Origin of the sequence: Capnocytophaga gingivalis ATCC 33624, from assembly GCF_000174755.1 — a bacterium.
Taxonomy (GTDB): domain Bacteria; phylum Bacteroidota; class Bacteroidia; order Flavobacteriales; family Flavobacteriaceae; genus Capnocytophaga; species Capnocytophaga gingivalis.
In genome coordinates this window covers 288,358-337,980 of record NZ_ACLQ01000019.1, presented here as the reverse complement: position 1 = coordinate 337,980, position 49,623 = coordinate 288,358, and the positions used below count along the sequence as shown (strand labels likewise).

Below are 49,623 nucleotides of genomic sequence, written 5' to 3'. Positions count from 1 at the left end.
CTGAAAGAACCTACTGGACACAAAATAGGAGGTTATCCTTACTTTATCGAGTATGATCCTCGTGAAGAAAATGACCCTCATACTTTCTTGCTTCTGCAAATAGATATTGATAATATAGAAGGGGAAGAGATTTGTTGGGGAAATCTCGGAGGTATAGCTAACTTCTTTATCAGCTCTGAAGATTTGGCGGCTTGCCAATTTGACAATGTACTATACAATTGGGATTGTAGTTAAGCTCCTTTGTGAATGCTTGTAAATAATTGTGAGTGTGGAATTGGCACAAAAGGTTACGTTTAATATTTGAATTTAGATCTTATGAATAAAATCATCAATAGAACCCTACTTTTGGAATGGGGAGAAAGCGACACTTGCTTAGAAGAAGCAGGCGATGTATTTTTCTTTGACATCAATAATCACCTTAGTGGTGTGAATATTATTTTGCAACACAATGTAGGGAGTTGTATACTTCCCTCTCTACCCTCCTTCTTATTGGAAGAACAAAAACCTACAACACTTACCACGCTTTCACGAGAGGATTTTACTTTTGAAGTGGATGATTATACTCATACACGTTCGTACTTATGTGAAGATAACCTTGTATTTAGTTATACCAATTGTAATAAACTATTAGATTTGGTGATTTTAAAGATTACGGAAAATCTTTATTTTATTCTCAATCAAGAAAAAGTATTACAATACATAGTTGTAACTGATATATCGACTATACTTTTCAATGATCTTTACTATTTGAAAGAAAAGGAAGTAAGAGAACTGTATTACTTAACCTATACTTTAAACTCCTATGATGTAGTACAATATGTAAGTATTTTAGAAAAAATACAGAACAATAAGTATTATCGCCAACAAATACTTGAAGATGAGGCAGATGATTTAGTAAATGATTTAAACGAATTGTTGGAAGATTAAGTATGACCCCATTATATGCACAATGTATCTCCTATAACGAAAGTATTAAGGGACGTATAGGCGGGAACCCTCCCATAAATATAGAAACGGAAATCCCTGAAGGATATGCTTTCTATGCAACACTTGTTCATCCTGAGAAAGAAGATAAGATGTTATCTATTTTGATTTCTAATGATTTTAATCAATTGATACATCATCAATCTTATCCAAACATTCTTATCAAAGTAGTTGAACATAATTTTTCTTATGAAGGAGATAAATATAATCTTTCATTACCTCAGATAGGAAAAACTTCCTCAATTAGTAATTATAGTAGTGATAAACAAAAGTTTAATCTGGTACAAGTAGGAGGAACACCTGACTTTATAGATGATGATCCTGTATATTATGAAAAATTATTAGCAGATGATTACAGTTTCTACTTATCAATAGATGAAGAAGGTTATGATGTACCATCTATGAAAATGGTTATATTTTCTTATGGGGCAGTTTATCTTTACAAACATAATAAAACAGGTGAAATTATAGCTGGATTTTGGCAATATACATAAATGAAAATTGGAAGACAACAAGTTGATAATTAGTAGCAGAATTATAAAAAAGATAACCCAAACAAATACAAGTAATGACAAACAATTTTAAAAATACAATAGATTCCTACCTTTCCTCAGAAATAGGAAAGCTTTTCATTCGCTATAAGAATGAAGCTAAAGATATTGATTGTACAGAGAAAGAATTGGGTGTTACAATAGATGATGCGCTCAAATATGTACTATTGACCTATGGAGGGGCATACATAGGGGTAGATTTGTTACCTTGCTCTAAAGATCCTAATAATAAAAATCAAGAGACCATTTTAGATTATACAAAATCTATAAGAGACTATTATAAAGAGATAAATGTTTGCCATAGTATCCAATCAGGATATGTTATATCCATAGAGGGAAATGGGGATATTATCTTTATAGATTCAGAGAACAAAGTAAAAACATTCTATCACGATACTAATGAAGAAGAACTATTAGCCAAGAACTTTGAGTCTTTTATAATAGAGCAGATATAGTAAAAGATTATTTTTTAGTGGATATAAAAGCAGCAATTATGGATGAAAAATTAATAGCTCAAAATATTAAAGAAGAAATCTTTAGGAAGGAATATGAGAGGTATTTCCATATTTTAGAGGAGGGGATCAACAAAGAACCCTATAAAATCTTTATTGGCAAAAAGCGCAAGCCCTTTATAAATCAATAGATGAGGATAATCGGAATAATCTTAGAGAGTTTGTTAAGATGAATATGATAGAGACGATCACGGAACTGCTTGCCTATGTTGATGGAATAGCTACTTTTAATGAACAAGAATATCCCTTTGAACTCTTCTGTAATGGTACAAAAGTAAGCGGAAGTTTGCAGGAATATTTATTAATGGAAATAGAAGAGGGTCAATAATGATAACAAATCGATTAAAGAAACTACTTCTTGAGAACAACATAGTTATTGATTATAAAATTAGCCCCACAGAGTTTAGTGCCAAGAAAGATTTTATAATCAACTTATACCGATCAAAAGGTTATGAGCAAATCAATGATTCACTAATACTCTTTTTGGGGTATTTCTTAAATAAAAGTTTCTCTGCAAGAGGTAATTATATAGATTTTACCTTAGAAAAGGTTTTGACAAGCAATAACAAAGGACATTATTCCTACATAGAGAGTAGTTTTGACTTAAAGAACTTAATCCCTTTTGCAATGGTATATGATGATTATTACACCTTAGTTATTGGTGAAGATAATAGTGTCTATGCCGAAGGGTTTGAGCTTCTTCTTTATGGAAGTGATCCTTTTGAAGCTTTGGAAAACTTGTTACAAGGTACTCCTATAGAGATATTTAAGTTGTAATTTATCGATTTCACAAGGCTACAAAAGGAATCAAGATGGCTATTTTGAATCTATTTTTGGAGCATTCTTTTGATATTATTTAGCTTCATTAGTGCCTCTATAGGCGTAAGGTTATCAATATTGGTATCGAGAATCTGTCGCTTGATATCTTCTAAAAGAGGGTCATCCAATTGGAAGAAACTCAGTTGCATCCCTTCCTTTTGGGTTAGTTGCTTTTTGTTGTCCTCTAACTGATGACTACGCTCCAACTTCTTTAGGACACTATTGGCTTTTTCGATTACATACTGGGGCATACCCGCCATTTTCGCTACATGAATACCAAAACTGTGTTCGCTACCACCTTCTATGAGTTTGCGTAGGAAAAGGATGCTACCCTTGACCTCTTTGACTGATACAGAAAAGTTCTTGATACGGGAGAACTCATTTTGCATCTCATTGAGTTCGTGATAGTGAGTGGCAAAGAGGGTTTTGGCATGGGTGGGGTGCTCGTGTAGATATTCGGCAATTGCCCATGCAATGGAGATCCCGTCGTAGGTGCTGGTACCGCGACCTATCTCGTCCAAGAGGATAAGGCTTCTGTTGGATAGGTTGTTGAGAATTAGTGCCGTTTCATTCATTTCCACCATGAAGGTAGATTCTCCTTGGGAGATATTGTCACTGGCACCCACTCGAGTGAAGATTTTGTCTACAATGCCTATCTTAGCCTCTGTTGCAGGAACAAAACTACCGATTTGAGCCATCAGTACAATCAGCGCTACTTGGCGTAATAGGGCTGACTTACCGCTCATATTAGGTCCTGTGATCATCATAATCTGTTGGCTTTCATTGTCCAAATAGATATCATTGGCAATATAAGGCTGAGTAGGGGGGAGCTGCTTCTCTATTACAGGGTGGCGTGCTCCCTTGAGGTCTATCACAAGAGAATCGTCCAAAGTGGGACAGCTATAGTGATTCTCTACAGCCAAGGTAGAAAATCCACAGAGGGCATCTATCTGTCCTATGGCAGTGGCTGTCTGTTGTATAGGAGAGATATATTGGATAATCTCAGTGATGAGCTGGGAGAAAAATTCCTGTTCGAGAGCGGTGATTCTCTCTTGGGCATGGGTTATTTTCTCCTCATATTCTTTTAGCTCTTCGGTGATATAGCGCTCGGCATTCACCAGAGTCTGCTTGCGAATCCAGTGTGGAGGAACTTTGTCTTTGTGTACATTGCGTACCTCGAAATAATAACCAAAGACATTATTGCTATCTATCTTCAGCGAAGAGATATGAGTCTGCTGTATCTCACGTTCGAGCATCTGATCAAGGTAGTTTTTCCCCGATACAGAGAGATTTCTTAATTCGTCTAATTCAGATGAAAAATTCTCTTTGAAGACCTCTCCCTTTAGGATATTGACAGGAGCATCTTCATTGAGCATTGTCTCTATCCGATCACAGAGAGTATCCAAAGGATGTATTTGCTGAGCCAAGGCGGTCAAGGCAGCACAGGGGGAAGAGAGCGCAAGCTCCCGTATAGGGAGGATAGCCCTTAGGGAGTTCTTCAGGTAGATAACCTCGCGAGGGGTTATCTTGGTAGTAACAACCTTGGAGAGAAGGCGCTCTAAGTCATTGACCCGCTGGAGTTGCTCTCGTACTTTCTCTCGCACTTCACTATTTTCGACTAGATAAGCAACCACTTGATGTCTCTTTTGTATCTGTTCTAAAGAGGTCAGAGGCAGGGCAAGCCAGCGCTTGAGGGTACGGCTACCCATAGGAGAGAGAGTCTTGTCAATGACAGCAAGAAGAGAAACAGAGGTGTTGCTTGTCCCACCATAGAGCTCAAGGTTTTGTATAGTAAACCTATCAAGCCATACTGCCTCTTGACTGACAATGCGCTTTATGGAAGTAATGTGCTGTAGGTGATGGTGTTGTGTTTCTGATAGATAGTGTAGGATAGCACCAGCCGAGAGGATACCATTGGATAGTTCCTCTATAGCAAAGCCTTTGAGAGAATTGGTGTTGAACTGCTTGGTAAGGGACTCATAAGCAAAATCTCCCTTGTATACCCAGTCCTCCAATGAAAAGCAATGAAAATGTGTGCCAAAGAGTGTCTCAAAATCCTTTCTTTGTTTCTTGGCTACTAATACCTCATTGGGACGAAAATTCTCCAATAGTTTATCCGTATAAGCATTGTCTCCTTGGGCTACATAGTATTCTCCAGTGGAGATGTCCAAAAAAGCGATACCATTCTCAGGAGAATCCAGCCATATGGAGGCTAAGAAATTGTTCTGTCCACTCTGTAGGATGTCATCATTGAGTGCTACCCCAGGGGTTACTAGTTCTGTAACACCACGCTTTACAATGGTCTTGGTCAGTTTAGGGTCTTCCAGTTGGTCACAGATAGCCACCCTATAGCCTGCCTTGACTAGCTTAGGGAGATAGCTGTTCAGGGAATGGTGAGGGAATCCAGCCAGCTCGGTCTGTTCTCCGCCATTGTTTCGGTTGGTCAGCACAATGCCTAAGACTTGGGAGGTCTTGATTGCATCTTCTCGGAAAGTCTCATAGAAATCCCCAACCCTGAAGAGTAATAAGGCATCAGGATACTTTGCCTTAATCTGATTATATTGCTTCATCAGAGGGGTTTCTTTGCTTGCTTTGGCCATATATTTTTAGTTTTTGATATTAAAAAAGGGATTTCTTTGAATCCCTTGTGTATTGTTGTGACAAATTATCTACTTCGTTTGATACTTCCAAAAGGATCTTCCAATCCTTCTTTGGCTTTTTCTACTTCTTCTTTGACTTCATCAATCAGGGAGGTATCTATTCCTGCCTTGTCTACACTTTTATTGATTTCATTCTTTATCTCAGAGGTGGCATCTCTTAGCTGGCGCATTCCCTTGCCTAAGGTACGGGCTATTTCAGGAATCTTGTCTGTACCAAAGAGCAATACAGCTACGAAGAGAACAAAAAGTAATTCAGGAGTGCTTATAAACAAAGGAATCATTCTTATTTGAATTTTTCTGCAAATTTACAAAGATTTTGCATGTGTAAAAGTAATTTGTCAAATAATTTTTTATACTTTTGCCTTCGCTAACAAAAAGAACTTATGAACACTGAAATTACAAACTTACTCACCGCTATAGAGACTCTTTCAGAGACAGAGATATTGGCCTTGATCACTGAGAAATATCCAGGGAAAGTAGTTTTTTCCACCAGCTTTGGTATGGAGGATCAGGTAATTACAGATTTTATTCTTAAGAATTCATTTGATGTCAAGATATTCACCTTGGATACTGGACGCCTTTTCTATGAGACCTATACCACTTGGGAGCAGACCAATGAGTACTACCATACGAAGATCACCCCTTATTACCCAGAGGCACAGGCAATAGAGGAATATGTACAGAATAATGGTATCAATGCCTTCTATAACTCAGTCGCTTTGCGACAGACTTGTTGTCACATCCGCAAGGTGGAACCACTCAGGCGAGCCTTAGCAGGGAACAAAATATGGATCACTGGACTCAGAGCAGAGCAATCCCCTCACAGGCAGCAGATGCCTATGGTAGAATGGGATGAGAGCAACCAGATCATCAAGGTACACCTATTATTACATTGGAAGACCCAAGAGGTGCTATCCTTCTTGCGTAGTCATGGTATTCCCTATAACCCTCTGCATGACAAAGGATATCCTAGTATTGGCTGTGCTCCCTGTACCCGAGCCGTCAGGGAAGGAGAAGACTTCCGAGCCGGCCGCTGGTGGTGGGAGAACAAAACCAACAAAGAATGTGGTTTGCACTTACATAAGTAGGTTATGAGGGGTTATTCTCAGCAATACTGTTTTCTTCTATCCATGTCTTGACCGCATAGAACATCTCTGCGGAAAATACATGTCCAGAGGCGAAAGTCTGAAAATCATAACGGATGTGTAAATTCTTGAGGAAAGTCATGGTATCTTCTGCCCATTCCAAAGGAACTACCTCATTCGAATAACCATGCAGCAAACAGACCCTTAGGTTGGCAAAGTTATTCTTTTGATAGTTAAAACTCAAGAGTTTTTTATCAATATAGCTATTGATAGCAACCACTCTTTGTACCTTTTCAGGGAAGGAGATTGCTAAGGAGAGGCTTAGAATACCCCCTTGGTCGAAGCCCATGAAAGTTACCTTATCCATGTCGATATTGAACCGATCACAAGCTTGCTCTATGAAGGTCAAGAGTTTGTGTTGGGTAGCTTGCGCTTGCACAATATCATACCATTTGGAGGAGACAAGCTCTATAGCATACCAGAAGAATTGGCTATCGGATAGCTTGTAGGGAGCTTGTATCGAAATAACAATATACTCCTGAGGGAGTTCATTGGCTATAGAGAAGAATTCTTCTTTGTTTTGTCCATAGCCATGTAGCATGAAGATGGCGGGAGATTTGCCATTCTCCTGCTCTATGATAGCAGGTCTTACCAAATAATTTAAAGAAAAACCTTTCATCTTTTTGGTAGTAAGTAGAATAAGAGTGCCTATATAATATAGGTAGTAGTTTTTTTAAAATTTTTAGTGTTCTCGAAGTTAAACAATTAATTACAATACTTTTTGTAGAAGTTAAGAGTAGCATTTACACGAGCCATTGTCCTCTTTCGGTGATAACGCCCTGTACTTTTCCTTTGCAGTTTTCACCTACAAAGGCACAATTTTTAGAAGAAGATATAATATCTTTTTTGTTCATCACCCAATCTCCTTGATCAGTGAAGAGGGTAATGTTAGCTTTTTTTCCTATTTCAATAGGTGTAGAAGGAAGGGAAAAACGCTTTTTAGCATTGGTGAGCATTTCTACGGTTTTCTCTACCGAAAAATGCGTAAGAAGTATTCCTAGGGTGGCTTCTAAGCCTATACTTCCGAAATCAGCAAGGTCAAATTCTTTTGCTTTGCACTCTATATCCAAGGGATAATGATCGGAAGTTATCATATCAATAGTACCATTCTCTACCCCTTCTCGTAGGGCTTCCACATGCTCCTCGTGGCGTAGGGGAGGAAGTACTTTGTAGTTGGTATCAAAATTTTCTAATATCTCATCGGTGAAGTGTAGATTCCCAAGGGCAACACTACAGCTTACATCCAGTCCTTTTGCTTTAGCCTGTGCGATAAGGGCTACAGAGCCTGCAGTGGAGATGGTTGGAATGTGGAGTCTTCCTCCAGCATATTCTAAGATCGCCAAATCCCTCGCTACAATGATCTCCTCTGCCAAGGCAGGAATCCCTTTGAGTCCCAATCGGGTAGAGGTGATATATTCATTGACAACCCCTTTGCCCATGATAGATGCATCACAAGGGAAAGAGAGGACAATTCCTCCAAAAGGGGCGGTATATTGTAGAGCTATTTTTAGTAAATTTGCCTGAGAGATTCCTCTTTTATAGTCCCCAAAGGCAACCGCTCCTGCCCGCTGCATATCGTAAAGCTCTGCTAAGTAATCTCCTTTGCTCTCTGTGGTAAGAGCTCCTATAGGGAAGACCTCTGCAATAGCTCCTACTATAGCACTCTTCAGATAGTTTACTCCACTGCGTGTATCTGTAATAGGGTGAGTGGTAGGGTTGAGCATCACTTGGGTGAAGCCACTGCGAGCAGCTACTGTCATACCATGTGCTAAGGTCTCTCTCTCTTCATATCCAGGTTCTCCAAAACTTACACTACTATCTGCCCATCCTTGTGAGATATAGCCACCGGCTATGGTCTGACAATCGTCTAAGGAAGCAATCTGGGAAGCAATTTGCTTGATTATGCCATCCTCTATAAGGATATCTTGCTTCTTCCTATGATAGGAACTTTCCTTGTCTATGATAGTTACAGATTTTAATAAAGTTTTCATGTCCTGTTTTTACTTCGCCACAAATATAATTATTTTTTTTCAAACAGCAACTGTTTTTATCGTTTTTTTATGTTAAAGTTTTTTAACGGGTAAAAAGCTCTTTTACAGAAATATTTCGTGCATTTTGAGTTTAAGAATATGAAATCTTAAATGGATATTTGATTTACAAATATTTATAAAATAATAATTTTTATTCAATCAAAATAAGAAAATTAGTTAAAAAATAATTTATTTTCAAAAGAATAAAAATATCTAAAAAAAAGTTGTAATTTTGCCTCAGTCTAAATAAATATATTATATATGATTTTACACAAAAATCTTTTGCTCTTTGTAGCTATTTTCTTTGGCTTATCTCTACAAGCTCAACAGTATAAAATCAAAGGGAAGATCCTTGATGAGAAGAAAGAACCTCTCTCAGAGGTGTTAGTACGCACACTTTCCTCAGGCAGACAAGTGCTTACTGACTCAAAAGGGGAATATACCTTATTAGTAGAGGAAGAACACCCTACCTTACAGGTCAGTCGGGAGGGATATACTCCCTTGGAATTTCCTGTAGTATTGCAAGATAATGAAAATAGGGTGACCTATGTGGAAACAACTCTCCACCGAGGGGTAGAGGAGACTCTTTCGGGAGTTGTAGAGCTTCAACCTGTGACGATCTCAGACAATCCAAGTCTGGTGGTCAACTCCGTGGGGCTGACTAAGGCAAAGCTAGATAAGGTAGCTGGAGGTACCAACTTAGCGGATTTGAGGAACTTAAACATACAGCGTTCGCAGACTCTTAAGGATGCACTCCAGCGAGAGCCTGGAATTATCATTCAGGATTTCTTCGGAGGGAATGACCAACCTCGCCTGAATATCCGTGGTTCAGGTATCCAGAGCAACCCTCAATCTCGAGGGGTGGCACTCTCTCAGGATGGTATTCCAATTAACTTTGCTGATGGATCTTACATTATAGGTGTATTGGAACCTCAAGTGAGTAACTTGGTGGAAATCTATCGAGGAGCCAATGCGCTTGAGTATGGTGGCGCTACTTTAGGGGGAGCGATGAACTTTGTAACTAAGAATGGATATAATGCTTCTCCACTAAGTGTCAAGATGGAAGCGGGTAGTTTTAACTACTTCAATAGTACTATATCCTCTGGTTTTTCCTCAGGGAAAAGTGACCTTTTTGTAGCTTCTTCTTATAACCATAGTGATGGATATCGTACCTATAATAGTTCTAAACGATTCAATGCACTTTTGAATGCAGGACATAAGTTTTCTGATAAATTTGAAGCACGACTATATGCGTCTTTTACAGATCTTTATTTTGATATACCAGGACCTCTGACTCGTCATCAGATGGAAAGTGATAACAAACAAATCAATAAGGCTCCTAAGACTACTTTCCCTTATGCTTTTGGACCTAATGTACTGAGAGATAAGCCTAATCGAAGCAGTAAAATTGCCCGCTTTGGTACCAAATTGGCTTATCAGATCAATGCCAATAACCTTATTTTGGCTACTCTCTATTATCAATATGCCGATGATGCCTTTACTTATCCTATTGCCAATGGTATCCGTCAGGATTTCAATAATGACTATGGGGTACGTCTCTCTTATACCAATACTACTGAGAAGAACGATTTTTCCATAGGCTTACAGTATAGTCAAGGACTGATGCACCAATCTCGTTTTCATAACGATCGTGGCAGTTTTGGAGCACTCTTTGCCAAGCAAGATCTTACCGCACGCCATGCTATAGCTTATGTGTCTGATACTTATAAGATTACTCCAAATTTCTTAGCCAATGTAAGTGTACAAGGAAGTTATGATACTCGTAAAGTAGAGGATAAGTTTGTTGGGGCAAGGCGTCCGTTCTTTTTTGTTGCCCCCAATGGCTTACAAGCACGTGCCTTACCGAACCCTAATGCGGCCACTCCTGTGATAGGGGATTTCTCTTACAATGCCATTAATCCTAAGGTAGGGCTTATCTATAAGCTCAATGATCATGCACAGGTTTTTGCCAACTTCTCTCGTAGCTATGAACCTCCCACCTTCTTAGAGATTGTACGCCTTACAGGAAGCGCTACTCCTAATCCTAACCGCCCTCCAGTGCCTCCTGTGGTGTACAGCAATAGCTCTAATGTGAACTCTGGACCTACTACTATTACCATCTCCGACCTAAAAGCACAAAAAGCCTCCACTGCGGAGGTAGGTACCAAAGGGAATATAGGTCAGGTACTTCTGTGGAATGTCAGCGCTTACCAATCGTGGGTAAAGGATGAGATCTTCACCATAGCCGATGGTAGTGTAGGGGTAGGAGGAAACACTGTTAATACTCCTTATGCTACCATTCACAGAGGGGTAGAAGCTGGATTGCAATCTACTTTCCTTACTCATGTCTTTTCTGCAGCTGAGGATTCTTTTACCCTTTCAATCAACTATAACTATAGTGATTTTTACTTCGATGGAGGAGAACTCAAGGGGAATCAGATCGCAGGAATCCCTACCCATTATCTTTTTGGAGCACTCACCTATAGACATCCTTCAGGTGTTTTTGCAGAAGTAAATCTCGAATCTCTTCCTCAGAAGACTCCTATAGATCATAAAAACACCTTATACCAAGATCCCTACAGCCTTGTAGGAGCTCGCTTGGGGTATAAAAAAGGTCAATGGACTTTCTTTGTACAAGGAAATAACTTAGCTGATAAGGTATATGCCTCCAGCTATCTGGTGCAAGCAGAAGTTACCGCACCTCCTATGCGCCTTAACCCTGTGGCAACTCCCGATGATAAAACTAATTTTATCCCAGGGGTAGGAAGAAATATCATTGGAGGACTTTCCTTCACTTGGTAGGAACAATTACTTTCCTTTTTCTCACTTTGTCAGCTCAAAAGGCTGACAAAGTTTTTTTGTTTTATAGAATTAAAAATAGTATCTTTGCACTCTGATACACAAGTGTAATGAAACTGACCACTTTGTTAGAAATAAAGGGGATAGACCCACTACCTTTGCAGAACTTCAAACCTCATGGAGGTGTTATTCTCATGGATGAGAATGAGCGAGAGGCAATCCTTCAGTGGATAAGGCAGTGTAACCTTGGCTTTGAGATACTTCCCTTGTTCTCCAACCAAGAAAGTGATTGTGTGGCTATCTATACTTCGGGCTTTCTAAAAGGGAAAGTTGCGATCGTAAGGCACGATGAGGCGGTATTTGCACCACAGTTCAAGAGTTTGGATTCATTTCTCAAAGCTTACGAAAAGGCAGCCAAGCAGACCGATTTCTATGATTGGGAGGATATAGAGGAAGAAGATTATCCTATTACAGAGGAAAATGAGGCGGAACCTATTGTGTTACAAGAGTGTTGGCAGCATATAAAAGCAGCTGATTTTATCTCCGACATACAAAAGGAAACTATACAAACTATGGCTATTTGGCTCACCCCGCCCTCTGAGTTGGATACTTTATTGCCGTTTGTTCAAAAGGAGTTCGCTCTCAAAGATAATATGTCTGTAGTGGCTTATGCCATAGATACTTTAGGAATCATACATCAGTATGCACCTGCCAAGCCACTTATAGCAGAGCTACTTAAAACAAGGCGATTTGCTAACTATTACAGACGAAATGAGTTGTACCACGGAGAGTTTGAGCTAAAGGAGACCCTTGTTGGGAAAACTTGGAACTCTTTCTTAATGGTGATAACCATTCCTTTTATGCTGTTGAGCCTTCTTTTTGTAGAGCTTACAAATAGGTTTAGAAAGAAAAAATAAAAACATTAAAAATATTGTCAGATGAAAAAATATACAGATACAGGTAAGAAAGATACCAGAAGCGGTTTCGGTGCAGGACTTGCCGAAGTAGGACGCAAGAATCCCAACGTAGTAGCTCTCTGTGCAGATCTTATAGGTTCGCTCAAGATGGAAAAATTCATAGAAGAGAACCCTACACGTTTTTTTCAAGTGGGAATAGCCGAAGCCAACATGATGGGTATTGCTGCAGGGCTTACTATAGGTGGAAAAATTCCTTTTACAGGTACTTTTGCAGCCTTTTCTACAGGACGTGTATATGACCAAATACGCCAATCTATCGCTTATTCAAATAAGAATGTAAAGGTATGTGCTTCCCATGCAGGATTGACTCTCGGAGAGGATGGAGCTACCCACCAAATATTGGAGGATATAGGGCTGATGAAAATGCTACCGAATATGGTGGTCATCAACCCTTGCGATTACAATCAAACCAAAGCAGCAACTATTGCAATCGCTGACTACGTAGGGCCTGTATACCTGCGTTTTGGCCGCCCTGCTGTACCAAACTTTACTCCAGAAGACCAGACTTTCGAGATAGGAAAAGGACTCTTGCTCAATGAAGGAACTGACGTTACTCTCATTGCTACAGGTCATTTAGTATGGGAAGCATTACAAGCTTGTGAGGTCTTAGAACAAAGAGGTATTTCGGCTGAGGTAATTGATATTCACACTATTAAGCCCTTGGACGAAGAAATAATTCTCTCCTCTGTACGTAAGACCAAAGCGGTGGTAACCTGTGAGGAACACAACTACTATGGTGGTTTAGGAGAGAGTGTAGCCCGTGTATTGGCACAGCACTATCCTGTACCACAAGAGTTAGTAGCAGTGAATGATACCTTTGGCGAGAGTGGTACTCCTGCCGAACTCATGCGTAAATATGGTTTGGACAAGGAGGGAATCCTCAGTGCTGTAGAAAAGGTACTAAAAAGAAAATAATATGCTAAGAGAACAACTCCAAAAGCTCTTTCCTGACCATAAGGAAGAAGTACTCCCTGAGGAACCCTCTTCCAATATTTGGTTACAGGATGAACCTCTCTTATGCAAATATGAAAAGCGTAATGGAAAGCCTGTTACCCTTATAGAAGGGTATACAGGTGCCGATGCTGATTTCAAGATATTGGCTAAGGAGCTTAAAACTCACTTAGGGGTTGGGGGTTCTGTGAAAGAGGAAAAAATCATCATTCAGGGGGATTACCGAGATAAGATCATGGTATTTCTCAAAGGGAAGGGCTTCAAAGTGAAGCGTGTAGGAGGATAGCTTTTTAAAATTAAAGAAATGAAAAAGTTTGTAATAGGTCGAATCAAGAGTACTCGCTATGCCTTACAAGGCTTTTGGCTCTTGGTTCGTACTGAGGATGCTATTATCACCCATAGTATAGGGTTTCTCGTTTTTGTAGGATTAGGTTTTTATTTCGAACTTACCCCAACAGAATGGATGGTTCAGCTTTTGTCCTTCGGGGTGCTATTAGCTATAGAAGGGCTCAATACAGGCTTGGAAAAGCTCTGTGACTTCGTTCACCCTGATTTCCATACCAAAATAGGGGAGATTAAGGATATTGCTGCTGGGGCTGTGACCATGATCTTTTTTGCTGTAGTGGCAGTGCTAATGTTTATCTATATACCACACTTGGTTGGGTAATAGGTAACAGAGAACAGAAATCAGAACTCATTGAACATTAATCATTGAATATTGATCATTAGCACCGCTTCTTCTAAGGATTTTTTGTATTTGGAGATTTCCTCTTGTACCTCCTTGTGGGCTACACCTAAGATCTGAGCAGCGAGGATACCCGCATTTTTAGCTCCATTCAGGGCAACCGTAGCTACAGGAACACCAGCGGGCATCTGAAGAATAGAAAGTACAGAGTCCCAGCCATCGATGGAGTTACGACTCTTGATAGGTACCCCAATGACTGGCAGTGGACTTACAGCAGCAAGCATACCCGGAAGGTGTGCAGCACCCCCAGCTCCTGCTATAATGACATCTATTCCTTGCAAATGTGCATTTTTCCCAAAAGAAATAAGTTTCTCAGGAGTACGGTGAGCAGAGACTATATCCACCAAAACAGGGATTTGTTTCTCTTTTAAGAAGTCGATGGCTTCTTGCATGATAGGAAGATCACTTTGACTTCCCATAACTACAGCTACTTTCATTAGTGATGAATGATTATAATCAAAGAGCAAAGATACAAAATTAATGATTAATGAACAATGATTAATGATTAATTAACAATATTATTTTGTGATGAAAAAACTATTATCTATCATTGAACTAATTTAGACAGCAGAGTTTCTTCTTCTTAGTATACCTTAAGATTGTTTTTCTTACATATATTATGATAGTTCTAAAGCATATTTTTTATCGTATATTAGTCTTAGTAGGACTTATTGTGGTTGCCATAAGGATCTCTTTCGCTTTTATCAATCCACATAGTTTCTGTGGTACAGGGGATGCGATTACAATATTTTTTTTCACCCTAATAGCTTCTGCTATTTGGATTATATACCTTATTATAGAAGCTATTTTATTACACAAACAAAAAGCCTATGGAAAGAGAAATGCAAACTTACTTCTTCCTCTTCTAGCCCCTTTGATAGTAATTTTAGTAATAAAGATTTTATACATATAATATATTAAATAGTAGAATGTTATGACAGAAGGAAATTTCACAGACTATGTAAAAGTATACGTTCGCTCCGGTAATGGAGGTAAAGGATCCACTCATTTGCACCGAGAAAAATTTGTAGAAAAAGGAGGACCTGATGGTGGGGATGGAGGTCGAGGTGGTGATATTATCATACGGGGTAATAAAAACCTATGGACACTGATCAATTTTAAGTTCCAACAGCACTTCCGAGCTGAACATGGCGGAGATGGTGGTGCCAATCGTAGTACAGGAGCTGATGGTAATAGTGTGTACTTGGAGGTGCCTTTGGGTACTATTGTCAAAGACGCACTAACCGATGAGGTTCTTTTTGAGATTACCGAAGATAAGGAAGAAAAAATAGCCCTTAAGGGAGGAAAAGGAGGATTGGGTAACTGGCATTTTCGCACTTCAACCAACCAGACTCCACGCTATGCCCAGCCAGGAATCCCAGGAGAAGAGAGGGAACTGCTCTTGGAACTCAAGGTACTCGCCGATGTTGGATTGGTAGGCTTTCCTAATGCAGGTAAGTCTACACTGCTCTCAGTGCTTACTTCAGCCAAACCCAAAATAGCTGATTACCCATTTACAACTCTAAAACCTAATTTAGGAATTGTGCGATATCGTGATTTTCAATCGTTTGTTATAGCTGATATTCCAGGTATTATAGAAGGAGCCTCTCAAGGGAAAGGCTTAGGACATTATTTCCTGCGACATATAGAGCGTAATTCTGTATTGCTCTTCTTAGTACCTGCTGACAGCCCTAATATAGTAGAGGAATACCATATTCTTTTGAAAGAATTGGAGAAATACAATCCAGAATTATTGGACAAGCAGCGTCTTCTTGCTATCTCAAAAACTGATTTGTTAGACCAAGAACTTCAAGGGCTTATTGAGAAGGAACTTCAGGCAGCTTCTTTAGACCTTCCTTACCTACTTATCTCCTCTGTTGCTCAGCAAGGAATAACAATCCTAAAAGATAGATTGTGGCAATTGCTTCAATAATTAACATAATTTAATCTATACAATAGCTTTAAAACATACAAAAACAGTTAAATTAAAAATTAAAAATAACTTTTATTTAACATAATAATAAGATGTGTATTTATTTTTTCTTTTAATTTTGCGCCACTTAAAATTATAAATAAGAAGGCTAAATGAAAAGAACTATTGTTGATTATAAGAAACTAACCAAAGACATCTTGGCTTTGCTCGTGGAAAAATATCCAGAAGGTTATCAGGATCGTGATGTTATCCGATTCAAGAATGCTAAAAATGAAACTGTAGAGGCGTTAGAAGTGCGTACAGAGGATACTATTTATTTAGTAAAAGTAAGCACTCGATTGGCTACTTCTATGGAACGTTATGATGAGGAAGAGGATGATTATTATTCAGACACATTAGAAATGTCCAGAGAGGATGAAATTGCCCTCAAGCGTAAGAAGGATATTTCAAAAACATCACTTCATATCGATGATGATGAAGAGGAAGAAGAAGAGGAGGAGCATTACAGAGATGATTATCATGATCAGCGAGAGGATGATGATGACGATGACGAAGAAGATGATGAAGATGATGAAGACGAAGAAGATGATGATTAAGTTAAGAATAGAGTAGGGAATACTCCTGCAATAGCAGGAGTATTTCTTTTGAGGAAAATAAAGATTTTTTTAGAAAAAGTTGCGTATAAAAAATATTTGTACTACCTTTGCCCCCGATTTAAAAAATACATAATAATCATTTAAAACAATATTGGAATGTATCTAACAAAAGAAACAAAAGCAGAAATCTTCAAAAAACATGGAGGAAGTGAAACCAATACAGGTTCCACAGAAGGGCAAATCGCTCTATTTACCTTCCGTATCAATCACCTAACAGAGCACTTGCGTGCCAACCGTAAGGATTACAATACAGAGCGTTCGTTAGTAAGGCTCGTAGGAAAGCGCAGAAGCTTGTTAGACTATCTAAAAGAAAAAGATATTGAGAGATATCGTGCTATTATTAAGGAATTAGGTATCCGAAAATAATTTTGTTACACAACAAAAGGGGGGCTCTATGCCCCTTTTTTCTTAAAAAGAAGCCATTAAAATATTTATTAAATAGTTTTTCATTGGAATAGCAATAGCAACACAACACTATTTGTTTCATTTTAATAAAAACTTTTATGATTCCAGAAGTAAAAAAAGAGATAATTACTCTTGCCGATGGACGTACAATCTCCATTGAAACAGGAAAATTGGCCAAACAGGCCGATGGTTCCGTAGTGGTACAAATGGGCAATGCTATGCTCTTGGCCACGGTCGTTGCTAATAAGGAAGCAGGTGAAGGTGTGGATTTCCTTCCTTTGACTGTAGATTATCGTGAAAAATTTGCTGCTGCTGGGCGCTTCCCTGGTGGTTTCTTCAAGCGTGAAGCACGCCCCAGTGATCAGGAAATCCTTACAATGCGCTTGGTGGATAGGGTATTGAGACCTCTGTTCCCTAAGGAATACTACTGCGAAGTACAGGTGATGATTCAGCTTATGTCTCATGATGAGAACGTGATGCCTGATGCCTTGGCGGGACTCGCTGCCTCTGCTTGCTTGGCGGTATCGGACATCCCTTTCGATGGACCTATCTCCGAGGTACGCGTAGGACGTATCAATGGGGAGTTCATCATCAACCCAAGTGCACAGCAATTGGCAGAATCGGATATGGATATCATGGTCGGAGCCTCTAAGGAGTTTGTTGCCATGGTAGAAGGGGAAATGGATGAGGTATCTGAAAAGGATATGGCTGATGCTATTCACTTTGCTCATGAAGCGATCAAAGTACAGATAGAAGCCCAAGAACGCCTCCGCGAAAAGGTAGGTAAAACTATACGTACCTATGAAGTACCGCAGGAAAACGAGGAGGTAGCTAAGAAGATATATGACTTCTGCTATGACAAATGCTATGCTATAGCTAAGGAAAATACTACCAAACATGAGCGTAGCGATAAGTTCGATGCAGTAAAAGAAGCTTGTAAAGCCCTTTTCACTGAAGAAGAATTGGAAGAGTACGATAAATTGGTTAGCAAATACTTCTCCAAAGCACAAAAAGAAGCTGTCCGTAACCTTATTCTCAATGAGGATCTCCGTTTGGATGGTAGAAATACTAAACAAATACGCCCTATATGGTGCGAGGTTGGCTACTTGCCTTCTCCTCATGGTTCGGCTATCTTTACCCGTGGAGAGACACAGTCTCTTACTACTGTGACCTTGGGAACTTCTCGTGAGGCCAATGTGATAGATATTCCTTCCGAACAGGGAGAAGAACGTTTCTACTTGCATTATAATTTCCCTCCTTTTTCCACAGGGGAAGCACGTCCGCTTAGAGGAACTTCTCGCCGAGAGGTAGGACATGGAAATCTTGCTCAGCGTGCGCTTAAGCGTATGATTCCAGAGGATTGCCCTTATACTGTACGTGTGGTTTCTGAGATATTGGAGTCCAATGGTTCCTCTTCTATGGCTACAGTGTGCGCAGGTACCTTAGCCCTTATGGATGCAGGTATCCAGATGAAAAAACCTGTTTCAGGAATTGCTATGGGGCTCATCACTGATGGCGACAAATACGCTGTACTTTCCGATATCTTGGGCGACGAAGACCACTTGGGTGATATGGACTTCAAGGTAACAGGGACTAAGGATGGTATCACTGCCTGCCAAATGGATATCAAGATCAAGGGACTCACTTATGAAATCTTGGAAAAAGCCTTAGAGCAAGCCCGCGAAGGTCGTATGCATATCCTTGGTAAAATCACTGATACTATAGCCGTGCCAAACCCAACTGTGAAGCCACATGCGCCTAAGATTGTACGCCTTGAGATGCCTAAGGAATACATCGGTGCTTTCATTGGTACTGGTGGTAAGAATATCCAAGACCTACAGGCAAGAACTAAGACTACTATTGTGGTAGAAGAAGTGGGCGAATTAGGTGTTGTAGAGATCCTCGGTACTGATGCTGATGGTATCCAAGAAGCGGTAGATGCTGTATACCATGTATCTTTTGAGCCTGTAGAAGGTGAGGTGTACAAGGTGCGTGTAGCCCGCTTGGTAGAATTTGGTGCCTTTGTAGAGTTTGTCCCAGGTAAGGATTCTCTCCTACATGTATCCGAAATTGCATGGGAGCGTGTAGAGAAACCTTCAGATGTACTCAAAGAAGGCGATATTATCGAAGTGAAATACCTTGGTATAGATCCTAAGACGAAGAAAACCCGTGTATCTCGCAAGGCACTTCTCCCACGTCCAGAAAATCTCGAAAAGAGAGAAAAACCTCATTCCGATAAGGAAAAAAAGGACAAACCCCACTTTAAGAAAGATAAAAAATAGACTTTCTTAAGTGAAGAATAAAAATGAAAAGTGAAGAATTACCCCATGTGATTCTTCACTTTTTCGTTCTAATCTCTACCTTGGTATAATTTTTGTGCTTACTATTAGGAAATAATTTCTACCTTTGTACTCAAAACTAAGAACTCAAAACTCAAAACTAATACTTATGCCATATACAATTACCGTACTCAATGACAGTCCTCAAGCCTTAGCCTATGTAAAGGAGGCCGAAACCTTTGATTTTGTAAAGGTTACAAAAATCAAGGAAACTAAGAAAAAGACAGCTACCAAAGCAAAGGCAACACCAGCTCCCGAACTATTGGAAGAAGATGAAAATGGAATACCTCTTAAATATAAAGAGGAGATACTGGCGCTTTCTCAAAAAACAAAGAAAGCAGCAACTAAACGATTTTATGAGAAAAGGGCTGAAAAAAGTATATCATGATAGTCATTACAGATACTAATATCTTTTATAGTGCCCTGCACCTCATGGTGAGATAGCAAAAATACTATCAGAAAGAAAAAATGTACAATTTTTAGTTCCTGATTATCTTTTAGAAGAAATTGAAGAACATTTGCCAGATATAGCAAAGATTACTAAGAAAACACAAAAACAGATAAAAACAGAATTCTATAATATTTTAGAAGAGTTTGTTATTCTTACTTCTAAGGATATAACGGAGGCAAACCTGTTAAAAGCAGAGAAAATAACTAAAGATATAGATGTGGACGATATCCCTTTCATTGTCTTTCATTTACAATACAAACATAAAATATGGTCATTAGACAAGAAACTTATTTCAGGTCTGACAGAAAAAGGATATGGACATTTCTTTATCTCTACCAATGAAGTAAGAAAATATCTTTACAAGAAAAAGAACTAAAAAATTAACCTCTAAAAATTTTTTGTTTATTTAAAAAATTATTTATAAATTTGTCCTGTCAATTAGGTTAATTCTAAAGCAAATGAAAAACAGTGTTTTTATAGCACAAAACGATAGGGTCCAAGCAAGCACTTTCCTATGCTCTGTAAATAACAGAGCTCACGCACGCGCGTATAACAAAATTTTTGACATAAGCAAACCTGCTTACGAATTTTTTCGTGAGTAGGTTTGCTTTTTTAATTTAAGAAATAACAAAAAATAGATATTAGGAATGAAAAGAATTTTTTTGACAATAGTAGCAGTGCTGGGAGTATTGGCTATTAGTAGTTGTGGGAGTAATATTTCTCCTAATGATTATGAACTAAGTGAAGATGGAAAAACGCTTGTTAAATGGCTTAATGAAGAGACAGTTTCTATAAATATGGAAAAGGACGAAGTCCTTAAAGATGTTACAGTTATAGGGGGAGCAGCATTTGAAGGCAAAAAGGAATTGGTTTCTATAATATTTCCTAAAGAATTAACAGATATTGGTGGGTTTGCTTTTAAGCAGTGTTCTAAATTAGAAAGTATAGAAATACCAGAAGGAATAACAGTAATACGAGAAGAAACTTTTATTGATTGTAGTTCATTATCTTCTGTTAGGTTGCCTAACAGTCTGATAAAGATAGAAGCTTTAGCCTTTAGTTATTGTGGAGAATTGTCAGATCTTGTTATCCCTAAAAATGTTGAAGAACTTGGCTCAGGTTGCTTTAATCCTTGTAGAAAATTAACAACTATTACGTTTGAAGGAGAAAAACCACCTTTTATTAATGGAGCATTTAGAGGGGGAATTTTGAGAAAGGTCTATGTACCTAAACATAGTGTAAATCTTTATAAATTTTCATACAGAGATAGTTATTTTGATAAAATAGTAAGAGAAAAACCATAAAAAAAGAAATAAAAATATAAAAACTTAAATAAATGAAACATATATTGATAATTGTTGTTAGCTTTCTAATAGGAAGTACTTTTGTGAATGCACAATATAAGAAATCGGATATGGAAAGGTTCAATATTAAAGGTCATTATCCTAATTCTGTTCCTTTTAAGGATTTCTATAGTACTATTGAAGGGACTATACCCCATATACCCTCTCCATATAATATAATAAATGCACAAGGGATAGGCTATAGAGCTCAAGTAAAAGATGGATTTCCTTATGAATTTGATGAAAATGGTAATGTAAAGTATTGCGGATATGCAAATAAAGGTGCTAAGATGACTTATGAAGGAACAAATGAAATAAGGCGAATAACATCAGATGAATATGGAGATGCCATAATAGAATTTAAGTATAATGATAAAGGAATTATTATAGGTAAAAATATTCTAAGAGAAGACTATATGTCAAAAGAATACAAAATAGATTGGGAAAGTAAATACATATATGATAATAAAGGAAATATTGTAATTGAAAAATTTAGAGATTATTCATTAAATTATGGAGAAGAAGATGAAAGTGGAGAATTTAGATTTGAATATGATGAAAGGGGGAACCTAATAAAGGCAACTATACAAGAACTCGTAGAAGGAGGTATTTTTGTATATAACTACAAATATGATAAGAATAATAACCTTTCAGAATGGTCTTCTAATGGAGATAAAGTAGAACTTAAATATGATGATAAAGGGAATGTCATTTCTGTGATAGGACAACTTGGTTATGAACTTGTAGAATATACATTCAAATATGCTTATGATGGAAAAGGAAATTGGAAGACAAAATATGCTTATGACGGAGGCAAATTAGTTGGAAAAGTTACAAGAGTAATTTGGTATAATGAGTAAAAGAATATGAAAAAGATAAAATATTTATTACTATTAATCCTAATGGGTTGATTTACAAATATATCAGCACAAGTAGTTACTCAGAAAGAGAAAATGAGTTCTATTACTAAGAGAGAATTAATAGGAACAACAGATTGGGACAGAATAAAAAAGGAAATAAAAGATGAGTTTATAGAGTTTACAAAAAAAGGAGAATTTGAGAAGACGGAGGAATATCAAGAAAGAATGCAATATATAAAAGAAGCTATAGAAATGATTGCTCAAGAAGTATTTGTAAAATTTGTTAGTGAACCAATATTTATGGAACCTATAAAATATGATGCAGATACAGAATTATATACAATTAGAATATCTAAAAATTATCAGTTAAACTATCAAAAAAAGGATTTAGGGTATAGGAATTTAGTTTTTCCTACTATACTAAGAATAGATAGAGATACAGCGCAATATTATATTTCCACTAAATACAGTATAAGAGATTATTATAACTATACTCTTGATTTTGCAGATTTTATATTTTTTGAAGAGTATATTTTACCAAAGAGAATACAAATAGGAGGTAAAATGTATGAAACAGAATTATATGAATCATATCTTAAAAATTGGAATATTGGAAAAGATGAAATAGTAGCTAATATTTTAAAAGATAAAAGTACACATAATATCATTATAAGTGATTTAGAACTCAATACAAATGATTTGGGATTATCTAAATATTTTCCTGAGGTATATAGATTTAAAATTCCAAAGATAGAAAATGAATAAAAATTTAAAGAATATGAAAGTAATATTATTACAAGGAAAGGGTAATAGTGGTAAAACAAGACTTTCTAATAAAATAGATGAATGGTTGTTACAAAATGGTTTTGTAGAAGAGTTTAAGAAACTTGATCCTAATAATGAAAATGCTTCTCCTTACCAAAGAGATTTTTGGGCTATCTACTATAAGAAAATAGAGGGTAGAAATGTAAGAGTCCTTCTTAATTCGTGGTCTGATACGGGAGATATCATTAATGCTTTTCGGGATATTTATAAGGAAAATAAAAAGGATGGATATGACATCCTAATTACAGCTATACGTTCAAAAAGCAATCCGCGTCTATATGAATGGACAAGGGAGGTGTATATCAAAGAATTTCCTAAAATAGAAGAAAACATCTTAGATTTAGATACAAGACCACAAGATGCTGAGTATTGGTTAGGAGAGTTCATTCCTCTTTTTGGAAGTCTACTCTGATACTATTTTTATGATATAGTCTTAAAGACTAAAATATTGCAATATAATATTTCAAAAACCAATAAATTGTGTCTCTTCAAAAATCAGTCTTGTTAGGAATTATCTTAACCAGCGTTAGGGTAGAGATGCAATTTATTGCGTCTCAAAGGATTAGAGTTTTTCACTTTTCATTCTTCACTTTAAAAGTTTTCTTACTTCCTTCACAGTTTCTTCAGTAAATAGTGCTTCCAAGTTTTTCCAGATACTATGATATCCATAGGGACCTTGGAGCATTTCTTTTTTAGCTGCGGCGATACTCCAGTCGTGGTAGATAATACGATACATAGCCACCATAATTCCCGTACAGTCAGCGCCATGATAGCAATGGATAAGTACCGCCCCTTGCTCTTGTGATCGGCGAATACGCTTGAGCACTTGGGCAATATCCTTGGGGGTGATACGCCAAGTAAGTAGTGGGTGGTTGATAAGGGTAATCCCATCGGTAGGGGAGAAGACATTTCTATCCTTGGAACGAGTAAAATATCGTAGATTGATAATGGTCTTGATAGGTGTACGAAGGATCTCCTCTTTGTCTGCTTTTACCAATTGTTCACTGCGATAGAGCAAGCTATCCACTTGATATAGGTTTGCTTCAGTATGTATAACAGTAGCAGGAGTCTGCCCCCATAAGGGTAATAAAGGCAATAAAAAAAGTAATAGGATTGTTTTCAATGGTTGGTTTTTATAGAATGTGTCCTGTAAAAATACGAATTAATTTGCTAATTGACAAATTAGCAAAATTGCTAATTAATTCGTATTTTTGCGCTTTGATAAACAAACATCATTATGACTAAGAGTGTACGGGTGCGCTTTGCACCCAGTCCTACAGGACCGTTACATATAGGGGGGCTACGTACTGCCCTCTTTAACTATTTATTTGCTAAAAAGCATGGTGGGGATTTCCTCTTGCGTATTGAGGATACTGACCAAGTGCGCTATGTGGAGGGGGCAGAAGCCTATATCATGGAAGCCCTCCAGTGGTGCGGCATTACCTATGACGAGGGGGTAGGCAAGGAGGGAGGGCCTCATGCTCCCTATCGCCAGAGCGAGCGTAAGGCAATCTATGCTGAGTATGCCCAGATGCTTTTGGACAAGGGCGAGGCTTACTATGCTTTTGATACTGCTCAGGAGCTGGATGCTCAGCGTAAGGCCTATGAAGAACGTGGAGAGACTTTTATCTACAATTGGCATAACCGCGAAAAGCTCAACAATGCTTTCTCTCTTTCTCCAGAAGAGGTGAAAAAACGTATAGAAGAAGGGGTACCGTATGTGGTACGCTTTAAGATGCCTCAAGAAACTCTTACCCTGCACGACCTTATCCGTGGTGAGGTGGTGGTCGATACCAAGCTCTTGGACGACAAGGTACTCTTCAAGTCTGATGGTATGCCTACTTATCACTTAGCTAATATTGTGGATGACCACCTCATGGAGATTACTCATGTGATCCGTGGCGAAGAGTGGTTACCTTCTATGGCGCTACATGTGCTTATGTATAGGGCTTTTGGTTGGCAGGCACCTCAGTTTGCTCACCTGCCGCTGATTCTCAAGCCAGCGGGTATGGGTAATGGAAAGCTTAGTAAGCGTGATGGTGACAAGATGGGCTTCCCTGTATTTCCTTTGGAATGGGTGGATCCTGTAACTAAAAATATCTCCAAGGGCTACCGCGAAGGAGGGTATTTGCCTGAGGCCTTAGTGAATTTCTTAGCGCTGTTGGGATGGAATCCTGGAGTAGAGCAGGAACTCTTCTCAGTAGAGGAGTTGATCTCTCTCTTTGATTTAGAAAAGGTCAATAAGGCGGGTGCTCACTTTGATATAGAAAAAATCAAGTGGTTCAATCACCAATATTTGCAAAAAATACCTGTAGCTACTCTCGTGGAGGATTTCTCACCCATAGTGGCTGAAAAAGGTGTAAAAGTCTCTAAGGACAAGCTTACAGAGATAGTGTCTCTTATCCGCGAACGTGCGACTTTCCTCACTGACCTTTGGGATTTGGCTCACTTCTTCTTTGAAGCTCCTACCCAGTACGATGCCAAGGCGCTCAAAAAACAATGGAAGGACAACTCAGCCGAGATAACAACACAGTTGGTAACTGTAATAGAAGGACTTACCGACCTTACTCCTCATCATATAGAGACACAGATCAAGGATTTTATTACCCAGAATAACCTCGGTTTAGGACAAGTAATGCCACTTATTCGCCTTTCTTTAGTAGGGGAGATGAAGGGACCAGATGTGTTCTCTATAATCGCTATCTTAGGGCGTGAAGAGACAATACATCGCTTACAATATCTTGTACAATATGCTAAGGAGCAGTAAGTTATGAAGAAATATCTTATCGTAGGTCTGGGAAATATAGGGGAGGAATACCGTTACACACGCCACAATATAGGTTTCTTAGCAGTGGAGCACTTAGCCCAGCAGAAGGGCGTCTCTTTTGAGACAGTACGCTTGGGGGATGTGGCTACTTTTTCTCACAAAGGGCGTACCTTTATTCTTCTGAAACCTTCTACTTTTATGAATCTGAGTGGAAAAGCGATAAAGTACTGGTTGGAAAAGGAAAAGATACCTATAGAAAATCTCTTAGTGATTGCCGACGACCTGAATATTCCTTTTGGGAGTATTCGTATCAAGAAAAAGGGTTCGGATGGAGGGCATAATGGTTTTAAGAATATCCAAGAGGAACTCCAGACTACCACTTATGCCCGCTTGCGCTTTGGTATCAGTGCCAACTATGCTAAGGGTACCCAGATAGATTATGTATTGGGGCACTGGAGCGAAGACGAAGTAGCTTTGCTTCCTGAACGATTGGAAAAGATCAGTGAGGCGATACTCTCTTTTGGTCTGGCAGGAGCGGATACAACTATGAATCTGTATAACAATAAGTAAAGCCCTATGGGAAATATCCAAATCTACAATGCATCGGCAGGTAGTGGGAAGACTTTCACACTGGTAAAGTCTTTTCTTAAGCTTATTTTAGCTACTAAGAATGTAGAGGCCTACAAAACACTCTTGGCCATCACCTTTACCAATAAGGCGGTCAATGAGATGAAGGAGCGAGTAATCAATCAGTTACTCCTTTTCTCTACGCCCGATACTTTGGTAGAGGAGGGGGAGAAAAAGGCCTCGGACGATATTATGTTTGTCCAGCTTGCTCAGGAGCTACTTCTCTCTCATGAAGAGTTACAGGAGCGTTCTCAGAAGGTTTTAAAGCATATCCTGCATAACTATGCAGGATTTACTATTACTACTATTGATGGTTTTAACCAGCGGTTGATACGCTCTTTTGCGTTTGACCTAAAGCTCAATCCTAATTTTGAAGTTTTCTTGGAGACAGATGATCTTTTGCGCTTGGCTATAGAAAATTTGTTTAAGAAAGCTAATGAGAATCAGCTCCTTACAAAACTTCTTTTGGAGTTCTCTCGTGATAAAATAGAAGAGGATAAGGATTGGGATATTGAGACTGAGCTCTTTGATATCGCTAAGCTCTTGACCAATGAGAATCATTATACCTATATAAAGGAATTAGAAGAAAAACAATTGTCTGATTTTCAGTCTCTCAAAGAAGATTTGAAACAGCAGCGTAAAGGATTGTATACAGTGGTAGAGGATGCTGTAAAACATTTCTTTGCTTTTACTCAAAAGGAGGGAATCACGGCGGATCATTTCATCCGAGGTTCCTTATATAATTTCTTTGATAAAATTAGTAAAAATGGATTTTTTGCTATAGATAAGGGAGTATTTGACCGAGTTTGGTTTGTGGAATCTGGAGAAAAACCACTTTATTCTAATGGATTATTAAAAAAGGATCCAGCAATAGCACAACTATTGGATGAAAATCAACAATGGATATCCGATTTGTTAAATTCTATAGAAAAAAGTTATTGGTGGGATCAGTTTTATAAGCGTTTGATAAAAAATGTTACTCTTTTGGCGGTACTCAAAAGCCTACAAGAGGAAATTATCGCAATCAAGGAGGAAGAAAATATATTGCCTATCTCTGAGTTCAATAGTATTATCCACCAGACAATCATTGATGAACCTTCTCCCTTTATATACGAGAAGATAGGTACCCGCTATCAACACTATTTTATAGACGAATTTCAGGATACTTCCACCCTACAGTGGGAGAATATGCTTCCTTTAGTAGCCGATGCAGTACATAGTGAAAACCTCAGCAAGCAGCAGGGGTCACTGCTTATCGTGGGCGATGCTAAGCAGTCTATTTATCGCTGGCGTGGGGGTAGGGCAGAGCAGTTCATGGAACTCTATAACAAGGAAAAAAAACCTTTTCACCTGATACAAGAAGTTCAGAATCTCGACTATAACTATCGAAGCCGTCGGGAGGTCATCACCTTCAATAACAGTTTTTTCCACTTTGTGGCCACTCATCCTTTGCTTTTCAATAATACTGGAAAGCATCGGTATGGGGAGCTATATCTCGAGGCAGAACAGAAAATTCCTGACAGGGAAGCGGAAAGAGGGTTTATAAGTATAGAATTTATTGATAAGAATAGCACCCAAGAGGTAAATTATTCCGAAGAAGAGGCTACAGAAGGAGAAAATGTAGTTGAGCAAACAGATATTCGTATAGAAACGATTGAAAAGTATATAAAAGAAGCAAAAAGTTATGGCTATTTGGATAAAGATATTTGTATACTCTCTAGGAGAAATAAAGAATGTATTGAGATAGCAGCACAATTATCTGAAAAAGGATATAATGTTATTTCTTCAGAAGCTTTATTGCTTAAAAATATTCCTGAAATACAGTTTTTGATTCATCTAATATCTATTTCATTATATCAAACCAATGAAAAGGAAAAGATAGCCTTGCTTTTCTCCTATGCTAAGGTAAAGCAAATTACAGAACTACACGCTTTTATGAGTCAGTATGTTCATAAGCCAGTGGAGGCTTTCTTCTCTGCTATGGGATTTTCTTTGTCTTATTTTCACTTATATTCTTTCTATGAGGGTATCGGTTATGCAATAAGAGTATTTGGTTTGGCCAAGCCTTCGGATGCTTATTTGGCACAGTTCCTCAATATCATATACGAATATAAGAGTGTGCGCAATGGTAATATTGCGGATTTTCTGACCTATTGGGAAGAAAAGAAGGACAAGCTGGCTATTAGTGCTCCTGAAGGGGTCAATGCAATATCTATTATGACCATTCACAAAAGTAAGGGTTTGGAGTTCCCTGTGGTTATTTATACAGATGTTAATGATTCGTTGCGTTCAGGTAAGGATACCCTTTGGATATGTGTACCTAAGGAGCAATATCATGGTTTTGAACATTTGCTTATAGATGACTATAGTGGTCTGGAAAAGATAGATGCGGAGATTGTACTACAACAGAGCCAAGTGGAACTCTTGGATGCCATCAATACCATGTATGTAGCTATGACACGTCCCAAGGATTTGCTCTATATCCTCAGCCAGCGTCCCAAGGAGAAGGAACAGGAGAAGATCTCTACTCTTTCTGGGGTGCTACAGGCTTATCTACAGGCCGAAGGTAGGTGGAATCCCTCTGAATCTCACTATACCTTTGGTCAGTTACTTCCTATAGAGAGGGCTGCCTTAGGAGAGAATGATTATATTCCTTTCAAACAAAGGTCTGTTATATCCCCTTCCTATACTATCGTAACCCGATCAGGTTCTATGTGGAATACCTCTCGAGAGGAGGCGATCGCTCGTGGAAATCTTCTACATGAAATCCTCGGACAGCTTATCACTCAGGAGGATATACCTGAATTGTTACATCATTTTTTCTTGGAAGGACGCATCTCTCAGGAGCAAATAGCACCTCTGAGCCATCAGTTGGAGAAAATTACCACTCATCCTTTGCTAAAAGAGTACTATACTAAGGAGTATATCATTTACAACGAACGTGAATGGCTGGATATCACAGGGGAGTACCTCCGCCCTGACCGTGTCGCTTACCATAAGCCTACACAGAGGGCTGTGATTATCGATTACAAAACGGGGGAAGATCACCCCCAGTATCAAGCACAACTAAGGCGCTATGCCCAGACCCTTGAGCAAACCGGCTGGGAGGTAACACAATCTTTTTTGGTATTTATCAATGAAGAAATTAGGGTAATCTCCCTGTAGGGGCGAATTGCAATTCGCCCTTTTTGTGAGTCAATTCACTCTTTTGTGAGTCAATTCGTCCTTATAAACTAAAAAATCCTTGATGAAGCATCAAGGATTTTTTTGAGCGGGAGACGAGGTTCGAACTCGCGACATTCAGCTTGGAAGGCTGACGCTCTACCAACTGAGCTACTCCCGCAACAAATCTAAAAATAATATGAAAAAACGAGCGGGAGACGAGGTTCGAACTCGCGACATTCAGCTTGGAAGGCTGACGCTCTACCAACTGAGCTACTCCCGCATTTTGACGGTGCAAAGGTAAGACATTTTTTTATTTCTACCAAACAAAAATGAAAAAAAATCTATCTGAGAAAAATAATAGACTGATTTGTTTTATTTCTCAATGAAAAACCGTAACTTTGCCCCACTATTAATCGAGGACAGATTTGACTGATTGCCACCTCATCGCAATGACGATAAAAGATGCTAAACCAGTAATCTCCTCATAAACTTTAATTTATGGGATATTTATTTACTTCCGAATCAGTGTCTGAAGGACACCCTGACAAAATCGCTGACCAGATTAGCGATGCTCTCATTGACCACTTTCTCGCTTTTGACCCTTCGTCCAAAGTAGCTTGCGAAACTTTAGTAACCACCGGACAGGTGATTCTTGCCGGAGAAGTGAAATCCAAAACTTATCTCGATGTACAGCAAATCGCTCGTGATGTGATTAGGCGAATAGGCTATACCAAGAGTGATTATATGTTCGAAGCCAACTCTTGTGGAGTACTCTCTGCTATACATGAACAGTCTCCTGATATCAACCAAGGAGTGGTGCGTCACTCTCCAGAGGAACAAGGAGCAGGCGATCAGGGAATGATGTTCGGATATGCTACTCGTGAGACGGATACTTATATGCCATTGCCTTTGGCACTCTCTCATGCCATTGTACGGGAATTGGCTACTTTACGCCGTGAAAATAACCAAATCACTTACTTACGCCCCGATGCCAAGAGCCAAGTAACCCTTGAGTATAGCGATGATAATAAGCCTGTTCGCATAGATAGTATTGTGATCTCCACTCAGCATGATCCTTTTGATACCGAGGCAAAGATGCTTGCTAAGATCAAAGAGGATATGATTCAGATACTTATCCCTCGTATCAAAGAGCAGTATCCGAACTATGCGCATCTTTTTGATGAAAATATCAAATATCATATTAATCCTACTGGGGTCTTTGTTATTGGAGGACCTCACGGAGATACAGGACTTACAGGCCGTAAGATTATTGTAGATACTTACGGGGGCAAGGGAGCTCACGGAGGGGGTGCTTTCTCTGGGAAAGATCCTAGCAAGGTGGACAGAAGTGCTGCCTATGCCACCCGCCATATTGCTAAGAATATGGTAGCGGCAGGCATAGCTGATGAGATGCTTGTGCAGGTAAGCTATGCCATAGGGGTAGCCGAGCCAACAGGGGTCTATGTCAATACCTATGGTACTTCCAAGGTGGCACTTACTGATGGACAAATCGCTCAGAAGGTCAGAGAAATCTTCTCTCTACGTCCTTATGATATAGAACAGCGCTTGAAACTGCGTTATCCTATTTATAGCGAAACAGCCGCTTATGGTCATATGGGAAGAAGTCCTGAGGTGGTAAAGAAAGTATTCGCTTCTCCTTATCATAATACAAAAACTATTGAGGTAGAGCTCTTTACATGGGAAAAATTAGACTATGTAGAGACGATTCGAAAGGCTTTTGGACTATAACGTCTCAGAGAACTCTAATATACCAAAGAGACTACCCCGATAAGGATAGTCTCTTTTTGTTATTAAAGCGAACACTATTGGCACAATTCAGTATTGTAAAACTAAGTGTAAATCACAGATTCCCCAATTATAAATATTTAAATATCAAATTATAATAAAAGATTAATTATCATGAAGCTAATTACAATTTTAAAAGAATTCTTCCTTAAGAATCAATCCTCAGGGGTGTTGTTGATCCTCTGTGTAGTACTTTCTTTGACAATCGCCAATTCCCCTATGGCGGAAAGTTTTCAGGCACTCTTAGACCAAGAGGTAGGGCCTTATTCGATCAGTATGTGGATTAATGATGCCCTTATGGCTATCTTCTTCCTATTGCTAGGATTGGAGATCAAGCGGGAGATCCTCAAGGGCGAACTTTCGGATATCAGGAGTGCTTCCCTCCCGATAGTAGCTGCTATAGGGGGGATGATCGTGCCTGCGGTTATCTTTTCCTTACTGAATTATGGGACACCTTATAGCAAGGGCTGGGCGATTCCTATGGCTACAGATATTGCCTTTTCCTTGGCAGTCATCTCTATGTTGGGCAGGGGGGTGCCTATAGCGATTAAGGTCTTTTTAGTAGCCTTGTCCATAGTAGATGACTTGGGAGCTATTGTGGTGATTGCCCTCTTCTATACCGATGCGATTCACTGGAGTTACCTGCTCTATAGTGGGGGAATCATAGCCGTATTATGCTTGTTGAACTATCTTAAGGTGAGAAAAATCGTATTTTACTTGCTCTTAGGAGTACTCTTGTGGTATTGTATGCACCATTCAGGAATACATGCTACTATAGCAGGGGTTATTTTGGCCTTTACTATGCCTGCTAATGCAGAAAAAGGTAAAAAATCTCCTTTAGAAAAGCTGGAACATGCCCTACAAATCCCTGTAGGCTATATCATTATGCCCGTTTTTGCCTTGGCTAATACCAATATCACCTATAAGTCAGGTATGATAGAGGGATTATCCTCTTCTTTGGGAGTAGGAGTTGTTTTAGGGCTTATCTTGGGCAAACTCGTAGGGATCAACCTTTTCTCCTTTATAGCCGTTAAGCTGAAGATAAGCACCTTACCACATGCCAGTCGTTGGATACACATGATAGGCGTAGGGCTATTGGGAGGGATAGGCTTTACCATGTCTATCTTTATCTCCTTGCTTTCCTTTAAGGAACATGAATTACAAGATGCAGCCAAATTTGCTATTCTAACGGCCTCTATACTTGCAGGGGCTTTGGGATATATATTGCTAAGAAGTGGCACCAAGAAAGAAAACAAATCTGTTTAGAGACTATATGAAACATTTATACTTTTTATCAATAGCGTTATTCTCATTAAGCGCAATGGCACAGCTAAAAGATTGTGCTACTTGTACCACTCAAGTGGTTAAGGAACAACAAATTAGCAAATTAAGCATAGATGAATTGCGCTTCCTCACTAACGACCTCTACGCTTGCAAAGGCTATAAGTTTAAAGACTATGAAATAAGCAATTACTTTAATGAAAAACCGTGGTATAAGCCTGTAAGTGACAATAGTAAAGTGAAACTCAACGCAGTGGAGGAACAGAATGTAAAGCTATTTCAAGAACGCACGGCAATACTAAAAGCTGATAGAGAAAAACTCATAGAAGCATTGCGAAGTTTAAAAGCAGAAGCTCAAAAAGGAAATATTTCTATTTTAAAAAATAATGGAGAAGAATATTTTAATAAAGTGATTACTAAGATAGATATAGATAACATTCACTGGATTAAAAATCAAGGGTATTATAGTGCAGAAATTGATGATTTTAAGGAGACAAATCGATATTTTATATGGATTGAAGGTAATAAAGTGACAATTCAGTGTGATGAAAATGGGCATTCTAAAAAAGTATCAGAAGATAAGATTAAGGGAGTCTATGACACAAATGATTTTGAGGTTATGGAAAGCAATATAGGTTGGGAGTTCCGCTGGGATAAGCAAAAATTGGTATTTGTAAGGTTTATTTTAGCAGGATAAAGAGAAAAAGTGATATTCTTTTTCTTTTGACAATACTGATGTTATGAATAAAATATTTCAAGTAGAAAAGCTTTTAATTATTTGACAAAAATATAAGTGTATGCAAGTATATCAAACAAACTTTGGACAGCTGCGTTATCACGATTTATTAGGCAGTCTTATCCCTATTCTCTTTATACATGGCTTAGGGTGCTGTGGTTCTATGGATTATCCCACTGTTGCCTCAGGGAGTATTCAGGCACATCGCAGGATTATTCCAGACCTATTAGGTTCAGGATTTAGTGATTATAGTGATGATTTCCCTTATACTATAGAAAGCCATGCTTCCTTGCTAAAAAGCTTTGTAGAAGACCTACAGTTAGAAGAATTGGTTATCTATGGACATAGTATGGGAGGAGCAATAGCTATAAAATTAGCTGAAAAATTGGACAAAAAAGTAAAGTTATTGCTCCTAAGTGAAGCCAATTTGGACAATGGAGGAGGATTTTTTTCCAAAAAGATAGCAAATTATTCCTACAAGGATTTTATAAAATTTGGACATGAAGAGGTTATTAGGGAAAATATTCAAAACAATAATAGATTGTGGGCAAAAAGTCTTTCTCTGACAAACCCAACAGCTATTTTCAAGGAGTCTCTTTCCTTAGTAGAGGGGCAATTCCCTACATGGAGGGAGATACTTTATAAGCTTCCTACTACTAAAGTCTTCATTTTTGGAGAACAATCTTTGCCTGACCCCGATTGGGAAAGACTACAAACAGAACATATTCAGGTAAGGGTAATTCCTAATGCAGGTCATTCTATGGCTTGGGAAAATCCTCAAGGTCTTAGTGATGTTATTTATCAGTCAATTGAGGGAAGATAAAATAAAATCAGTATATTTACCAAAAAATTACTTTACAATGAAACACTTATACTTCTTATCAATAGCGTTGTTCTCACTAAACGCTACAGCACAGCTAAAAGATTGCGCTACTTGTGCCACCCAAGTAATTGATGAAGAACAAATCAGCGAATTGAGCATAGATGAATTACGCTTCCTCACTAACGACCTCTACGCTCGCAAAGGTTATAAGTTTAAAGACTATGAAATAAGCAATTACTTTAATGAAAAACCGTGGTATAAGCCTGTGAGTGACAATAGTAAGGTGAAACTCAACGCAGTGGAAGAGCAGAATGTAAAGCTATTTCAAGAACGCACGGCAATACTAAAAGCTGATAGAGAAAAACTCATAGAAGCATTGCGAAGTTTAAAAGCAGAAGTACAGAGAGGGCATAGTCCTATTCCCAAAGGCAACTATAATGAGCATTTTAGTAAAACCATTGCTAAAATAGATATAGATGATATTCATTGGATTAAAAATCAAGGATATTATAGCGTAGAGGTTGATAATTTCAAAAAAACACATCAATATTATATATCTATAGAAGATAATGAGATTCTGATTTATTGGATTTTTCTTGAATACTCAAAAAAGGCAGAAGAAGAAAAACTTCCTAAAACATTCTATGAAAATGAAATAGATTCAGCTTCTCCTCTTAAAGGAGCTTACATTTGGTCGTTTACTTGGGAAAATTCACAATTAGTATTTAAAGGTTATATTCCTACTGGGTGATAATTTTAATACGAAGTTATAGAAAGCGCTGCTTATTGGAGATTCAAATGGAGAAATCAAAAATTGGTATTTATAGAGTCTGTAATGGCAGGATAAAGAGAATAACAGCGTGCGCTATTCACACAATTCAGCATAGTATGAATATAGAAGAAATCAAAAAGAAAATACAAATCATCTTAGAACTTCCTGAGCTAAAACCATTTGGTGGTATATATATGAACCCCGTATTGGAAGAAGCAAAAGTAGCCCAAATAGAGAAAGAGAATCGCATCACTTTCCCTGCCGATTATCGCACTTTTATCACCCAAATCGCCAATGGCTGTGTGGGGCCCGATTACGGATTGCGTTCCCTTAAAGAAGCAACGGAAGATTTGATGTGGAAAGATCGGACTATAGACCTCTCTACGCCTTTTCCTTACACCGAGCATTGGAATGAAGAAGAATGGCTTAATAGTATTGATTGGGACGGAGGTGAGCGCCCTACGCCAGAGGAGGTGGAAGCCTATATGGATACAAAGCACATCAGCGGTTGTTTGCAAATATGCCATATAGGGCACGGAGCTTCTTATCTTTTGGTGGTGAATGGTAAAGAAAAAGGGACTATATGGCTTGATAGTCGTCAGGATTATGGCGGACTGTCGCCTGAATTTAATGAAAAAGGAGAAAAACTCACCTTTGAAATGTGGTATACCGACTGGCTGAATAAGGTAGTAGCCCCTGAAAAAGTATGGTTTGAGAAATCGCTTCAATTTATCAAAAAGGCTTTTCCAAAAATAGAGGAAACAGATTTTAGGCTAATGACTTATGTGCTTTATGAGCATTACTCTGATAGAAACTTAGCAACCCTCATCGCTGAGCTTTATGGACTGAACTCAATAGACATCTATTTTGAAATAGGAAAGTTTATCCAAAGAGAAAAGTACGATGAACAAACCATTCAGCAGTATGAAGCCCAATTGCGCGAAAGTGGTTTTTATGATTGGGCAGCAGAGGAAGAGTAGAAAATAAAAAAAGAGTATCTTTGCCTAAAATAGATAACAATGAGTTATAGTTCTAAAACAATATCAACATTCACAAGTGTGGAGGCAATGGAAAAGTTTATCAACAATGTGAATTCAGAAGAAGGCTTTACAGATTGGAACTTAACAGAAGAAGAGTTTCAACAGCTTTGGAACTCGCACCTATTTCACGAACTTAATTACGAATTAGATAAACTTATTGATGACTATGAATGGGAGGATATTATAGGGGTAGAAGCGCTGCAAAAAGCCTGTGAAGTTACAGAAGCTAATACCATAAGCAAACTACCTGTTGGGCAGGAATTTTTAGCAATGCTTCATAAAGCTATAGAATACAAAACAGGGATATTCTTTTTCTTTTGACAATACTGATGTTATGAATAAAATATTTCAAGTAGAAAAGCTTTCTACTATCACCGAAAATACATTTTCACTAGCAGGAAGAGTGATTGCAGGGAATAGTATTCACAAAGGAGAGGCTTTCAATCTTATGAAAATAGACAATAACACTTTGGTAGAGGTAAATTTCTTGCTAAAACAAATAGAAATGTATGGTCGTTCTATTGATTTTATAGATTTAGGGTGTACAGGAGTACTATTTTTAGAAGGAGAATGTCCAACTACTCAAATAAAAGAACTAATTATAGCAGCACAAACAATATGACCGAACTTGAAAAAGTATTAAAAGATATTGATACTACCACACATCCTAACGGACTTAGAGATGGGATAATTTACTATAATGAAGAGGGTGATTTCTGTGTGTATAACCACTATTCCGCTTGTGAGTGGCTTAAGCATTTGGCAGTGCATTATGGTGGGGTGACTATGGAAGAGGCTACTCAACTGGTAGAAAACTCAGACTGGATGCGTATGCCTGAATCTATTAATGAAGTAGCATTTATCACTCATGAAGAACAATATCATTGGGCGATGTTGCTTGTAAAGGGTAATATGTATTGGTTAAAAGGGTATCCTTCTGATACTAATAATTTTAAAGAAGAGCATAGTGTTTGGGAAGAACAAATAGCAAAACAATACCAACTAAATCATGAATATAGATATGGTGATTTAGAGCCTGCCGACTATGAAAGTGGAATACTTGATAACGCTATAATAAAAAGGGAGAAAAAGTCGGATCTTCCTAAAGAAGAAAGTATTATCCAAAAGATTTCCAAAATATTGAAAAATCATTAACAGTATGAAGTCCAACTGCGAGAAAGTGGTTTTTATGATTGATATGAATTTAATAGACCTTATTACCGATAGCCACAATACTCCTTTTTGGAAAATCACCTACCATTGGCATAGAACGTATCAGGCTAAGGACATACAATATCAGCATTTTGTAGGGGAGATTACCACTACTTATAACATTCCCGAAGCGCTTATTTCTTTGTTGGATAAACAATCTCAATTAGTTAATGAAGGTGTTTTCTCGGTTGATGAAATTATCGGGGATAAGATAAAGGCTTTTGAACTCAAATTGCAAAATAAGAACGTCACTATTGTAAACCTTTATATAGAAGGCAATGGAGTAGATTTTTGTATTGTAGATAAAAGGTAAATCCCCTATAAAACAAGTTGTATTTGCTAGTTTGACAGGTAGTTTTTCTATTTTCTGATTTAAAATTTTGTTGATTCAAAAAAAATGTGTTACTTTTGCCTCGAAAATAACAGGTGTTATATTACGATTGTTATATAAAGAAATTTATGCCGAAACCAACAACAATAACTCAAGAAGTAATTATAGAAACTGCCTTCGAGATGGTACGAAAGGAAGGCTTTGCAGTGCTTTCTGCTCGAAATATTGCCAAGCAAATTGGTTGCTCCACTCAGCCCATCTATTGGTCTTATAAAAATATGGATGAATTAAGAGCTGAAATCTGCAAAAAAGCACTGCCCTTCTTGCAGAGTGTAGTGCTCAGTTACTCAAAAACAGGCAATACTCTTTTAGATTTAGGACTCGGATACGTCTGGATGGCTCACACCGAACCTGCCCTATTCAAGGCTTTTTATATGGATAATGTTACCAATGTAAAACTTACTGACATTTTTCCCGAAAGTGAGCGAGTAGTAGAAATAATGAAAAATAGTGAGGAGTGCCGCAGCCTATCTGATGAAGAACTCAAGAATAGCATTGCTAAAGGTTGGATGTTGGCACACGGTATTGCTTCATTGGTCGCAGTGGATATGCTTGTTTATGACGAAGATAAAATTTTAGAAATATTAAAATAAATCTACCTTAATATGAGAACCAATAAAAAAACACTTCGGAATGTAATCCTATTTAGCTTGGTAGCCATCTCTTGCGGATGGATAGGCATTGGGGTAAACCAGTTACTTGGAGAGCCTTCTAATTTAGAGTCTTTAGGATCAGGAATTTTTATTGCTACTCCTATTCTGTGTATGATTTTGCTGCGCCTTTTCGATGGCGATGGCTGGAAAGATTTTCCTTTAAAACCTTGTTTCAAGCAAAACACTCGCTGGTATATCTTTGCTATTGTAGTCTATCCCGTGGTTATTGGTATAACAATGTTTGTTGGCAAGCTATTAGGATGGGTAGATGTGAGTAAGTTTAGTGTTGCTGCTTATTTCCCTGTTTTTGCAGCTGCTTTCTTACCCGTTTTTATCAAAAATATCTTAGAAGAGACGGCTTTTCGAGGGTATCTCACCGTAAAAATGGAACAACTCACTAAAAACGAATGGATGATTTATGTAGTGGTGGCATTCGTCTGCCAAATATGGCACCTGCCATACAATCTCGTATTCTTAGGCGATACTTATCAGGCAACCTTTTTCCCTTATAGCAAAGAGTTATTTGTTTTGGTGAGCCTTGTGGTCATTGCTGTTTGGACAATAATGTACACCGAAATTTTCTTTCTCTCGCGTTCACTCTTATTGGTAGTTTTGATGCACTCAATGAAAGATGCTCTTAACCCTCTCATTTCAGAAGGATTTACTGTTATTTCACCCGATAAAACACTTTTAGTATCTCCTCTTTTTGGCATCATCCCAACATTTATATACTTAGCTATAGGCTTGTATCTAAGGAGAATACGAAAAAGTAAAGAGAGTCTTCATTTATAATGAATAAATCGTATAAATTAAAATATTAGCAATATGAACAAAAACGATGAAACCCCTGTAAATGCTGCTTCTTGGGATAAGATTTTCCCTAAAAGCGATAAAGTTGAACACAAAAAAGTATCGTTCAAAAACCGTTATGGTATCACCCTTATTGGCGATTTGTATTTTCCAAAAAACACCAAAAATAAGAAGCTCGCTGCCCTTGCTGTTTGCGGTGGGTTTGGAGCAGTAAAAGAGCAAGCCTCAGGATTTTACGCCCAAACAATGGCTGAAAGAGGCTTCGTAACCTTAGCTTTTGACCCCTCCTATACCGGAGAGAGTGGTGGAGAACCTCGTAATGTAGCATCACCCGATATCAATACCGAAGACTTTTCGGCAGCGGTAGATTGCTTAGGAATCCAACCTTTTGTTGATAGAGAAAAAATAGGAATCATCGGCATCTGTGGTTGGGGTGGCTTTGCCCTGAATGCTACCGCTATCGATACACGTATCAAGGCAGTAGCTACTATGGTAATGTACGATATGTCACGTGTGTTTAGCAAAGGTTATTTTGATGCCAATACCCCCGAAATGCGTTTGGAAATGAAGCGTTCGCTTAATGCTATTCGTTGGACGGATGCCGAAACAGGAACTCCCTCCCCAGGTTACCCTATGCCCAATACTCCTTCCGATAAAGTACCTCAATTCTTAAATGATTATATTGAGTTTTACAAAACACCACGAGGTTTCCACGAGCGTTCAGTTTCTAATCACGTTTGGACAGCCACTACGCTGCTTTCATTTATGAATTTCCCGCTACTGTCCTATGCTAATGAAATTGAGGTACCAACTCTTATGATTGCAGGAGAAAATGCTCATTCGCGCTATATGAGCGAAGATGCCTACAAATTAGTTGGAAGCGAGAAAAAAGAACTGCTAATTGTCCCTAATGCCCGCCATACTGATTTTTACGACAATCAAGCTGGAGTAATTCCTTTTGATAAGTTGGAGGCGTTTTTTAGCGAGTATCTTCAATAAAATGAAGTATAAAAACAAGTCCCAAGCTCATATTTACTGAAAAGGGGAGGAGTAGTTTGTCTTTTCCAAAAGGGTAGAAGATAAACTTTTTGAAACATTGCCTAAAAATAAGAATGGAACAGCTTTTCCCCTTTATGAAGTTCATATTGAACTGTTTGTTTGGAAAAATTCCCCAATAATAGTTTGAAAAGATAGGTTCTTACTTGTGTAGGATATTAAGGGAAACTTTATAAAAACATTTTTAATGAATACATTTGAGAGATGATTAGAACTAACAAGATTGCAGAAGCAAATATTATTCTGAAAAAATTTCTTTGGCTTGATATTTATATGGTAGATTTTAACGAAGAGGAGATAATACTATTTGGAACTAAGGATGCTTCTTTTGGCAAACAAGTGGAAATAATATTGAAAAAAGTCTGCTATATAGATATGCCTACTATGTGGGAATTAGATTTAACTTCAGAAAATCCAATAGTATTTACAGCTCAAGAAGAAATGAATGAGATATATAAAAACAGATTTCTTGACAATCATAATGGAGTTGGGGATTTATTCACTTTTTCTGCAGAAGGGGTTAATAAAGGAATTCAATATCATATTGTAGCAGGTGGCTTTGAATTGCACTTTTTGAGTTATGATAGTTATTTTCCTTGGGAAATAAATGAATAAATCAAGACTTTATAAAATAGTTACTTATTTAGAGCTAATAACTTTCTCCAAGGGGTTTTTGGAGAATATGTTGTAGTATAAAAGACAAAGATAACTATATGAATAAAGGAACTAAAGAAAGTGTAAAAAGCAATATAGGAGGAATCTTGCCTAATACTATTATCTGTGAAAGGGTTTTCTGACAAGGGATTTAATGTTCTAACTGTACAGTTAGATTTGTACATAAAAGTAGCATAAAGAGCAATAACATGTCTTCTTTAGAGAGCGTTTGGGTAATAGAGAAGAATATGAATAAAAGTAAAAAATCATAAAAAGCTTTTTTCTTTAATACAAAAATTGTATTTTTGCCTCCGTAACAGAACTAATATAAAGAAATAAGTATGGCAAAGATTAAATATTATTACGATTCTGAGACGCTGTCCTTCAAACAAATTAATAATAGGAAAAGGCGCCTCAAGTACTTATTTTTCTTTCTTCTTTCCTCTTTTCTCTTTGCGCTGATTATAGTTCTAATCCTCTACAATATCAACTTTATGCAGACCCCTAAAGAGCTTTCTCTCAGGAGAGAACTTAAGGAGAATGAGACACAATTTGCCATTTTGAACAAAAAAATGCAACAAGCAGAAGAGGTGCTAGATCGTATAGCTGATCGTGATAATACGCTTTATCGTACTTATTTTGAGATGACTCCTATCCCTGATGCACAGAGAAAGAGTGGTTTTGGAGGGGTCAATCGATATGAATATCTAGAAAAATTCAGCAATTCATCCATGCTAATTGATATGACCAAGCGATTGGAAACACTTCAAAAAGAGCTGGCTGTGCAGTCCAAATCCTTGGATGATATTGCGGCTCTGGCCAAAGAAAAAGAAAAATTACTACAGGCCTTACCTGCCATTCAGCCTGTGCAAAACAAGGATCTTAAGCGTATGGCTTCTGGTTATGGATTTCGTACAGATCCATTTACTAAAGTAAGAAAATTCCATTATGGCATGGACTTTTCTGCTCCTACAGGAACAGCTGTCTATGCTACAGGGGATGGAGTGGTAACCAGAGCAGATAGCAACTCTTCTGGATATGGAGAACATATTCGCATAGATCATGGATATGGCTATGAGACACTTTATGGACACCTAAGCCAATATAATGTCCGCCCTGGACAGAAAGTAAAGCGAGGGGATGTAATTGGCTATGTAGGCAGCACTGGGCGTTCGGAGGCACCTCACTTGCATTATGAAGTGAAGAAGAATGGGGAGCACCTCAATCCTATCAACTTCTATTATGGAAGTTTATCAGCAGAAGAATATGCAGAGATGCTCAAGAAATCTTCTCAAGGAAACCAATCGTTAGACTAATGCCAACTCCTTATAAAAAACTCTATTATTCTATAGGGGAAGTTGCTGATATCTTTGGCGTGAATACTTCAAAAATACGCTTTTGGGAGAAAGAGTTTGAAATACTCTCTCCTAAGAAAAGTCCCAAAGGGACACGCCGATATACAGACAAAGACATAGAAAATATTCGCCAGATATATCATCTGGTAGAAGAGCAGGGACATACCTTAGAAGGGGCTAAGCTAAAGCTCAAGGAAAAACCCAAAGAGCTGCTCTCCACTATAGAAATTATTGAAAAACTTAAAAAGGTTAAGCAGACCCTGCTATCTATCAAAAATGAGCTATAAAGACCCAAAAGGAGGACAAATACTATGACTACTTTGCCTCCAATAGGGCTATATTTTCGATGTGATAGGTCTGGGGAAACATATCTACTGGACATATTCTGACCACCTTATACTTCTCTTGTAGCAAGGCTAAGTCTCGGGCTTGGGTAGCGCTATTACAACTTACATAGACAACCCTCTTGGGAGCTATACGGAGTATCTGAGCTACTACATCCTTATGCATACCATCGCGAGGTGGGTCGGTGATGATTACATCAGGAAGTCCATGAGTGGTGATAAACTCTTCATTGAAGACATTTTTCATATCTCCTACAAAAAAATCTACATTGCTTATTTGGTTGTTTTGAGCATTTTCCTTAGCATCAGCAATGGCTTCAGGTACTGCTTCTACTCCTATGACTTTTTTAGCTTTTTTAGCGACAAACTGGGCAATAGTACCTGTCCCTGTATAGAGATCGTATACCAATTCCTCTCCTGTGAGGGCGGCAAAGTCTCTGACTACTTTGTAGAGTTCGTAAGCCTGAGTCGAGTTGGTCTGAAAGAAAGATTTAGCATTGATCTTAAAGCGCAATCCCTCCATTTCTTCATAGATAAAGTTCCTCCCATGATAGCAGATAACCTCTTGGTCATAGATAGTATCATTGGGTTTATTATTGATGATATATTGTAACGAGGTAAGGGTAGGAAATTCCGATAGAAGATAGTTAAGTAGCTGTTCCCGAGGCTCTTTTCTCTCCTCTAAGAACTGTATCACGAGCATTATCTCCCCTATGGAGGAAATACGAATCATCATAGTACGCAACCATCCTGAGTGGCTGCGAGGATTGTAGAAAGGGTAGCCATAAGAGAGTGCATATTCGCGAATCTTATTGCGAATAGCATTGGAAGGATCTTCCTGCAGATGGCACTTACGAATGTCCAAGACCTTGTCCCAAGCGCCAGTGATATGGAATCCGAGACCCTGACGGTCTGCGATTTCCTCTTTGCTTGTAATCTCCTCAGGGGTAAGCCAACGTGTCTCACTAAAGGAAAATTCTATCTTATTGCGATAAAAATAAGGTTTGTTACAACCTATAATAGGCAAGATCTCCTCAGGGGTTACCCCTCCCAATCGCTTAAGATTGTTCTCTACCTCTTTTTGCTTGTAGTGGAGCTGACTTTGGTAGTTCATATGTTGCCATTGGCACCCTCCACAATAGGTGAAGTGCTCACATACGGGGACTACTCTCAGTGGAGACTCTTGGTGGAACTTCACTGCTGTCCCTTCATAGAAAGCCTTTTTTTTCTTAGTTACCAATATATCTACAATATCCTCAGGCACCGCATTATCTACAAAGATAACCCGACCATCAGGAGCATGTGCGATGCTTTTTCCTTTAGCACCTGCATCGGTTATGGTAACATTTTCTATCAAAAGAGGTTTTTTGTCTTTTCCCATGTGAATATTTTAATGAAAGAGATAAAGAAATGATTCATAAAATACAATGTAGGGGCGAGAGAAACTCGACCCCTACATTTTAACTTAGCTAATTAAACTTTATAAACTATTGAGCAAGTACTATTATTTTGTTTTCTTGTTGTTCTACTACCCCTTCTTCTATAGGTAGGGTGTATTCTCCTTTTTCTTGAGCAAAGCGTTCTTGCACACAGATAGTAGGAGCTTCACTTTCCCTGAAAGAAAGAGTGCCTTTTTCCAAGAGGGAGACGATAGGAGCGTGGTTTTCCAATATCTGGAAAGAGCCCTTAGCACCAGGAAGCGTAACAACACTCACCTTTCCCTTATAAAGCACAGCTTCTGGAGTTACTATTTCTAATACCATAATATCTTAGTTTTGTGCTTCAGCAAGCATTTTCTCACCAGCTTCTATTACTTCTTCGATAGTTCCTTTGAGGTTGAAAGCAGCTTCAGGGAGGTGATCCAACTCACCATCGAGAATCATATTGAACCCGCGGATTGTATCCTTGATATCTACAAATACCCCAGGGATACCGGTGAACTGTTCTGCTACGTGGAAAGGCTGAGAGAGGAAGCGCTGTACCCTACGTGCGCGGGCTACGGCGAGCTTGTCCTCTTCGGAGAGTTCCTCCATACCTAGGATAGCAATAATATCTTGTAGTTCTTTGTAGTGTTGAAGCAACTCTTTTACTCGCTGTGCACACTCATAGTGTTCTTTTCCAAGGATTTCAGGAGTAAGGATACGAGAGGTAGAATCCAATGGGTCTACAGCAGGGTAGATCCCAAGCTCCGCAATTTTACGAGAGAGTACTGTGGTGGCATCAAGGTGCGCAAAAGTAGTCGCAGGAGCAGGGTCAGTAAGGTCATCGGCAGGTACATATACCGCTTGTACAGAGGTGATAGACCCTTTCTTGGTAGAGGTAATACGTTCTTGCATAGCCCCCATCTCAGTAGCCAAAGTAGGTTGGTATCCTACTGCTGAAGGCATACGCCCTAATAGAGCAGATACCTCAGACCCCGCTTGGGTGAAGCGGAATATATTGTCCACGAAGAAAAGTACATCTTTTCCTTCTCCATCGCCAGCACCATCACGGAAATATTCGGCAATGGTAAGCCCAGAAAGGGCTACACGAGCACGAGCTCCAGGGGGTTCGTTCATCTGTCCAAATACAAAGGTCGCTTTGGATTCCTTGAGAGCTTCTCTGTCTACTTTACTCAAGTCCCAACCTCCTTCTTCCATAGAGTGCATGAACTCTTCTCCATACTTAATGATACCAGACTCAAGCATTTCTCTCATAAGGTCATTTCCCTCACGAGTACGCTCACCTACACCAGCAAATACAGAGAGACCTCCGTGCCCTTTAGCAATGTTATTGATAAGCTCTTGGATAAGTACTGTTTTTCCAACTCCAGCACCTCCAAAAAGTCCAATTTTTCCTCCTTTTGCATAAGGCTCAATAAGGTCAATTACCTTAATACCTGTAAAAAGTACTTCTGTTACAGTGGATAAGTCCTCGAACTTAGGAGCTTTGCGGTGGATAGGGAGCCCATGTTGTCCTTCCTTAGGCAAGTTGCCTAACCCATCGATTCCATCACCGATGACATTGAACAAGCGACCAAAGACATCATGTCCGATAGGCATTTGGATAGGGCGACCAGTAGCCGTTACTTCCATACCTCGGCTAAGTCCTTCTGTAGCATCCATTGAGATAGCACGAACAGTATCTTCTCCTATGTGAGATTGTACTTCCAGAACCAAGGTGTGTCCGTCCTTACCTACAATCTCTAATGAATCATAAATTTTAGGCATTTCCTTTTCAGAAGGAAACATAACATCTACCACAGGACCGATTACCTGTGCTATTTTACCTTTGTATTGAGCCATATTTTTTATTTAAAAAAAGCGCATTATTTTGAGCGCAAAGATATTTAATTTATTTGGAAATAACAAGAAATATCCATCCTTTTTTAGAATAAATCTCACAAAAGCATTTACTATTTTGATTATCAAACGAATAGGGGAGGGTTATTATTTTTTTAAAAAAGTTTGTTTGTCAGAAGAAAAAATAGTACTTTTGCGCCCAAATTACATAACAGAGGTCGAGAACCTCATTAATTGTCTTAATATGCCTGTAAAAATTAGATTACAAAGACATGGTAAAAAGGGTAAACCTTTTTATTGGGTAGTAGCTGCTGATGTGCGAGCTCCCCGCGATGGTAAGTTCCTCCAAAAGATAGGAACTTATAATCCTAACACTAACCCTGCTCAGATAGAGATTGATATTGATGAAGCTGTTAAGTGGCTTCACTTCGGTGCACAGCCTACTGAGACAGCACGTCGTATCCTTTCTTACAAAGGGGTATTACTAAAATACCACTTGCAAGGAGGGGTGAAGAAAGGTGCCCTTACTCAAGAACAAGCCGATGCGAAATTCGCTGCTTGGCTTAGTGAAAAAGAGCAAAAAATCAGCCAAAAGAAAGATGCTCTTCAAAAAGGTAAAGCATCGGCCAAACAAGAAAGCGTAAAAGCAGAACAAGCTTATAGCCAAAAACGCAAAGAGGCTATTGTTGCTAAAGCTCAAGCTACAGAAGCTCCTGCTGAATCTTCTTCTGAAGAAACCGCTAACGAAACAGAAGCTTAATGAGGAGGGAAGATTGCTTCTTTGTAGGAACAATTGTCTCCAAATTCAGCTTCAAGGGGGAAGTCCTTGTCAAGACCGACACGGATGATCTTTCCTTATTTGAAAATATGGAATCAGTCTTTGTCGAACTAGGCAAGGAACTGGTTCCTTTTTTCATAGAAAAATGTAATCTGCATAAGTCCGACCTACTACGTATCAAGTTCGAGGAGGTCGATACTGAGCGCGATGCTGAGGTGCTCCTAAAGCATCACTTATTCCTGCCCTTAACCCTTTTGCCTAAGCTTACAGGAAATAAGTTCTATTATCATGAGGTGATTGGTTTTCAAGTGTTTGATGTGAATTATGGGGCTATAGGTACCATCACTCATATCAATGATAATTCCTCTCAACCTCTTTTCGAAATAATGCATGAGGGTAAGGAAATCCTTATTCCTCTACATGACAACTTCCTCAAAGAGGTCAATCGAAAAGAGAAAAAGATCATAGTGGAAACCCCTGAAGGACTTATCGACTTATATATGCAAGAATAACCAATTAAATTATATTCCTTATGAAACTTTCTTCTATCCTAAAGCTATGTTGTTTCTTTCTTTTGGTGAGTTGCCATAGTTCTAAAATGACACAACAGCGAAAAGCAACTCATAAAAATAGCAAAACGGTTGTCAAAAAGAAAAAAACAACATCTGAAAAAGACAAATCAGTAGCGGACGCTTCTTCTACAGTCTCTACTATGGCAACTACAGGAGTAGCTTCCTATTATCACAACAAATTCAATGGACGCAAGACTGCCAGTGGAGAGGTGTTCAGCAACAACAAACTCACAGCAGCACATCGTACCTATCCTTTTGGTACTTATCTGAAAGTGACCAATGTGGTCAACGGGAAATCAGTAGTGGTAAAAGTCAATGACCGAGGCCCCTTTACCAAAGGAAAAGAGTTAGACCTCTCTCGTAAAGCCTTTATGGACATTACAGACAATCCTAACAAAGGGAATCTACAAGTAAATATAGAAGTGGTAACCCCATGAGAGCCACACTCTATACTATTTTACACTTTTTTATCAGAGAAAATATTATTGTAGCTTCTGCAGTAACAGCTTTAGCTCTTTCTACCTTTTATATTTTTCATCAACCAATAGCCTATCCTTATTTGTTATCTTTATGGGCAGGGGCTATCTTGTCTTATTCTTTTGCTAAGGAAGGCATCTTCAAGTATCGGGATCCCTTATGGTGGAGCTGTGTTCTTATAGTGGGGTATTGTTTCTTTTTGCTCAACTTACAGGGGAAGATACTACTATTCCTCTCTGGGGTGTTGAGTATCCTATACAATGCTCCTTTTCTTAGTCAAAATCTTAGGAGTATTCCCTTTCTCAAAATAGCTATTGTTGCCTTCTGTTGGGTACTATCTGCGGTTTTTCTGCCTTTGTCAGAGAGTGCTATATCCTTTTTCTCTTGGCAAGTATGGCTGCTTTCCTTGCAATATTTTCTATGGATATGTGTACTGATTCTCCCTTTCGATATTCGAGATAGGGTAGAGGATCGTGCTTGTCTGCACACATTTCCTACAGTCTTAGGAGTGAGAAAGACTAAAATTATAGGGATAATCACTATGCTATGTTATCTTCTACTTTCCTTTTATCATACTTCCCTTCCATTACGACTGATACAGATAGGGATAGCTTGTATTACTCTTTTATTTCTTCTCTTTGCTCGTGAGGAGCAATCTCCCTTCTATAGTGGGCTTTTGGTAGAGTGTATTCCTATCCTATATTTTTTACTTTTATGGCAGTATTATTCTTAAAAAAAGTAAAATTTTTCTTTGATATGACAAAATAATTTTTTAACTTTGTCGCTATAATCAAAATTTTAGCAGAGATGGAACAAAATCAAGAAAACAAAAATTATCTGTTACCTATTCTGATGATGTTTGCCCTATTCTTTATGATAGCCTTTGTGACTAATTTGCAAAGTCCTATGGGAGTGATTATAAAGAGCCAATTTATGGCGAGCAATTTTCAAGCACAATTGGGAACCTTGGCCAACTTTATTGCTTATGCCTTCATGGGAATTCCTGCAGGGCAAATGTTACAACGAAAGGGCTATAAGAAGACTGCCCTGACAGCTGTAATAGTAGGATTTGTAGGGGTGTGTATCATCTTCCTATCGGGTGCAATGGAGAGTTATGCAGTCTACCTCATAGGAGCCTTTGTTGCAGGTTTTTCTATGTGTATGCTCAATGTAGTGGTCAATCCTATGCTTAATACTTTAGGAGGCGAAGGTAAGCGAGGCAATCAATTATTACAGTTTGGAGGGGCGCTCAACTCTATGGGGGGGACTATTGTCCCTGTTTTTGTAGGCTATCTCATAGGAGAGAATATAGAAAAAGCCTCTATAGACAAGGCCAATCCTGCCTTATACTTAGCCATGGGAACCTTTGCCTTGGTCTTTATCGTACTATCCTTGATGAAAATCCCAGAACCCCATATTGTAAAAAAAGTAGAAAATAAGGCAAAAGAATCTCATAGTGCCTTGTCTTTCAGACATTTTGTATTTGGTATTATTGCTATCTTTGTCTATGTAGGGGTAGAAGTAGGGATTCCAGGGGTGGAGAACTATTTCATGACAGCTCAGGTTGACAAAGGTGGCTTAGGAATCGATGCGACAACGGCAGGTTCTGTAGTCGGTACTTACTGGTTCTTGATGTTTGTTGGCCGATTTGTAGGGGGGGCTTTAGGGGCTAAGTTCTCTAGCAAGGTGATGCTTTCTTTTGTCGCTTCCTTAGGCTTATTGTTTGTATTATTGGCTATCTTCTTACCTACAGATGTAGTGGTGAATATGCCAGTTTTCAACAAAAATATTTCCTTTGGACTGGCTGAAGTTCCTGCAAGTGTCATGTTCTTAACCCTCTGTGGACTTTGTACCTCAGTGATGTGGGGTGGTATTTTTAACTTGGCAACTGAGGGGTTAGGCAAGTATACAGCTGCTGCCTCTGGTATCTTTATGGTCATGGTCTGTGGAGGAGGTATACTCTCCACTCTTCAGAGCTATATAGCTGACCTCTTTGGCTATGTACAAAGCTATTGGGTGGTTATTATAGGCCTTTTGT

General features: G+C 38.5%; 55 protein-coding genes, 2 tRNA genes and 1 pseudogene (1 of these 58 only partly in view). 47 read left to right on the top strand and 11 right to left on the bottom strand.

The window, feature by feature from the left end; genetic code table 11:
- The 7 genes from CAPGI0001_RS07870 to CAPGI0001_RS07850 all read left to right on the top strand — a co-directional run.
- The coding region (locus CAPGI0001_RS07870; protein WP_002668088.1) for a DUF1963 domain-containing protein at positions 1-234 on the top strand (234 nt) is incomplete at its 5' end.
- 81 nt (positions 235-315) lie between these two features.
- A complete protein-coding gene (locus CAPGI0001_RS07865) occupies positions 316-927 on the top strand; it encodes a hypothetical protein (protein ID WP_002667990.1) in 612 nt (203 codons plus the stop codon).
- A 2-nt stretch (positions 928-929) separates the two neighbouring features.
- Complete coding sequence (locus CAPGI0001_RS07860; protein WP_002668507.1) at positions 930-1,478, top strand: hypothetical protein; 549 nt, start codon at positions 930-932, stop codon at positions 1,476-1,478.
- 74 nt (positions 1,479-1,552) lie between these two features.
- A complete protein-coding gene (locus tag CAPGI0001_RS07855; RefSeq protein ID WP_002668047.1) occupies positions 1,553-1,990 on the top strand; it encodes an SMI1/KNR4 family protein in 438 nt (145 codons plus the stop codon).
- Between the two features lie 17 nt (positions 1,991-2,007).
- Positions 2,008-2,178 (top strand): hypothetical protein, encoded by a 171-nt coding sequence (locus CAPGI0001_RS12965; protein ID WP_155813457.1) that lies wholly within the window; start codon positions 2,008-2,010, stop codon positions 2,176-2,178.
- A gap of 38 nt (positions 2,179-2,216) precedes the next feature.
- On the top strand, positions 2,217-2,375 hold the full coding sequence (locus CAPGI0001_RS12960; RefSeq protein ID WP_002667997.1) for a hypothetical protein: 159 nt from the start codon (positions 2,217-2,219) through the stop codon (positions 2,373-2,375).
- Complete coding sequence (locus tag CAPGI0001_RS07850; protein WP_002668159.1) at positions 2,375-2,824, top strand: hypothetical protein; 450 nt, start codon at positions 2,375-2,377, stop codon at positions 2,822-2,824. The genes CAPGI0001_RS12960 and CAPGI0001_RS07850 overlap by 1 nt, the downstream gene beginning before the upstream one ends.
- 50 nt (positions 2,825-2,874) lie before the next feature.
- Here the strand turns inward: CAPGI0001_RS07850 and mutS are convergent, their stop codons facing one another.
- Entirely contained in the window at positions 2,875-5,466 is a 2,592-nt protein-coding gene (gene mutS / locus CAPGI0001_RS07845; RefSeq protein WP_002668142.1) for a DNA mismatch repair protein MutS, read from the bottom strand.
- A gap of 65 nt (positions 5,467-5,531) precedes the next feature.
- Complete coding sequence (locus CAPGI0001_RS07840) at positions 5,532-5,807, bottom strand: Sec-independent protein translocase subunit TatA/TatB (RefSeq protein ID WP_002668343.1); 276 nt, start codon at positions 5,805-5,807, stop codon at positions 5,532-5,534.
- A 102-nt stretch (positions 5,808-5,909) separates the two neighbouring features.
- On the opposite strand from CAPGI0001_RS07840, the gene CAPGI0001_RS07835 reads away from it, so the two are divergent.
- Positions 5,910-6,614, top strand: coding sequence for a phosphoadenylyl-sulfate reductase (locus CAPGI0001_RS07835; RefSeq protein WP_002668031.1), 705 nt, complete (start codon positions 5,910-5,912; stop codon positions 6,612-6,614).
- Between the two features lies 1 nt (position 6,615).
- Here CAPGI0001_RS07835 and CAPGI0001_RS07830 read toward each other — a convergent pair whose 3' ends face one another.
- The gene (locus CAPGI0001_RS07830; RefSeq protein WP_002668177.1) at positions 6,616-7,290 is read right to left on the bottom strand and encodes an alpha/beta hydrolase; all 675 of its coding nucleotides are present in this window, start codon (positions 7,288-7,290) and stop codon (positions 6,616-6,618) included.
- Positions 7,291-7,414: 124 nt separating this feature from the next.
- Positions 7,415-8,662: a dihydroorotase gene (locus CAPGI0001_RS07825; protein WP_002668202.1), complete on the bottom strand. Its 1,248-nt coding sequence runs from the start codon at positions 8,660-8,662 to the stop codon at positions 7,415-7,417.
- Positions 8,663-8,962: 300 nt separating this feature from the next.
- Between CAPGI0001_RS07825 and CAPGI0001_RS07820 the strand changes: the two genes are divergently transcribed.
- The 5 genes from CAPGI0001_RS07820 (at position 8,963) to CAPGI0001_RS07800 (ending at position 14,095) form a co-directional block, all read left to right on the top strand.
- Positions 8,963-11,503, top strand: coding sequence for a TonB-dependent receptor (locus tag CAPGI0001_RS07820; protein ID WP_002668335.1), 2,541 nt, complete (start codon positions 8,963-8,965; stop codon positions 11,501-11,503).
- Positions 11,504-11,610: 107 nt separating this feature from the next.
- Complete coding sequence (locus tag CAPGI0001_RS07815) at positions 11,611-12,417, top strand: hypothetical protein (RefSeq protein WP_002668222.1); 807 nt, start codon at positions 11,611-11,613, stop codon at positions 12,415-12,417.
- Positions 12,418-12,438: 21 nt separating this feature from the next.
- Positions 12,439-13,392 (top strand): transketolase family protein, encoded by a 954-nt coding sequence (locus CAPGI0001_RS07810; protein WP_002668387.1) that lies wholly within the window; start codon positions 12,439-12,441, stop codon positions 13,390-13,392.
- A gap of 1 nt (position 13,393) precedes the next feature.
- Positions 13,394-13,714 (top strand): translation initiation factor, encoded by a 321-nt coding sequence (locus CAPGI0001_RS07805; RefSeq protein WP_002668459.1) that lies wholly within the window; start codon positions 13,394-13,396, stop codon positions 13,712-13,714.
- Between the two features lie 18 nt (positions 13,715-13,732).
- On the top strand, positions 13,733-14,095 hold the full coding sequence (locus CAPGI0001_RS07800; protein ID WP_002667975.1) for a diacylglycerol kinase: 363 nt from the start codon (positions 13,733-13,735) through the stop codon (positions 14,093-14,095).
- A gap of 41 nt (positions 14,096-14,136) precedes the next feature.
- Here CAPGI0001_RS07800 and purE read toward each other — a convergent pair whose 3' ends face one another.
- Complete coding sequence (purE, locus tag CAPGI0001_RS07795; protein WP_002668572.1) at positions 14,137-14,610, bottom strand: 5-(carboxyamino)imidazole ribonucleotide mutase; 474 nt, start codon at positions 14,608-14,610, stop codon at positions 14,137-14,139.
- 497 nt (positions 14,611-15,107) lie between these two features.
- Between purE and obgE the strand changes: the two genes are divergently transcribed.
- The 10 genes and pseudogenes from obgE to CAPGI0001_RS07740 all read left to right on the top strand — a co-directional run bounded on the left by obgE (position 15,108) and on the right by CAPGI0001_RS07740 (position 23,397).
- A complete protein-coding gene (gene obgE / locus CAPGI0001_RS07785; RefSeq protein ID WP_002668178.1) occupies positions 15,108-16,106 on the top strand; it encodes a GTPase ObgE in 999 nt (332 codons plus the stop codon).
- 152 nt (positions 16,107-16,258) lie between these two features.
- Positions 16,259-16,702, top strand: coding sequence for a hypothetical protein (locus tag CAPGI0001_RS13090; RefSeq protein ID WP_002667957.1), 444 nt, complete (start codon positions 16,259-16,261; stop codon positions 16,700-16,702).
- 156 nt (positions 16,703-16,858) lie between these two features.
- Complete coding sequence (rpsO, locus tag CAPGI0001_RS07775; protein WP_002668244.1) at positions 16,859-17,128, top strand: 30S ribosomal protein S15; 270 nt, start codon at positions 16,859-16,861, stop codon at positions 17,126-17,128.
- A gap of 137 nt (positions 17,129-17,265) precedes the next feature.
- Positions 17,266-19,449 (top strand): polyribonucleotide nucleotidyltransferase, encoded by a 2,184-nt coding sequence (locus tag CAPGI0001_RS07770; RefSeq protein WP_002668068.1) that lies wholly within the window; start codon positions 17,266-17,268, stop codon positions 19,447-19,449.
- A gap of 166 nt (positions 19,450-19,615) precedes the next feature.
- Entirely contained in the window at positions 19,616-19,894 is a 279-nt protein-coding gene (locus tag CAPGI0001_RS07765; protein WP_002668061.1) for a hypothetical protein, read from the top strand.
- Positions 19,891-20,333: pseudogene (locus CAPGI0001_RS07760) on the top strand (PIN domain-containing protein). Before CAPGI0001_RS07765 ends, CAPGI0001_RS07760 begins: the two are co-directional and overlap by 4 nt.
- A 271-nt stretch (positions 20,334-20,604) precedes the next feature.
- On the top strand, positions 20,605-21,261 hold the full coding sequence (locus CAPGI0001_RS07755) for a leucine-rich repeat domain-containing protein (RefSeq protein WP_002668290.1): 657 nt from the start codon (positions 20,605-20,607) through the stop codon (positions 21,259-21,261).
- 32 nt (positions 21,262-21,293) lie between these two features.
- Positions 21,294-22,160 carry a hypothetical protein gene (locus CAPGI0001_RS07750; RefSeq protein WP_002668120.1) on the top strand — a complete coding sequence of 289 codons (867 nt, stop codon included), beginning with the start codon at positions 21,294-21,296 and terminating at the stop codon, positions 22,158-22,160.
- Positions 22,161-22,253: 93 nt separating this feature from the next.
- Positions 22,254-22,925 carry a hypothetical protein gene (locus tag CAPGI0001_RS07745; protein WP_002668421.1) on the top strand — a complete coding sequence of 224 codons (672 nt, stop codon included), beginning with the start codon at positions 22,254-22,256 and terminating at the stop codon, positions 22,923-22,925.
- 13 nt (positions 22,926-22,938) lie between these two features.
- The gene (locus CAPGI0001_RS07740) at positions 22,939-23,397 is read left to right on the top strand and encodes a hypothetical protein (protein ID WP_002668522.1); all 459 of its coding nucleotides are present in this window, start codon (positions 22,939-22,941) and stop codon (positions 23,395-23,397) included.
- 174 nt (positions 23,398-23,571) lie between these two features.
- Here the strand turns inward: CAPGI0001_RS07740 and CAPGI0001_RS07735 are convergent, their stop codons facing one another.
- Complete coding sequence (locus CAPGI0001_RS07735) at positions 23,572-24,108, bottom strand: protein-tyrosine phosphatase family protein (RefSeq protein ID WP_002667946.1); 537 nt, start codon at positions 24,106-24,108, stop codon at positions 23,572-23,574.
- A 114-nt stretch (positions 24,109-24,222) separates the two neighbouring features.
- Between CAPGI0001_RS07735 and gltX the strand changes: the two genes are divergently transcribed.
- From gltX to CAPGI0001_RS07720, 3 genes are read left to right on the top strand one after another with little or no spacing between them, the layout of a single operon-like run.
- Positions 24,223-25,752, top strand: a complete 1,530-nt coding sequence (gene gltX / locus CAPGI0001_RS07730) for a glutamate--tRNA ligase (RefSeq protein ID WP_002668255.1) — start codon at positions 24,223-24,225, stop codon at positions 25,750-25,752.
- Positions 25,753-25,755: 3 nt separating this feature from the next.
- The gene (pth, locus tag CAPGI0001_RS13205) at positions 25,756-26,322 is read left to right on the top strand and encodes an aminoacyl-tRNA hydrolase (protein ID WP_002668063.1); all 567 of its coding nucleotides are present in this window, start codon (positions 25,756-25,758) and stop codon (positions 26,320-26,322) included.
- A 6-nt stretch (positions 26,323-26,328) separates the two neighbouring features.
- The gene (locus tag CAPGI0001_RS07720) at positions 26,329-29,544 is read left to right on the top strand and encodes a UvrD-helicase domain-containing protein (RefSeq protein ID WP_002668353.1); all 3,216 of its coding nucleotides are present in this window, start codon (positions 26,329-26,331) and stop codon (positions 29,542-29,544) included.
- A 105-nt stretch (positions 29,545-29,649) separates the two neighbouring features.
- On the opposite strand, the gene CAPGI0001_RS07715 is transcribed toward CAPGI0001_RS07720, so the two are convergent.
- Both CAPGI0001_RS07715 and CAPGI0001_RS07710 read right to left on the bottom strand, forming a co-directional pair.
- Positions 29,650-29,722 (bottom strand) — tRNA-Gly (locus CAPGI0001_RS07715).
- 29 nt (positions 29,723-29,751) lie between these two features.
- Positions 29,752-29,824 (bottom strand) — tRNA-Gly (locus tag CAPGI0001_RS07710).
- 218 nt (positions 29,825-30,042) lie between these two features.
- Here CAPGI0001_RS07710 and metK point away from each other — a divergent pair.
- From metK to CAPGI0001_RS07630, 16 genes are all read left to right on the top strand, one after another.
- Complete coding sequence (metK, locus tag CAPGI0001_RS07705; protein ID WP_002667952.1) at positions 30,043-31,293, top strand: methionine adenosyltransferase; 1,251 nt, start codon at positions 30,043-30,045, stop codon at positions 31,291-31,293.
- Positions 31,294-31,464: 171 nt separating this feature from the next.
- On the top strand, positions 31,465-32,616 hold the full coding sequence (gene nhaA, locus CAPGI0001_RS07700; protein WP_002668075.1) for a Na+/H+ antiporter NhaA: 1,152 nt from the start codon (positions 31,465-31,467) through the stop codon (positions 32,614-32,616).
- A gap of 7 nt (positions 32,617-32,623) precedes the next feature.
- A complete protein-coding gene (locus tag CAPGI0001_RS07695) occupies positions 32,624-33,328 on the top strand; it encodes a YARHG domain-containing protein (protein WP_040359991.1) in 705 nt (234 codons plus the stop codon).
- 100 nt (positions 33,329-33,428) lie between these two features.
- A complete protein-coding gene (locus CAPGI0001_RS07690) occupies positions 33,429-34,190 on the top strand; it encodes an alpha/beta fold hydrolase (RefSeq protein WP_002668424.1) in 762 nt (253 codons plus the stop codon).
- Between the two features lie 37 nt (positions 34,191-34,227).
- Entirely contained in the window at positions 34,228-34,941 is a 714-nt protein-coding gene (locus CAPGI0001_RS07685; RefSeq protein WP_002668163.1) for a YARHG domain-containing protein, read from the top strand.
- Between the two features lie 137 nt (positions 34,942-35,078).
- Complete coding sequence (locus CAPGI0001_RS07680) at positions 35,079-35,942, top strand: SMI1/KNR4 family protein (protein WP_002667959.1); 864 nt, start codon at positions 35,079-35,081, stop codon at positions 35,940-35,942.
- Positions 35,943-36,029: 87 nt separating this feature from the next.
- Positions 36,030-36,323: a hypothetical protein gene (locus CAPGI0001_RS07675; RefSeq protein WP_155813455.1), complete on the top strand. Its 294-nt coding sequence runs from the start codon at positions 36,030-36,032 to the stop codon at positions 36,321-36,323.
- Positions 36,324-36,336: 13 nt separating this feature from the next.
- Positions 36,337-36,624, top strand: coding sequence for a hypothetical protein (locus tag CAPGI0001_RS07670; protein ID WP_002668294.1), 288 nt, complete (start codon positions 36,337-36,339; stop codon positions 36,622-36,624).
- Entirely contained in the window at positions 36,621-37,157 is a 537-nt protein-coding gene (locus tag CAPGI0001_RS07665; RefSeq protein WP_002668468.1) for a hypothetical protein, read from the top strand. The genes CAPGI0001_RS07670 and CAPGI0001_RS07665 overlap by 4 nt, the downstream gene beginning before the upstream one ends.
- Before the next feature lie 4 nt (positions 37,158-37,161).
- Entirely contained in the window at positions 37,162-37,527 is a 366-nt protein-coding gene (locus CAPGI0001_RS07660) for a hypothetical protein (protein ID WP_002668364.1), read from the top strand.
- A 146-nt stretch (positions 37,528-37,673) separates the two neighbouring features.
- Positions 37,674-38,198: a TetR/AcrR family transcriptional regulator gene (locus CAPGI0001_RS07655; protein WP_002668427.1), complete on the top strand. Its 525-nt coding sequence runs from the start codon at positions 37,674-37,676 to the stop codon at positions 38,196-38,198.
- A 12-nt stretch (positions 38,199-38,210) separates the two neighbouring features.
- Positions 38,211-39,050 carry a CPBP family glutamic-type intramembrane protease gene (locus CAPGI0001_RS07650; protein WP_002668482.1) on the top strand — a complete coding sequence of 280 codons (840 nt, stop codon included), beginning with the start codon at positions 38,211-38,213 and terminating at the stop codon, positions 39,048-39,050.
- 33 nt (positions 39,051-39,083) lie between these two features.
- Complete coding sequence (locus CAPGI0001_RS07645; protein WP_002668110.1) at positions 39,084-40,067, top strand: alpha/beta hydrolase; 984 nt, start codon at positions 39,084-39,086, stop codon at positions 40,065-40,067.
- Positions 40,068-40,328: 261 nt separating this feature from the next.
- Positions 40,329-40,739, top strand: a complete 411-nt coding sequence (locus tag CAPGI0001_RS07640) for a hypothetical protein (RefSeq protein WP_002668598.1) — start codon at positions 40,329-40,331, stop codon at positions 40,737-40,739.
- Between the two features lie 380 nt (positions 40,740-41,119).
- A complete protein-coding gene (locus CAPGI0001_RS07635) occupies positions 41,120-42,094 on the top strand; it encodes a peptidoglycan DD-metalloendopeptidase family protein (RefSeq protein WP_002668184.1) in 975 nt (324 codons plus the stop codon).
- Positions 42,094-42,420: a MerR family transcriptional regulator gene (locus CAPGI0001_RS07630; protein ID WP_002668391.1), complete on the top strand. Its 327-nt coding sequence runs from the start codon at positions 42,094-42,096 to the stop codon at positions 42,418-42,420. The genes CAPGI0001_RS07635 and CAPGI0001_RS07630 overlap by 1 nt, the downstream gene beginning before the upstream one ends.
- Positions 42,421-42,448: 28 nt before the next feature.
- Here CAPGI0001_RS07630 and rlmD read toward each other — a convergent pair whose 3' ends face one another.
- From rlmD to atpD, 3 genes are all read right to left on the bottom strand, one after another.
- Positions 42,449-43,858 carry a 23S rRNA (uracil(1939)-C(5))-methyltransferase RlmD gene (rlmD, locus tag CAPGI0001_RS07625; RefSeq protein WP_002668278.1) on the bottom strand — a complete coding sequence of 470 codons (1,410 nt, stop codon included), beginning with the start codon at positions 43,856-43,858 and terminating at the stop codon, positions 42,449-42,451.
- 106 nt (positions 43,859-43,964) lie between these two features.
- Positions 43,965-44,240 carry a FoF1 ATP synthase subunit delta/epsilon gene (locus CAPGI0001_RS07620; RefSeq protein ID WP_002668077.1) on the bottom strand — a complete coding sequence of 92 codons (276 nt, stop codon included), beginning with the start codon at positions 44,238-44,240 and terminating at the stop codon, positions 43,965-43,967.
- Between the two features lie 6 nt (positions 44,241-44,246).
- Positions 44,247-45,761, bottom strand: coding sequence for a F0F1 ATP synthase subunit beta (atpD, locus tag CAPGI0001_RS07615; RefSeq protein ID WP_002667929.1), 1,515 nt, complete (start codon positions 45,759-45,761; stop codon positions 44,247-44,249).
- Between the two features lie 241 nt (positions 45,762-46,002).
- Between atpD and CAPGI0001_RS07610 the strand changes: the two genes are divergently transcribed.
- From CAPGI0001_RS07610 to CAPGI0001_RS07590, 5 genes are all read left to right on the top strand, one after another.
- Positions 46,003-46,518, top strand: coding sequence for a 30S ribosomal protein S16 (locus CAPGI0001_RS07610; protein WP_040359940.1), 516 nt, complete (start codon positions 46,003-46,005; stop codon positions 46,516-46,518).
- Positions 46,518-47,048, top strand: a complete 531-nt coding sequence (gene rimM / locus CAPGI0001_RS07605; RefSeq protein ID WP_002668573.1) for a ribosome maturation factor RimM — start codon at positions 46,518-46,520, stop codon at positions 47,046-47,048. The genes CAPGI0001_RS07610 and rimM overlap by 1 nt, the downstream gene beginning before the upstream one ends.
- Before the next feature lie 20 nt (positions 47,049-47,068).
- Positions 47,069-47,545, top strand: coding sequence for a septal ring lytic transglycosylase RlpA family protein (locus CAPGI0001_RS07600; RefSeq protein WP_002668104.1), 477 nt, complete (start codon positions 47,069-47,071; stop codon positions 47,543-47,545).
- A complete protein-coding gene (locus CAPGI0001_RS07595; protein ID WP_002668215.1) occupies positions 47,542-48,318 on the top strand; it encodes a UbiA family prenyltransferase in 777 nt (258 codons plus the stop codon). The genes CAPGI0001_RS07600 and CAPGI0001_RS07595 overlap by 4 nt, the downstream gene beginning before the upstream one ends.
- 74 nt (positions 48,319-48,392) lie before the next feature.
- Positions 48,393-49,623, top strand: partial view of an MFS transporter gene (locus CAPGI0001_RS07590; protein WP_002668413.1) — the 5' portion only. Its footprint extends 65 nt past the window's final position; only the first 1,231 of its 1,296 coding nucleotides appear in the window; the start codon lies at positions 48,393-48,395; its stop codon lies beyond the right edge, outside the window.

What these genes read in the sequence shown, in the direction of transcription:
- CAPGI0001_RS07595 (WP_002668215.1), top strand. Translation starts at nt 47,542, where the DNA reads ATGAGAGCCACACTCTATACTATTTTACACTTTTTTATCAGAGAAAAT.
- pth (WP_002668063.1), top strand. Translation starts at nt 25,756, where the DNA reads ATGAAGAAATATCTTATCGTAGGTCTGGGAAATATAGGGGAGGAATAC.
- CAPGI0001_RS07755 (WP_002668290.1), top strand. Translation starts at nt 20,605, where the DNA reads ATGAAAAGAATTTTTTTGACAATAGTAGCAGTGCTGGGAGTATTGGCT.
- CAPGI0001_RS07620 (WP_002668077.1), bottom strand. Translation starts at nt 44,240, where the DNA reads ATGGTATTAGAAATAGTAACTCCAGAAGCTGTGCTTTATAAGGGAAAG.
- CAPGI0001_RS07600 (WP_002668104.1), top strand. Translation starts at nt 47,069, where the DNA reads ATGAAACTTTCTTCTATCCTAAAGCTATGTTGTTTCTTTCTTTTGGTG.
- rlmD (WP_002668278.1), bottom strand. Translation starts at nt 43,858, where the DNA reads ATGGGAAAAGACAAAAAACCTCTTTTGATAGAAAATGTTACCATAACC.
- CAPGI0001_RS07855 (WP_002668047.1), top strand. Translation starts at nt 1,553, where the DNA reads ATGACAAACAATTTTAAAAATACAATAGATTCCTACCTTTCCTCAGAA.
- CAPGI0001_RS07860 (WP_002668507.1), top strand. Translation starts at nt 930, where the DNA reads ATGACCCCATTATATGCACAATGTATCTCCTATAACGAAAGTATTAAG.
- nhaA (WP_002668075.1), top strand. Translation starts at nt 31,465, where the DNA reads ATGAAGCTAATTACAATTTTAAAAGAATTCTTCCTTAAGAATCAATCC.
- metK (WP_002667952.1), top strand. Translation starts at nt 30,043, where the DNA reads ATGGGATATTTATTTACTTCCGAATCAGTGTCTGAAGGACACCCTGAC.
- atpD (WP_002667929.1), bottom strand. Translation starts at nt 45,761, where the DNA reads ATGGCTCAATACAAAGGTAAAATAGCACAGGTAATCGGTCCTGTGGTA.
- CAPGI0001_RS07690 (WP_002668424.1), top strand. Translation starts at nt 33,429, where the DNA reads ATGCAAGTATATCAAACAAACTTTGGACAGCTGCGTTATCACGATTTA.
- CAPGI0001_RS07645 (WP_002668110.1), top strand. Translation starts at nt 39,084, where the DNA reads ATGAACAAAAACGATGAAACCCCTGTAAATGCTGCTTCTTGGGATAAG.
- CAPGI0001_RS07720 (WP_002668353.1), top strand. Translation starts at nt 26,329, where the DNA reads ATGGGAAATATCCAAATCTACAATGCATCGGCAGGTAGTGGGAAGACT.
- CAPGI0001_RS07660 (WP_002668364.1), top strand. Translation starts at nt 37,162, where the DNA reads ATGAAGTCCAACTGCGAGAAAGTGGTTTTTATGATTGATATGAATTTA.
- CAPGI0001_RS07820 (WP_002668335.1), top strand. Translation starts at nt 8,963, where the DNA reads ATGATTTTACACAAAAATCTTTTGCTCTTTGTAGCTATTTTCTTTGGC.
- CAPGI0001_RS07815 (WP_002668222.1), top strand. Translation starts at nt 11,611, where the DNA reads ATGAAACTGACCACTTTGTTAGAAATAAAGGGGATAGACCCACTACCT.
- mutS (WP_002668142.1), bottom strand. Translation starts at nt 5,466, where the DNA reads ATGGCCAAAGCAAGCAAAGAAACCCCTCTGATGAAGCAATATAATCAG.
- CAPGI0001_RS07830 (WP_002668177.1), bottom strand. Translation starts at nt 7,290, where the DNA reads ATGAAAGGTTTTTCTTTAAATTATTTGGTAAGACCTGCTATCATAGAG.
- CAPGI0001_RS07800 (WP_002667975.1), top strand. Translation starts at nt 13,733, where the DNA reads ATGAAAAAGTTTGTAATAGGTCGAATCAAGAGTACTCGCTATGCCTTA.
- CAPGI0001_RS12960 (WP_002667997.1), top strand. Translation starts at nt 2,217, where the DNA reads ATGAATATGATAGAGACGATCACGGAACTGCTTGCCTATGTTGATGGA.
- purE (WP_002668572.1), bottom strand. Translation starts at nt 14,610, where the DNA reads ATGAAAGTAGCTGTAGTTATGGGAAGTCAAAGTGATCTTCCTATCATG.
- CAPGI0001_RS07765 (WP_002668061.1), top strand. Translation starts at nt 19,616, where the DNA reads ATGCCATATACAATTACCGTACTCAATGACAGTCCTCAAGCCTTAGCC.
- CAPGI0001_RS07610 (WP_040359940.1), top strand. Translation starts at nt 46,003, where the DNA reads ATGCCTGTAAAAATTAGATTACAAAGACATGGTAAAAAGGGTAAACCT.
- CAPGI0001_RS07810 (WP_002668387.1), top strand. Translation starts at nt 12,439, where the DNA reads ATGAAAAAATATACAGATACAGGTAAGAAAGATACCAGAAGCGGTTTC.
- CAPGI0001_RS07650 (WP_002668482.1), top strand. Translation starts at nt 38,211, where the DNA reads ATGAGAACCAATAAAAAAACACTTCGGAATGTAATCCTATTTAGCTTG.
- CAPGI0001_RS07685 (WP_002668163.1), top strand. Translation starts at nt 34,228, where the DNA reads ATGAAACACTTATACTTCTTATCAATAGCGTTGTTCTCACTAAACGCT.
- CAPGI0001_RS07835 (WP_002668031.1), top strand. Translation starts at nt 5,910, where the DNA reads ATGAACACTGAAATTACAAACTTACTCACCGCTATAGAGACTCTTTCA.
- CAPGI0001_RS07665 (WP_002668468.1), top strand. Translation starts at nt 36,621, where the DNA reads ATGACCGAACTTGAAAAAGTATTAAAAGATATTGATACTACCACACAT.
- CAPGI0001_RS07750 (WP_002668120.1), top strand. Translation starts at nt 21,294, where the DNA reads ATGAAACATATATTGATAATTGTTGTTAGCTTTCTAATAGGAAGTACT.
- CAPGI0001_RS07695 (WP_040359991.1), top strand. Translation starts at nt 32,624, where the DNA reads ATGAAACATTTATACTTTTTATCAATAGCGTTATTCTCATTAAGCGCA.
- CAPGI0001_RS07825 (WP_002668202.1), bottom strand. Translation starts at nt 8,662, where the DNA reads ATGAAAACTTTATTAAAATCTGTAACTATCATAGACAAGGAAAGTTCC.
- CAPGI0001_RS13090 (WP_002667957.1), top strand. Translation starts at nt 16,259, where the DNA reads ATGAAAAGAACTATTGTTGATTATAAGAAACTAACCAAAGACATCTTG.
- CAPGI0001_RS07680 (WP_002667959.1), top strand. Translation starts at nt 35,079, where the DNA reads ATGAATATAGAAGAAATCAAAAAGAAAATACAAATCATCTTAGAACTT.
- CAPGI0001_RS07840 (WP_002668343.1), bottom strand. Translation starts at nt 5,807, where the DNA reads ATGATTCCTTTGTTTATAAGCACTCCTGAATTACTTTTTGTTCTCTTC.
- CAPGI0001_RS07640 (WP_002668598.1), top strand. Translation starts at nt 40,329, where the DNA reads ATGATTAGAACTAACAAGATTGCAGAAGCAAATATTATTCTGAAAAAA.
- obgE (WP_002668178.1), top strand. Translation starts at nt 15,108, where the DNA reads ATGACAGAAGGAAATTTCACAGACTATGTAAAAGTATACGTTCGCTCC.
- CAPGI0001_RS07740 (WP_002668522.1), top strand. Translation starts at nt 22,939, where the DNA reads ATGAAAGTAATATTATTACAAGGAAAGGGTAATAGTGGTAAAACAAGA.
- CAPGI0001_RS07770 (WP_002668068.1), top strand. Translation starts at nt 17,266, where the DNA reads ATGATTCCAGAAGTAAAAAAAGAGATAATTACTCTTGCCGATGGACGT.
- gltX (WP_002668255.1), top strand. Translation starts at nt 24,223, where the DNA reads ATGACTAAGAGTGTACGGGTGCGCTTTGCACCCAGTCCTACAGGACCG.
- CAPGI0001_RS07630 (WP_002668391.1), top strand. Translation starts at nt 42,094, where the DNA reads ATGCCAACTCCTTATAAAAAACTCTATTATTCTATAGGGGAAGTTGCT.
- CAPGI0001_RS07805 (WP_002668459.1), top strand. Translation starts at nt 13,394, where the DNA reads ATGCTAAGAGAACAACTCCAAAAGCTCTTTCCTGACCATAAGGAAGAA.
- CAPGI0001_RS07675 (WP_155813455.1), top strand. Translation starts at nt 36,030, where the DNA reads ATGGAAAAGTTTATCAACAATGTGAATTCAGAAGAAGGCTTTACAGAT.
- rimM (WP_002668573.1), top strand. Translation starts at nt 46,518, where the DNA reads ATGAGGAGGGAAGATTGCTTCTTTGTAGGAACAATTGTCTCCAAATTC.
- rpsO (WP_002668244.1), top strand. Translation starts at nt 16,859, where the DNA reads ATGTATCTAACAAAAGAAACAAAAGCAGAAATCTTCAAAAAACATGGA.
- CAPGI0001_RS07745 (WP_002668421.1), top strand. Translation starts at nt 22,254, where the DNA reads ATGAGTTCTATTACTAAGAGAGAATTAATAGGAACAACAGATTGGGAC.
- CAPGI0001_RS07655 (WP_002668427.1), top strand. Translation starts at nt 37,674, where the DNA reads ATGCCGAAACCAACAACAATAACTCAAGAAGTAATTATAGAAACTGCC.
- CAPGI0001_RS07865 (WP_002667990.1), top strand. Translation starts at nt 316, where the DNA reads ATGAATAAAATCATCAATAGAACCCTACTTTTGGAATGGGGAGAAAGC.
- CAPGI0001_RS07635 (WP_002668184.1), top strand. Translation starts at nt 41,120, where the DNA reads ATGGCAAAGATTAAATATTATTACGATTCTGAGACGCTGTCCTTCAAA.
- CAPGI0001_RS07670 (WP_002668294.1), top strand. Translation starts at nt 36,337, where the DNA reads ATGAATAAAATATTTCAAGTAGAAAAGCTTTCTACTATCACCGAAAAT.
- CAPGI0001_RS07850 (WP_002668159.1), top strand. Translation starts at nt 2,375, where the DNA reads ATGATAACAAATCGATTAAAGAAACTACTTCTTGAGAACAACATAGTT.